This is a genomic window from Micromonospora sp. NPDC049662, assembly GCF_040675055.1.
In the GTDB taxonomy this organism is placed as follows: domain Bacteria; phylum Actinomycetota; class Actinomycetes; order Mycobacteriales; family Micromonosporaceae; genus Micromonospora.
Genome location: NZ_JBFAOC010000003.1, coordinates 55,557 through 111,989, shown reverse-complemented (window position 1 = coordinate 111,989; position 56,433 = coordinate 55,557). Strand labels below are relative to the sequence as shown.

The following is a 56,433-nucleotide window of genomic DNA, read 5'->3' as shown; positions in this document are numbered from 1 at the left end:
GCCGAGTCACCTGGACGACGAAGAGTCACGCAACCCGCCAGGGGATCATCCGGGTCGACACCACTATCGCCACTCTCGCGCCCTGTCGGCTCAGAATGCTGGTGAACTATCTGAAGCCGAGCGAACCGCAGGTCCAGTACCTCGCCGGTGACGGTCGGACGGCGTTCTCGGCTCGCCGGCTCTGTGTCAACACCCCACACCGCCCCTTTGCCGGCACCCATAAGCACCGGGTTGAACCGGGCGGCGGTGAGGAGGGCGTTTACGAGCCGGACGACATCCCCGTCGTCCCGCTGCAACCACGGGTGTCACCCGGCACGTACCGTGCGATCCTGGAATCATTCGCTGCGGAATGCTTTGTCGCAATCGGGGCCGACTTTGCCTGGTCAGAGCCGTGGGAGGGATGATCGTGGACGCTAGGACGGTCATCGGCGCGGTGCTGCGAGCCACCAACGACAACACAGTCGCCCACCCCTACGGCGATGGACTGCTGGTCGACCTGCCCCTGTCCTACGGTGACGGCGATGGCGTGCGGGTCCTGGTCGAGCCGATGGGCACCGGTTTCCGGGTGAGCGACCGAGCCACTGCGGCCACCATGCTGGCAATGGCCGGGGTGAACATCTCCGCCGGCCGCGCGGCCGAGGCATTCGCGGAGATCACCCGCGGCAGCGGCTTGAACGGCGTCAACGCTGTACCAGGTGAATTGGCCACCTTCGGGGCTGCCGACGACGTAGGCCAGCTCATCCTCAACGTAGCGCAGGCATCGCTTCGTGCCGATCAACTGCGGTGGCTCGCTCCTCGCCAGGCCGGCACACGCTTCGTCGACCGGGTCACCGATCGGGTCTCGCACTGGGCGGGCCGCACCCGCAAGCTTCAGCGTGATGCTCCGATCCCACTCGGATCTGGGCGCAGCCGCCAGGTGACCGTCCGGGTAGCCAACGATGGCACGGCAGCCTACGTGCAGGCGCTCAGTCTGCGGGACCCCGACCAGGCCGCCGAGCACTGCTACCACGTCTTCGGCCTGTCGACGATTGCCAAGGAGAGCAGGATCGCCGCCCTCGCCGGCTCAAGGCGGGACTGGCCAGCGGCCATCGTCGCCGAGTTGCAGACGGTCAGCGATGTGGAGTTCTTCGACGACCCGTTCAGCCTTGAGCGGCAACTCGACAAAGTCGTTCCGCCTCCACAACCCGCATTGCGCGGCTGACCGGCGACCACAGCGCGTCCCTCACCGTCACTACCCGTCCTCGCAGGGCTGACCCAGAGTGCGGTTTTCGATAGGGTCAGCGGACCCCCGCACCGAAGGGACGACCCATGCCTCGCGTCATCATCCCAGTGGGCTTCAGCCTCGGGCCGCAACACAGGTACGTGCGGCCAGCCGACCCAACACCCGAGTCGTGGGAGGTGCACCTCGGCGGCGACATGCTTGAGTTGACCGAGGATGAGGTCGGTGTCTACGGTGCCGCCTTCCTCGATGTTGAGGGCCACTCGAAGCTGCGTGTCGATCGTGCCCAGCTCGTGAACTCGCTGCTCAATGCACCAATCCCGCAGCCACGGGCCGAGAGTCTGGTCGGATCGCTGATCGACCGTGGCCTGTTACTGGAGTTCGACCCGGAGGGCCCGCTGGAGGATTTGTTTCGACGCTACCGCCTCTTCCCGACCGCCGAGGGCATGGGCACAACGCCCGAGGAGCCGCACTACCACCGAATGGGCCACCACAATCGGGCACTTGTTGCCGTGCAGAACGATGCGTACGTGATGTGGGCGTTCTCGTTCGTTCACCCGAACTTGTGGGAGGCGTGCGCGTACTTTGCGCGGGCGGACGAGGAGGAGTTGGAGGGGAGCGAGGAGCCGATCGGGCTGACCGCAGAAGGCGTCGCCCGGGAAGTAGCGCTCAACATGCCGATGATGATCGCCACGCAATGTGCGTTCCTGGACCCAGTCGCGGTGCTATGAGCTATCGACGGCGGGGCTATCGCAATGGTTCGAGGAAGCAGGACGGCTACCTTCGCGCCCTTCGATACGAGGCACCGAAGGAAGGCATCGGCAAACTCGTTGAGAAGCTGAGCGAGTGGGGCGGGGCAGTCCTCGGACTCGCAGCCGCCACTGCGATCGCGAAGCAGGGCGTGTCAGTCCCGCCCACCGTTCTGGCTGGATCCGGGCTCGTGCTTGGTGCCGCTTCTGGGGCTGCCGCGAAAGCGATGGTGACGGCTGCGTTCGACACGGTGCGAGAACGCCGCGGTGGCCGTCGACCCCACAGTCCCGGAGGGAACCGCTCTATCAGTGTTGGCGGCGTCGCCGCAGAGATCGACCAGGTCATCACGTCGATAGAGAGAACCCATCAGGCGCTGCTGGGCACGATGGATCGGATCAGCAACAACAGCGCTTGGCTGATGACAGTGCTCGCGGGGGCGAGCCCGGCAGTCTTGCAACAGGTCGGCGGCCAACTGACTGGCGCGCGCCGGTCGGTTCAGGACGCATGCACCATGCTGCGCCTGTCGAAGGACAGCCTTCGGGGTTATCTACGCTCGATCTGATCTACGCCAGCTCGGGCTTCTCGGCGACGTAGGTGCCCTTGCCCTGGTGCCCCTCCACCAAGCCGCGCTCCCGGAGAATCCGCAGCGCCTGCTGGGCCGTCGTGACACTGATCTTGTACTGCTCGGCCAGTTGCGCATAGGTGGGCAGCTTGTCACCAGGCGCGAGCTCGCCCGCGTTGATCTGCACGGTGATGGCGTCCACGACACGGATGTAGTCGGCAATGCGGTTGGGCATCAGGTAGCACTCCTCGCTCGGCCCAACCATTGCAACACGCCAACTTAGTTACCTACAACTTCGATGTTGACTTAGATAACTTAGACACCTACTCTCAGAACCACGGACCTCCTCGCTCGGCAGCAGGAGCTTCGTCCCTCCGGGTGTACGCCCGGACCCAGGCCGGGGCAGCGCACAGGGCGGCTTGGATGTCCCCCATCCGAGCTGGTTGTCGCGCTGCTCCGGCACCGATCAATGCGAGAGGAGGCCCCCGTGACCGTGACCGAGGCGAGCGCCGCCTGGGAAGTCGAGCAGGTGGCCGGCGAGCTGCGCGAGACGTACCTCGCGGTAGCCGCTGCGACCGTCCTGTTGGAGCGGACCAGCGCCGGCTGTGCCCACCCGGCGATCCGGCACGCGCGGCGTCGCGGGGACGATGCGCTCGACCTGGCCGCTGACGCGGAACGGCAGCTCAGCGACGGTGCGAGCCGGCTACGCACCGCAGCCGGCCAGCCCAGCATCGGCGACCTGGTCGAGGTGTTGGACACCGCCCGCGACCAGTTTGGTGCCGCCGCCGCGCGGGTCGGTCAGCTTCCGGCGCGGATCACCACGGCTCGGCAGCAACTCGCCGAAGCCGGCCAGCCCGACCTGGCCGCCGAGGCGGCGAGCGGGCAGTGGTCCCGGGCCGCCGAACAGCTCGACCTGATGGCCGAGAGCCTTACAGCGGCCGTGGAGGCGCTCACGTCGTACACCGAAGGGTTGTCCGGAGCGACCACCTGACGCCGGACCCAGGACCGGCGCTGCCCGAACCAAGGGAAGAACCATGACGGAGTACGAGGTACCGCCACGCTGGATCGTTCACCTACCCACCACCCTGACCAGCGTCGACGGCGCGCGGGCGCTGGCCGAGGCGCTGCGTGACTCGCTCGGGCACGTCACCGCGATCGACTTCGGTGAGACGACGTTGAGCGAGGAGGACCGCCAGTTCGTGCGTACCCGCGTCTGGTGCGACCACCGACTGCCCGGCGGTGCCCGCTGCGCCCTGCCCACCGACCACCCCGACAGGCTATGCGAGCCGGACGACGACGTGGCATCGGCTACCGGGTAACCACACCCCAACCCCCTCAGCGCCCGAAGATCCGCACAACATCAGGGTTGTTGCTGCCTCCCGCGCGCCGCAAGCAGCAACAACAGGGAAGTTGCGCGGATCTTGGCATCGGCAGGCCCACAGCGGCGATCTAGCGCGAACGACGACCGCCCGGGCAGCGGCCGGGGGCGTCGGTGCGCGAGGATCAGGAGATGATCTTCCGCAACGCCTGGGGGCGACGAATCGGCGCGGGGGCCGCTCTGCTGGTCACGCTCAGCGCCTGCGTGCCGCGCGATCACGCCGGGCAGGGCGGCGACCCCACCGGTCCCCCGCCCAAGGCCACCTCCACGACGAGTCCGACCCCGTCGGCGAGTGTCGCCCCGGTGGCCGAGTGCCCGGCATCCGGTGTCCGGATCCGCTCGACCGGCGGGGACGCCGCGATGGGGCTGCGCGCCCTCGGCCTGGAGCTGGTCAACTGCGGTGACCGCCCGTACCGGCTCAACGGGTACCCGACGGTGTGGGTCCTCGACGAGCAGCGCAAGCCGATCATCCTGGCGGTGCAGAACGGGGCGAAGGACATCACGTCCGGCTACGACCAGCCACCCCGCGAGATCACCCTGGCACCCGGCGAACGGGCCATCGCCAGCGTCCTCTGGCGCAACCTGGTCACCGACTCGACGGTGGTCGCCACCGACGGGGCGTACCTGACGGTGGCGCCCGCCGCCGGTCAGCCGGCCGAGGAGGTCGACCCGGACGGCCCGGTCGACGTGGGCAACACCGGGCGGATCGGCGTCAGCGCCTGGCGGACGCCTACGACGTGATGTCCTTGCGGGTGAAGCGCCAGAACGCCAACCCCCAGAACAGCGTCGCGTAGCTGATCGCCGAGATGGTGCCGCGTACCACGTCGTCGGTCTGCACCGGTGTGGAGAGCAACCCCAGCCAGGCGGTGCTGAAGTGGGTGGGCAGAAAGTCCCGCAGCCCGCCCAGGGCGGTGATCTGGTCCAGGATGCTGGACAGGATCCACAGCAGGACCGCTCCGCCGACCGCGCCCAGCGCGGCGTCCGTCGTCACCGACAGCAGGAACGCCAGGCCGGCCACCACCAGGAGTACGACCGCCAGGTAGCCGAGTACGGCCAGCAACCGGAGCAGCCCCTCCCCCGGCTCCAGCTCGGCGGCCACTGTGCTGCGCAGCGGCGACCAGCCGTAGCGCAGGGTCCCCGCGAGCAGGGCGGTGCCGGCCAACAACACCAGGGCCAGACCCGAGTACGCGAGCGCGACCACCAGCTTCACCGTCAGCAGCCGGGCCCGGGGTACCGGGATCGCCAGCAGGTAGCGCAGGCTCCCCCAGCTCGCCTCGCTGGCCACCGTGTCGCCGCAGAACAGCGCGACGACCACCACCAGCAGGAACGACGCCGACACGAAGATCGAGAAGAGGGTGAAGTTGAGCCCGCCGGAGGTGGCCAGGTCGACGAGGCTGGCGAACTCGTTGTTGCCGTTGTCGTCGTCGCCGCCGGAGTTGAACTGGAAGGCGATCAGGATGATCAGCGGCAGCAGCACCATGAACCCGAGCGCAAGCTGGGTCCGCCGCCGGGACGCCTGCCGGCGGAACTCCGCCGCGAAGGGCAGGGTGGCCGACGGCCGGTAGCCCCGGGCCTCACCCGCGTCGACAACAGCCATCACCGGTCACCGCTTCCCCGAGAGTTCTCGCCCACCAGGGCGAGGAACGCGTCTTCCAGGCGTCGCCGGGGCACCACCCGGTCCACCCCGATGCCGGCGCGCACCAGCTCGGCCACCACCTCGCTGCGGGCCGTGCCGTTGGTGTCCACCACCAACTGCCCGTCGCTCTCCGGCAACACCCGTACGCCGTGCAGCCGGTCCAGCACGGCCCGCGCCGCCTCCGGATCGGTGACGTCGAACAGCACGCTCGGCGACTCGCCCACGATCTCCTGGACCGGCCCGGAGGCCACGATCCGGCCCTTGTTGACCACCACCGCGTGCGTGCAGGTCTGCTCCACCTCGGCCAGCAGGTGACTGGAGACCAGCACCGCCCGCCCGTCGGTGGCGTACCGCTGCAGGACCCGGCGCATCTCGGCGATCTGCGGCGGGTCGAGCCCGTCGGTCGGCTCGTCCAGCACCAACAGCTCCGGTAGGCCCAGCATGGCCTGGGCGATGGCGAGCCGCTGGCGCATGCCGTGGCTGTAGTTCTTGATCTTCCGGTGCACCGAGTCGCCCAGCCCGGCGATCTCCAACGCCTCGTCGAAGTGCGCGTCCTCGGCCGGTCGCCCGGTGGCCCGCCAGTACGCCCGCAGGTTCGCCAGGCCGGAGAGGTGCGGCAGGAATCCCGGCCCCTCCACCAGCGCCCCGATGCGGGACAGCACCGGCGAGCCGGGCACCAGCCGACGACCGAACACGTAGATCTCCCCGGCGGTCGGCTGGGTCAGCCCCATCAGCACCCGCAGGGTGGTGGTCTTGCCCGCGCCGTTGGGCCCCAGCAGGCCCACCACCTGACCCGGGTGCACCTCGAAGTCCACGTTCGACACCGCCACGAACCCGTCCGCGTACTCCTTGCGCAGCGCGCGCACGGCCAGCGGCGTGTCCGCGTACTCCGGATGCACCGAGCGGTCCTGGCGGCGATGCCGGCGGCGGACGACGGCGACGACCACGACGAGCCCGATCACGATGGCGGCGAGCAGGCCGGCGAGCACCCAGCGCCAGACGGTCGCCGCGGTGGGGATCGGCTCGCCGTCGACCGTGGGCAGGCTGACCGCGCCGTCCGCGGCAACCGTGTAGACGGTGGGCGCGGCGGGGGTGGTGTACGCCTGGTCGGAGCTGGCGACCACCAGGCGCAGCCGGTGCCCCGCCTCGATCCGGCGGACGATCCCGGGCAGCGTCACGGTGACCGGGCGGGCGTCCTGCACCCGCTGCGGCAGGCCGGTGAGGCGGATCGGCGCGACCAGGCCGTTCGGCAGGGTCGCCGCGCCGTCCTTGTCGACGTCGTAGAGCTTGACGAAGAGCACCGCTTCGCCGGTGGGCGAGGCGGCCCGCACGGTCACGGTGGGCGCGCCGGCCACGTCGACCGCCTCGGTGAGCGGCGTCGACTCGAAACGCGCGTGCTGGCCGGGCACGTCGCCGGCCACCCCGTCGAGCAGCGAGGCGAGGCCGCCAGCGAACGGAATCGAGGAGATGGCGGCCGGGTTGCCGTTCGGCGGGTTCGCGATCGGCTGCGCCGGACCGGCGACCGCCACCTCCCGGCGGGCGTTGCCGGCCAGGCCGGGGTAGTCGGCGCGGCGGAAGCCGGTGGCGACCAGACCCCGGTCGAGCGCGTCGAACCCGGCGATCCGGGACCAGGTGAAGTCGTCGCCGGGCGCGTCGCCGTCGCCCTTGACGTAGTGGTCGAGCCACTGGACGGTCAGGAACTTCACCCGGTCGGAGTCCGAGCGCGGTCCACTGCCGCCGTCGTGCCCGCCGGTGAACCAGGCGACCCGCACCGGGGTGCCGGCGGCGGCGATCCCCCGGGCGTTCGCGTCCGCCTCGCCGAGCGGAAAGAGCGTGTCCGCCTCGCCCTGCACCAGCAGGGTAGGCGCCTTGATCCGGTCCAGCACACCGGCCGGGCTGGACCGGCGCAGCAGGTCGACGGCCGCCTGGTCGGCCCGGCCCGCGGTGGCGATCCGCAGGTACGCGGCGCACACGTCGGCCGCGAACCGCCCGCAGGACGGGTCGGCGGCACCGGCCGGTAGGCCACCGGACGCGGTTCCGGGACCCGCGCCCGGCCCCGGGCTCGGTGGACCGGCGGACGCCGGCGCTCCTTCGGGCTGGGCGGCGGTCGTACCGGCGAGCCCGGCCGGGCCGCTGCCCACGTTGCCGCCGCCGCCGAAGAAGAGGCCGGCCCAGCCCTTCTTGAACACGCCCTCGGTCGGCGCCCCGCCGGTGCTCTCCGGCAGGAAGGCGCGGGACAGGTCGTTCCAGGTGATCATGGGGACGATCGCGTCCACCCGGCGGTCCTGGGCGGCCAGCAGCAGCGCCAGGCCGCCGCCGTACGAGCCGCCGACCACGCCGACCTTCGGGTCGCCGGGGGCGTCGGTCCGCACCTCGGGCCGGGCGGCCAGCCAGTCCAGCAGCCGCTGGGCGTCGCGCACCTCGTAGTCCGGGTTGTCCAGGTGGATCTCGCCGCCGCTGCGGCCGAAGCCCCGCGCGGTCCAGGTGAGCACCGCGTAGCCGCGTCCGGCGAACTCTTCGGCGTCCGAGCGCACCGACTCCTTCGTGCCGCCGAAGCCGTGCGCCAGCAGGACCGCGGGGACCTTCCGGCCGGACGACGCGCCGGACGGGAGGTACAGGGTGGTGTCCAGGTCCACGGGGGCGTCGCCGGACGGTCCGGAGCGGACGGTGAGCATCGCGCTCTGCGTGCGGACGTCCGATCCCTGCGGCCACACCGCCCAGGTCACGGCGGCAGCCAGCAGCACGACGACCGCTGCTGCGGCGATCGTGCGGCGGCGGGTGGGCAGGGCACGCCGGAACCACGCGGCCGGCGACGGCGATCTCATGCGGCACACGGTACGGCGCGCAGCCTGAGCATTGGCTGAGATCCGCCGTACGTCCGTCCGGTTGCCCCGATCGGTGAACCGGTCTGGTGCGACCGAGCATCAGGCGTGGCGGGCCAGTGAGTTGACTTCGGATCCTGTGAATTCCGATCTTTCGCGGATATCACCCTCGATGCCTTCATGTCACACCAACGAACCGGACAGAGCGTGCCCGGAACCCTGACGAACGGTGACATCGCTCGAACTGACGCAAACCTGACTCGTCGCAACCGGCCAGCTCGCCTGGGGTTCGATTAGTTTTCCGGTCCGGTGGACGGGACTTGTCGGCGTGCCGAGCCAGCCCACCACACGCTCACCCGAGCGACCCGACACCGCGCCGATCCCCCGCCCGACGCCGGAGGAGACACCCCATGACAGTCCCCGCGCCGCGGGCCCGTCGACGAACGTCCATGCTCGGCCGTTCGCTGCCGTTGCTGCTCATCGTCGCGCTGCTCGCGCCGGTCGGCACGCTCTTCACGTCCACCTGGCGACACACCGGCGACGATCGGAGCCTGGCCGACCGGGAACGACTCGGCGTGGAGTACCTCCGCGCGCTGGCCCCGGTCACCGAGACACTGGTGGAGGCCCAGACCACCGCCGTCGCCGGCCGTCCCGTCCCCGGCGAGCCCCTGACCCGTGCCGTCGAGCAGGCCGCCGCGGTGGACGCCCGCATCGGCGGAGAACTGCGCACGCAGGAACGGTGGGCCGGGCTACGCGCCAAACTGGAGGCGCTGCGCGACCGCAGCCCCGCCGACCCGGACGCTGCCTACACCGCGTACGGCGAGGTCACCGACCTGCTGCTCGCCCTGCACCGCAAGGTCCGGGAGAGCTCGGGGCTGGGCCGTGACCCGGGCGCCGACTCCTTCTTCCTGCAGGACAGCGCCGGCCAGAAGCTGCCCGAGGCGGTGGTGGGCGCCGGCCGGCTCGCCGACCTGGGTGTGCTCGCCGCTCGACGACCGGCCGCCGAACGACCCCGGAGCCTGATGGAGATGACCGGCCTGCGGGTGGCCGCCCTGGCGCCCGCGACCGACGCGGTCGACAACCTGCGCTCCGCCGTGGACAACTCGGAGAGCACCGACCTGGGCGCCAACGTGCTGACCCCGCTCGACGCCTACCAGCGGTCGGTGGAGGCGATGGCCCTGTACTCGACGCCCAGCGCCTCCGGAACCGTGGACCAGGGCCAACTGGCCGCCACCGCGCTCAACTCGCGCAACGCCGCCCGGCAACTTCAGCCCGTCATCCTCGGCGAGCTGGACACCCTGCTCACCGAACGGATCGACGGGTTGGCCCAGGACCGGTGGCTGGCCGCCGGGGCGGCCGGGGTGGCCGCGCTGGTGCTGATCTGGCTCGCCGTACTACTGATCGCCGCCGACCGGCGGACACGCCGGCGGGCCGCACCGGACGCCACGACCCCGGCCACCCCGCCGCCCGGCGACCCCTGGCAACCACCGGCCGCGACCGACCTCCGACCGCTGCAACCGGTGGGCGCGGCCCACGAGCCGGTCGCCGAACAGTGGGGGCCGTTCGATGCTGCTCGCTAGGCTCCGGATCCGCGGGAAGCTCGCGCTGCTCGTGGTAATTCCCCTGCTGAGCATGGTCGGCCTCGCGGTGCCCGTGGTGCTCGACCGGGTGGCCGCCGCCCAACGCGCCGCCGACATCACCGACCAGGTACGGCTCGCCAGCCGGGTCGGCAGCCTCGTCCAGGACCTCCAGCAGGAGCGCATCCTGTCGATCGGCTTCCTCCTCGGCCGGGTCGAACGCTCCGAGGTGATCCGCAAGGCGGCCGACGTGGACGACCGGGTGGCCGACCTGCGGGCCGACGGCGGAGACGCGCTGACCGAGCAGGTCGACCACGCGCTCAACGGGATTTCCCGGCTGGGCGACCTGCGCAGGGCGGTACTGGCCCGGAGCGCGAACCCCGGCCAGGTGATGGACGCCTTCGGCCCGGTCAACCGGGAGTTGATCGGATCGCTCCGGCTGGTCTTCAGTGTGGACACCGAGACGTTGCCCGGCCGCCAGGTGCTCGCCCTGGACGGGCTGCTCCGCGCCGACGAGGGCATCGGCGCCTGCGCCACGCTGAGCATCCTCGTCAAGGCGATCGGCACTCCGGACACCACCGCCGGCTACGTGGCGTGCATCGCGGCCCTCCAGGTCGACAACGCGCGCTTCCGCAGCCTGATCACGCCCGAGCAGCTCAAGGTGGCCCAGCTCAACGACGCCGCCGTGGCCGCGCGTACCAGCCCCGACTTCCTGATCACCAGCGCCCGGGACCCGGCCGGGGCGGTCCGCGACGTGCCGATGGAGGCGCTGTTCCCCGCCGTCCGCACGATGATCCGGCTCGGTCAGTTCGTCGAGAAGAAGATCGTCGCCGACGTTCTCGCCGAGGTGAAGGCCGACCAGCGGCGCGCGCTCACCGCCGCCTACCTGGTGGCCGGCGCGGCGGCGCTGATCCTGGCGCTGGTGGTGCTGCTCAGCGCGGCGGTGGCGCGTACGGTGGCCCGACCGCTGACCCAGCTCACCCGCTCCGCCGACCGGGTCGCCCGGGTCGCGGAGGCGGAGCTGGTCCGGGTCACCGACGACGAGGCGGAGAGCGCCCAGTCGGTCCGGTTGCAGCCGGTGGTCATCTCCTCCAGCGACGAGATCGGTGACCTGGCCCGGGCGTTCGACCGGGTGCAGAACACCGCCGCCCAGTTGGTCGAGCGGCAGATCGCCGGCCGGCGCAACGTGGCGCAGATGTTCGGACACGTCGGACGGCGTACCCAGAACCTGGTGAGCCGGCAGCTCGCGCTGATCGACCGGCTGGAGCAGCAGGAGGCCGACGCGGGCCGGTTGGAGCACCTGTACCGGCTCGACCACATCTCCAGCCGGCTGCGCCGCAACGCCGGCAGCCTCGTGGTGCTCTCCGGCTCGGCGGGCGCCGACGCGCACACCGCGCCGGTTCCGCTGGCCGACGTGGTCCGGTTGGCGCTCGGCGAGATCGAGGACTACACCCGCGTCGACGTGCAGGTGCCGGCGGGTGTCGCCGCCGCGCCGGCCGTCATCGGCGACCTCGTCCTGGCACTGGCCGAGCTGATGGAGAACGCGACGGTCTTCTCCCCGCCGCACACCCGGGTCGTGGTGACCGGCGAGACCTCCGGTCCGGGCGCCCGGATCACCGTGGTGGACCACGGCATCGGCATGAGCGAGCAACGGCTCGCCGAGGAGAACGCCCGGCTCACCCGGCGGGAACGTCTCGACCTCGCGCCGACCGAGGTGCTCGGCCTCTTCGTGGTGGGCCGGCTGGCTCGCCGCCACGGCTGGGAGGTGCGTCTCGCCGCCACCGTCGGCGGCGGCGTGACCGCCCAGGTGGAGATTCCCCAGGCGTCACTGGTGCTGCGCCGCGCCGACCGGGCCGGGGCGACGGTCGCGCGGGCCGCCGTACCGGACCGGGGACGACGGCTGGCTCTCGACCCCGCCCGGGGCGCTCGTGCCCGGGGGGCCGCTGCCGCGCCGGCCACCGCCGCGCCGGCCGTCGCCGCAGCCGCCGCTGGGCCAGCGTCCGGCTTCGACACGGACCTGCTCAGCCGGGCCACCCGCAGCCTGGAGTCCGGCGAGTCCTGGGACGCCTTCGGCGCTCGGGAGTCGGCGGACGCCGCCGCGACCGCCCGTACGACACCGCAACCCGCCGCCGTCGCGCAGAGCGCCACCACGGCGGGAACGTCCGCCGGCCCCCGGATCCGGCAGCGGGTGCCCGGCGCGAGCCTCTCCGCGGCCGCCGCACCCAGCCGGCCGGTCGACGCCGCCAGCGCCGACCCGGACGCCGCCCGCGCGCTGGTCGAGGCGTTCCAGTCCGGCGTACGCCGGGCCGAGTCGAGCGCCCCGCCCGCCGATGGTCCCGGCGGGAACTGGTCAATGCGGACGGTCACCGACCCGCCGACCAGCGCGGGGCCCACGGCGGCGGATTCCGGCGCTACCGTCGACCTGCCCACCACCCCGGGCGGCTTCGGCCCGACCGTGGCGGACACCGGCGGCACCAACCGGGGCCGTCCCCGGCTGAGTCGGCGCGTGCCCGGCGCGAACCTGACGGTCTCACCGCCCAACCCACCAGCCAGCCCGCAGCTCGGCGACCCGGCCGAGGTGCGCAGCCTCATCACCGATTTCGAGGCGGGCGTCGCCCGCGCTCTCCGCGAAGTCAGCCCAGATCGTCGGAACGAAGAAGGATCATCACGGTGACCAGCCCCTTCCTGCACGACAACGTCGACCAGACCCAGCCGGCCGCCGCCGGGGACCTCAGCCCCGAGGCCCGCACGTTCAACTGGCTGCTGGACTCCTTCACCTCCAGCACCGCCGGGGTGTTGGAGGCGATCGCGGTCTCCTCGGACGGGCTGCTGATGGCCATGTCGGCCATCAAGGACCGCTCCAACGCCGAGCGTCTGGCCGCCGTGGTCTCCGGCATGACCAGCCTCGCCGGGGGCGCGGCCAGTTGGTACGCGCTCGGCGGCCTCAACCGGGTGATCGTCGACATGGCCGACGGATACCTGTTGATCAGCGCTATCAGCAGCGGTTCCGTGTTGGGTGTCGTCGCCGACCGCTCGGCGAACCTGGGCACCGTCGCGTACGAGATGACGCTCTTCGCCGGCCGGGCCGGCGGCGCGCTCACCCCGCGCCTGATCGCCGAGCTGAAGAACGCCGTTCAGCAGTGACTCCCGACGTCGCCGGCGAGGATCCGGACCCGGAGCCCGGGGCACGGATCCGCCCCTACCTGCGCACGCCGCACCCGGGTGGGGGCGGCGCGTCGGCGGCGCCGGAGCCGGCGCCGGGGCCGGCTCCGGACGACAGTGGCCCGGCCGGTCTGCGGCCGTTCGTGCTCACCGCCGGGCGGGTGGCCGGCGCCGATCCGGCGATCGGACTCGAGACGCAGGTGACCCGCTCCGACGTCGCCCGCTGGACGGGCACGCCGGTCAGCCTGCTGGCGCCGGAGCTTCAGGCGATCATCGCGCTCTGCGCCGAACCCATCTCGGTAGCCGAGATCTCCGCCCGGGCCCGGCTGCAGTTCGGCGTGACCCGGGTGCTGGTGGGCGACCTGCGGGCCGCCGGGCACCTGGACGTGCACGTCACCGACGCCAACGACGCCTACGACCCCGACCTCATCCTGCGAGTGATTGATGGACTTCGTGCGATCTCCTGAATGGCCGGTCGTCCCGATCGGGGGTCTCGCCGGCAACAGCGCCACCGCCCGCTACGGCGCGGCCCCGGGCACTCCTCCGGCGTCCGGACGGGCCAGCGCGCCACCGCCGACCGGGCCGCCACCTCCGTACCGGCCGCCGGCCGACACGGGACCGACCAGCCGTCCGTCGACCGCGCCACCCGTACCGGTCAAGATCCTCGTCGCCGGTGGGTTCGGGGTGGGCAAGACCACCACGGTCGGCGCGATCTCCGAGATCGCGCCGCTGACCACCGAGGCCGAGATGACCAGCGCCGGCATCGGCGTGGACGACCCGGGCGTACGGTCGAACAAGACCACGACCACGGTGGCGATGGACTTCGGTTGTGTGACCATCGACCGCAGCCTCAAGCTCTACCTGTTCGGCACCCCGGGGCAGTCCCGCTTCGGCTTCATGTGGGAAGACCTCGCCCGGGGCGCGCTCGGCGCGCTGGTGGTCGTCGACAGCGCCCGACTGGACGACTGCTTCCCGGCGATCGACTTCTTCGAGCGGGCCGGTCTGCCGTTCGTGGTGGGGGTCAACGCGTTCGACGGGCGACTGGCCCTGGAACTCGGCGAGATCCGCTGGGCGCTGGCCATCGGCGACCATGTACCCCTGGTGCAGTTCGACGCCCGGGACCGACTCTCCGTGCGGGACGCCCTGCTGGTCGTCCTGGACCGCGCGTTGGACCGGGCCACCCGGGACAGGAAGGCCTGAGCCGACCGGCTCCGGCCGTGGCGGGAAGGGGTGATCTGGTGAGGGGCGACCTGGACGAGACGCTGGCCCGGCTGGCCCGGCGCGAGGAGGCGCTGCGCCGGCGGGCCGACGACCGTGACGGCACCACGCCACCACCGGGCCCGACCGCCGCGCCGGGCGTCACCGCGCCGGCCCGCAACGCCGGGCCAGCCCGGCACGCGGAACGGCACGACCCCGCCGACGACGCCGGGTGGGGGCCGGTCGAGGAGGTGACCGAGGCGGTACGCCAGGTCGTCGGCGCGTACCCCGGGCTGGCGGTGACCGTCCGGGTGGAGCACGACGGTCGGACGTACCCGCTGCGGATCTCCTGGGACGGCCCGGACGTGACGGTCGGCCCGGAGCCGCCGGCGGCCCCGGTGGAACCCCCGCCGTCCTGGCCGCTCTCCGGGCGGACGGTCCCGTCGTGGGCGTCCGGCCCGGACGGGTTGACGCCGGACCCGGCGGCCCGCCTGGCCGAGTTGATCCGAAGCGACCCGTCGCTGCTGGACGAGTTGGATCCGCGGCGCTGAACGGCGTGACCGGCTGACGGGTACTACGGTCGGGCGGTGGCCCCACCCGACCTGACCCTGACGGCGAGCCTTCGACCGGCCGCGCTGGACGCCCGACGGGGCATCGTGCGGCTGCACCCGGAGGCGCTGACCGCGCTGGGTCTGCGACCGGGCTCGCCGGTGCGGCTGACGGGTCGCCGGGAGACCGCCGGGATCGTGGCGGCGGCCGGGGCGGGCGCGAGCAGCGCCCTGCTCTACGCCGACGACCTCACGCTCGGCAACCTGGGCGTACGGGACGGCGCGTCGGTGCGCGTCTCGCCGCTGCCGCTGACCCCGGCGGCCCGGGTCACCCTGGCCGGGCCGGTGGAGGTGATCGCGGCGGTCAGCCCGGAGATGCTCCGGCTCGCCCTGCTCGGCAAGGTGGTCACGGCCGGCGACGACGTGTCGCTGCTGCCGCAGGACGTGCTGCCGGACGCGTCGACGCGCGGTCTCGTCGAGGCGGCCCGGCGCAGCCTCGCCACCAGCGTCGGCTTCGCCTGGACGAGCACCCTGCTCACCGTGGTCACCGTCGAGGAGTCCGCCGGGTCGCTGGTCACCATGGACACGGTGGTCGCCTGGGAACACGGTCCGGCCACCCTCGGCGCGCCACCACCGGCCGGGCGGCCCGGGACGGTCGACGCCGTCGACGAGACGGACGCGCCCGACGTGGACGAGCTGCCGGGGTTGCGCGCCCAGGCGGACGAGTTGACCGAACTCCTCGACCTCGGCTTCCACCACCGGGAGGTGCTGGGCCGGCTGGGCACCACCATCTCGCTGGGCGTGCTGCTCTCCGGACCGGCCGGCTCCGGGAAGTCGGCGCTGGTCCGGGCGGTCGCGGCCCGGGTGGGTGCCCGCGTACACCCGCTGTGGGCGCCCGAGGTGGTCGCGCTGGCCGACCAGGCCGCCGCCGACCGGCTGCGCGCCGCCGCGACGGCGGCCCGTACCGCCGGGCCCGCGGTGCTGCTGATCACCGACGTGGAGGCGGTGGCCCCGGCGGACGAGCCCGGTCCGCTGGCCACGGTGTTCCGGCAGGTGCTCGCGGAGGTCGTCCGGGCGGGGGTCGCCGTGGTCTGCACCACCAGCCGACCGGAGGCCGTCGACGTGGCGCTGCGCGCCCCGGACCTGCTGTCGCTGCGGATCAGCGTGCCGCTGCCCGACGCGCCCCTGCGCCGCGAACAGCTCACCGTGCTGACCCGGCAGGTCCCGCTCGCCGACGACGTGCGGCTGGACGAGGTGGCCGGCCGTACCCCCGGGTTCGTCGCGGCGGACCTGGCCGCGCTGGTCCGGGAGGCCGGGGTACGCGCGGCGCTGCGGCAGAAGTCCGCGTCGACGCCCACGGTGTCGATGGCCGACTTCACCGCCGCCCTGGAGGTGGTCCGGCCGACGACGATGGCCGCGTCGACGTTGGAGTTGGCGTCGGTGACGCTTGACGACGTCGGCGGACTGGACGAGGTCAAGCAGACGTTGACCGAGTCGGTGCTGTGGCCGTTGACCTACCCGGACACCTTCGCCCGCCTCGGCGTGCAGCCACCGCGCGGCGTGCTGCTCTACGGACCGCCCGGTTGCGGCAAGACGTACCTGGTCACCGCGCTCGCCGGGTCGGGCCGGGCGAACGTGCTCTCGGTCAAGGGCGCGGAACTGCTCTCCAAGTGGGTGGGCGAGAGCGAACGCGCCGTACGCGAGCTGTTCCGCCGGGCCCGGGAGGCCGCGCCGACGCTGATCTTCCTGGACGAGGTCGACGCGTTGGCCCCGGTACGCGGGCAGGCCACCGACGGCGGCACCACGGATCGGGTGGTCGCGGCGCTGCTCACCGAACTGGACGGGGTGGAGGCGCTGCGCAACGTGGTGGTCGTCGGCGCCACGAACCGGCCGGACCTGGTCGACCCGGCGCTGCTGCGGCCCGGCCGGCTGGGGCGGCTCGTCTACGTGCCACCACCGGACGGTGCGGCCCGCGCGGAGATCCTGCGGGCCGCGTCCCGGAACGTGCCGCTGGCATCCGACGTCGACCTGGCCGCCCTCGGCGCGGACCTGGGCGGCTTCTCGGCCGCGGACTGCGCCGCCGTGATCCGGGAGGCGGCGCTCGCCGCGATGCGGGAGTCGCTGGCCGCCGCCACGGTCACCGCCGCGCACGTCGCTACCGCCCGCGACCGCGTCCGCCCGTCGCTGGACCCGGCCCAGGTCGCCTGGCTGGCCGCGTACGCCGCCGAGCGGGACTGAGCATCGCTCCAACCTTCTGGGGTACGCGGAGCGTTACCAGGGCAGCACATTCCTCAGTGGAGAAATCCACTCGACGACTGGCGGTGACCCTCTTGCGCAGGCTGCTCTCTCTTATCGTCGTCCCGCTGATGGCGGCGACAACCCTCGCCACGGTCGGTCCGGGCGCGAACGCCCAACCGAGGACGTCGTTCCCGTCCCGGATCGCCCTGCCCGACGGCTACTCCCCCGAAGGGCTGACGATCGGCCGGGGCACCACCGTCTACGTGGGCTCGGTCGGCAACGGGGCCGTCTGGCGGGGCGACCTCCGTACCGGACACGGTTCGGTGTTCATCGCGGGCGCTCCGGGGCGGGAGAAGGCCGGTCTCAAGCTCGACCCGCAGGGCCGGCTGTGGACCGCCGACTTCTCCGCCGGCACGGCGAGCGTCTACGACGGTGCGACCGGCGGGCAACTGGCCAACTACCGGTTCACCGACGAGCCGGGCAGCATCGTCAACGACCTCGTGGTCACCCGGCACGCCGTCTACTTCACCGACTCGGCCCGGCCGGTGCTGTACGTCGTACCGCTGCTTGCGGGTGGTCGGCTGCCCGCCGCCACCGCCGCCCGGGTACTGCCGCTCACCGGCCCGGCCGCCACGCCAGACGCGTTCAACAACGGGATCGTGGCGCTTCCCGACGGGGACCTGCTGGTCGACCAGATGTTGACCGGTCGGCTGGTCCGCGTCGACGCGCGCACCGGCGCCAGCCGTGTCGTCGACCTCGGCGGCTACTCGGTGGACCGGGCGGACGGGCTGGTGCTGCGCGGTCGCACCCTCTACGTGATCCGGAACCTGAGCAACGTCGTCGCGGTCGTCGAGCTGAACGCCGCCGGCACCGCCGGGGTGGTCCGGCGGGAGATCACCAGCCCGGCGCTGCGGTCGCCGGCCACCGGCGACCTGCTCGGCTCGGCGCTCTACGTGGTCAACGGCCGGTTCGACGTCGAGCCCGGCCCGACCGTCGACTACGACGTCGTACGACTGCCCGCCTGATCGGACGGTCGGCGGTGGCCCCGGCGGGGTCGCCGCCGATCCGTTCCGCTCAGCGAGCCGGCGGCGTCGAATCCAGGCAGATTTCGGCGTGCACCTTTCCACCATCTGAGCGCAGTTTCGCACCGCATTTCTCGAGGATGGCGAGCGCGCCGACATTGTCCGGCGTCGTCTCCGCGACGACCGCACGCATTCCGGCGCGGGCGGCGACGTTGAGCAACTCACGCAGGGCGGCCGCGCCGATGCCCTGGCCCCGCGCCGAGAGGCCGAGCCACATGCCGGTCTCCACCGTGCCCGGTTCATCACAGCGCGTCATCCGGATCATGCCCACCACCTCGCCGCCGACGAGGATCGCGTACATCTGCGAGCCGGTCGGGCCGTCCAGGCCGGCGAAGCTCGCCCGGTGGAACTCGCGAAAGGCCTCCCGGCGGGCGAGCGACCAGCCGGCGGGCGCCTCCACGGGAGGCATCACCTCACCCGGCTCGGCCTCGGCAGCCGCTACGGAGAGCAACGGCTCCAGATTCCGCTCGTCCACCGGCTCCAGCCGGACCGCACTCGCCACGTGCCGCAGTCTGCCGGCCCCATCGGCCGAAGTCCACCCCATTGGGCAGCGGATGGCGGTCCGGCCACGGGTACCGGCCGGTCGGGCGGTTCGCGTGTTTCTCCTCACGCTCCGTCGTTATTTGGCCTATGGCCCGAACTCGCAGAACACCACCGAGGCGTCGTCGGTGGGCTTGTGCCGGCGGAGCCGATCGGGATGATCGCGCTCGGCGTCCCGGACCCGACCGAGCAGCGCGGCCGGGCCTTCGGCGCTCAGCAGGTCGAGCAGTCCCGCCCAGTCGGTCAGCCCGAACTGCTCGACCGCGCTGGACGCGCCGTCGCTGAGCAGCGCCGCCCGGCGCAGGGCCGCCGAACCGTGCCGGGGCAGCGTCCCGGTCACCGCGTGGAAGGCCGCGTCCGGGTCGGCCGCCGCGACCCAGTAGCCGTGCGTACGGTTCATCCGCTCCCGCTGGATGCTTACCGCGTGCCGGAAGCGCGTGACCGGGTCCGACGCGCCCGCCGGCACGGTGGCGAGGGTCTGCCGCAGCTCGGCCATCGCGCTGTCCAGCCGGTCGTCGGTCACCACGGTGACCTGGCCGTCCACATCGAGCACCAGCGGACTGTCGCAGAGCACCAGGTAGTCGACCTGGTCGCCGCAGTCGCGCAGCAGGCAGACGGTGCTGGACGGGGTGCCCGGGTGGTCGAGGTCGCACTGCCCGCCGTGGTCGGCGCGGACGGCGAGAATGGCCGCGGCCAGGTTGCTGGTCAGGCGGGCCGCCGGGCGGGCCGCCTCGGCCACCGCGAGCCGGGCGGCCAGGTGTCGGACGTACCACTCCGGGCCGTGGACGCAGCCCGTGTCGAAGCCGTCCGGGACGGTGGCGCCGTCCAGGACACCGACCAGCGGACCGAACTGGAAGACCATGTCCTCGTTGACGGGCCGACCAGGGGCCGGCGCGGACGCGGAGCGTACCCGCATCATCAGCAGGACCCTGCCGCGGTCGTACCCCTCATGGCCCGCTCCCTCCGTTGACCCGTGCCACGGTGACGAGACGGGCGTCGCGTACCCGCGCGCGCGAGCTCCATTCCTGCGCTGCCGGGTGTCGCGGCGGCCCAGCGGTACCGTCGTCCAGCCGGCGCCACCGACACCGTCAGCGGCGGCGGTTGCGGGCCCGCGACGAGCGCAGCCGGCGGAGCCGGCCGATCAGCACGGGATCGGCGGCGAGCGCCGCCGGATTGTCCAGGAGACCGTTGAGCAGTTGGTAGTACCGGGTCGAGGAGACGCCGAAGGTGTCCCGCACGGCCTGTTCCTTGGCGCCGGCGTGCCGCCACCACTGCTGCTCGAAGGCGAGGATGGCCAGTTCGCGGGTGGTCAGGCCCGCCTGTGCGGGGACGGGCGGGGCAGGCGTCGCCTCGTCCGACGACGCGGTTCCGGCCGGCTCGCCCTCGTCGGTGCTCTCGACGGAAGGCGCGGCCCGGGGAGTCGGCACGCTCGGCGCGACGCCGCCGGCCGCCTCGGCCGGACGAGCGTCGGTGGACGGCTCGGGGGCGACCGGGGTGGCGTCGGCGGACATGACGTTCAGCCTAGTCAGCGACGGCCATGGTCGCAGTAGCCGGCGCGGCCGGCCCCGCACGTCGGGACACCCCGACGGTCGGAGCCGGCCACGTTACGCCGTTGACGTGTCGATCAGGAGATGTCGCGGCGCCGCATCGCCCAGATCGCCGCGCCGAGGATCACCACGAGCCCGACCGAGAAGATGGCGGAGGACTGCTGCCAGGTGATGTCCATCGTCTCCGGCTTGCACTCGCCGAAGTAGGTCGCGTTGCAGGACTGCCAGTTCTCCAGGGTGACGGTCTTCGTCATCCAGGCCAGCGCGTACGTGGGCAGCAGCCACGCCTCGGCGAACTTGACGCTCGCCATCGACAGCAGGATGCCGAGGCCGAACTGGCCGACAACCATCAGCGCCACGACACCGCCGAGGGCCATCGCGGTGTGCCGGCCCAGCGAGGCCAGCGCGAAGCCGATGGTGGTGATCACCAGCACCAGCGCCACACCGCGCAGCCCGGTCAGGGCGAACGACTGCCAGGCCCCCGAGGTCATCTTCTCGGTGCTGCCCCGGAAGCTGGCGACGGCCCAGAAGCCGGCGAACCACAGCACCGCGGCGGGCAGTGTCACCGCCAGGATGCCGGTGAGCAGCGCGGCCAGCTTGGTGAGCAGTACGGTGAGCCGCTTCGGCCGCCAGAGCAGCAGGTTCATCATGCCGCCGGTGCTCCACTCGGCTCCGACGAAGGACGCGCCGATCACGAACCCGACCAGGGCGAGGATCGCCGCGAACGGGACCAGTGTCTCGTCGAACGTCTTGCGGAAGTTGAACGTCGACGGCAGGAACCACTCCGCCTTGATCTCCTCGCGCGGCGGCGGAGTGATCATCGAACAGTCGTCGGGGTAGCGGCCGTCGCTCGAGGTGCCGGCCTTCTTGGCCTGCTCGCAGTTGACCCGCTCCTGCTCGCTCCAGCGGACCTGATCCTGGTACTGCTGGTCGGCCTGCCGCTCGGCCTTGGCGAGCTGGCCGGCGTCGATCTTCTGGTTGGTGAAGAAGACGCCGACCACCACGGCGGCCAGCACCAGCAGGCCGAGCAGCGTCATGTAGCGGGTGAAGCGCCGCTTGGCCAGCCGGCGCAGCTCCGTCCGATAGAGGCTCACGCGCCCCACCCTCCTCCGGTGGCGCCGGGCTGACCCGTCCCACCGACCTTCATGGACTCGTCGACCTGCCGGTGCTGGCCGGGGACCGGCGCGGTGGCGGTCAGTTCGAGGAAGACACTCTCCAGGTCGACCGCGATCGGGGCCAACTCGCTGACGTACAGGTTCTGCTCGGCTAGCAGCCGGGTCACCGACGCCGGCTTGTCGACGCCGGTCAGCATCAGGTGGTCCGGGTGCCCGGTGACCCGGATGCCGGCCCGGGTAAGGGCCTCGGTGGCCGTCGGCAGGTCACTGACCGCCTCCAGGCGTACCCGGACCGCGCCGGACGAGTGCTGGGCGAGCACCTCGTCGACCGGGCCGAAGGCGACCCGTCGACCGAGCGAGATGATGGTGACCGAGTCGCAGATGAGCTGGATCTCGCCGAGGATGTGGCTGGACAGCACCACGGTCATCCCGGACTCGGCGAGATTGCGCATCAGCGTGCGCATCTCGCGGATGCCGCCCGGGTCGAGGCCGTTGGCCGGCTCGTCGAGGATCAGCAGCCTCGGGTTCTTGAGTAGGGCGGACGCGACGGCGAGCCGCTGCTTCATGCCCAGCGAGTACGTCTTGACCCGCTCGCCGGACCGGTCGCGGAGCCCGACCAACTCCAGCACCTCGTCGACCCGCGTGGCGGGCACCTCGCCCGCCCCGGCCAGCAGGGACAGCGTGTCCCGTGCGGTGAAGTGCGGGAAGAACTGCGGGCTCTCGACGATCGCGCCGACCTGACCGGCGACGGTGGGCAGCGCGGCGGGCACCTCGTGCCCGAGCAGCGCCATCCGTCCGCCGTCGGGCCGGATCAGGCCGAGAAGCGTACGCAGCGTGGTGGTCTTGCCGGACCCGTTGGGACCCAGGAAGCCATGCACCTGCCCCGCGTCGACCTGCATGTCGAAGCCGTCGAGCGCGTTGCGGGTGCCGCGTCGACGACTCTTGTACGTCTTACGTAGACCTTCGATCTCCAGGACAGCTGGCAAGCTGCACCTCCCCCGATGGTGGGCGTGACAGCCGACACCATACGCGGTATGCAGCGGTGCGCAATACCCGGTATGCAGTGACACGCCGGTCGATGCGTTTCATCGACGGAGCGTGACCGTTCAGGCGCAGACGACCTGCACGCCGGCCGCCCGGAAGGCGTCCACCACCTCGGGCGCGGCCCCGGAGTCGGTCACCAGCGTCTCGACCCGCTCGACCGGGCAGATCCGGGCGAAGGCGTGACCGCCCAGCTTGGACGAGTCCGCTATGATCACGACCCGCTTGGCGCGCGCGACCATCAGGTTGTTCATGGCCGCCTCTCCCTCGTGGTGGGCGGCGGCGCCGAGCTGCGGGTCGATCGCGTCCACGCCGAGCAGGGCGACGTCCAGGGTGACCTCCCGCAGCAACGCGCCGCCGAGCGGGCCGACCAGCTCGAACGACTTCGGACGCACCACCCCGCCGGCCACGACCACCTTCATCCGGGACCGCACGAGAAGCTCGTTGGCGATGTTCAGCGCGTTGGTCACCACGGTGAGCTGGGCGCCCTCGGCACTGGTGTTGAGATCCGGCCGGACGGCCAGCGCCCGAGCAACCTCCGTGCTGGTGGTGCCGCCGTTGAGGCCGACCACGGTTCCGGGCGTGACGAGCGCCGCGGCGGCAGCGCCGATCCGCTGCTTCTCGGCCGAGTGCTTGGCCGTCTTGTAGCGCAGCGGCAGGTCGTACGAGACACCGTTGGCGACCGCGCCACCCCGGGTTCTGGTGATCATCTGCTGCTGGGCGAGCTGGTCGAAGTCACGCCGGATGGTCGCCTGGGAGACGTCCAGCCGCTCGGCGGCCGCCTCGACGCTGACCCGACCGTTGTCGGTCAGCATCTCCAGCAGGGCGTTCCATCTGGCGTACCGGTCCACCTCGGGGGCCCCTCCCAGTAACTGCACGGTCGGTGATTGATTGCGTGCACACTAGTGCGCGAAACTAGGCTTGCGCAAAAGGCTGGCCTGCGCGATCGGCCGGCCGGTTGCCACGACCACCTCGGTTCGCGCAGAATAACGCGCGAAATACGGCCCTTACGAGCCGTATTGCGCAGACAGGTCGGCCCTGCGAGGAGTTACTCATGGCGTACGTGGACGCGGAGATCGCGAGCCAACCCGACTGTTGGCGGGAGGCCGCGTCGCTGTCCAACGCCGTACGTGACGACCTTCCGCGCCCCGGCGAGCGGGTCGCCGTCGTCGGTTGCGGCACGTCGTGGTTCATGGCGATGGCGTACGCGGCCCGCCGCGAGCAGGCCGGCCAGGGCGAGACCGACGCGTTCCAGGCGTCCGAGTTCCCCGCCGGCCGCCAGTACGACCGGCTCATCGCGATCACCCGCTCCGGCACGACCACCGAGGTGCTGGAACTGCTCGCCGCGCTGCGGGGGCGTACGCCCACCACCGTCATCGTCGGTGACCCGGCGGCGCCCGCCGTCGACCTGGCCGCCGCCGCGGTGACCATGGCCTTCGCCGACGAGCGCTCGGTGGTGCAGACCCGTTTCGCGACGACCGCGCTGGCCCTGCTCCGGGCGAACCTCGGCGACCCGGTGACCGCGCTCGCCGCCGACGCCGAGGTGGCGGTGCGTTCCCCGCTGCCGATCGACCCGGCCACCATCGAGCAGGCCACCTTCCTCGGTCGCGGCTGGACGGTCGGCCTCGCCCAGGAGGCCGCGCTCAAGTGCCGGGAGGCGGCCACCTTCTGGGCCGAGGCGTACCCGGCGATGGACTACCGGCACGGTCCCATCTCGGTCGCCGCGCCGGGCCGGCTGGTCTGGGCGTTCGGCGAGTTGCCCGACGGGCTGCCCGAGGACGTCGCCGCCACCGGCGCCGCCTTCGTGCACAGCCGCACGCACGGTTGGCGCACGGTGCTCGGGAGCTGGTCGGCCGGTCGTACCCCGGTCGACCCGATGGCCGACCTGATCCTGGCGCAGCGATTCGCGGTCGCCCTGGCGACCAGCCGTGGCCTCGACCCGGACGCGCCACGACACCTGTCCCGGTCAGTGGTACTGGCGTGAGCGGTGCTGGGCGCGACGACCGGGTGGTCGTGGCGTTGGACGTCGGCGGCACCGGCATGAAGTGCGCCCTGGTCCGGCCGGACGGCGTGGCGGTACGCGCCGAACGACACCCCACCGACGCCGCGCGCGGGCCGGCCGCCGTGGTCGACACCATCCTCGGCGTGGCCGAAGGGCTGGCCGCCAAGGCCCGCGCCGACGGCTTCACCCCGGTCGCCATCGGCATCGCGGTCCCCGGGGTGGTGGACGAGGCGCGCGGGGTGGCGGTGTGGTCGGCGAACGTGGGCTTCCGGGCCGTACCGCTGCGGGACCTGGCGGTGCGACGGCTCGGGCTGCCCACCGCGCTCGGCCACGACGTGCGCGTCGGTGGTCTCGCCGAGGCCCGGCTCGGGGCCGGACGCGGCGCCGACCACGTGCTCTTCGTGGCGATCGGCACCGGCATCGCCGCCGCGCACGTCGTCGGCGGCCTGGCCGCCGTCGGCGCGCACGGCGCGGCCGGCGAGATCGGCCACATCATGGTCCGACCCGACGGTCCGCGTTGCGGATGCGGGCGGCCCGGCTGCCTGGAGGCGGTCGCGTCGGCGTCCGCGATCGGCCGGCGCTACGCGGAGCTGGCCGACGGCCGGCCCGACGCTCCGGTGACGGCTGCCGCCGTGGCCGAACGGGCGGCGGCCGGCGAACCGCTCGCCGCCGAGGTCTGGCGGTCGGCCGTCGAGGCGCTCGCCGACGGCCTGGCCACCGGGCAGGCACTGTTCGACGTGACGACGATCGTGCTCGGCGGCGGTCTCGCCCAGGCGGGCGACCTGCTGCTCGTCCCCCTCCGGGCGGCGCTGCACGAGCGGATGACCTTCCACCGTGAGCCGCAGCTCGTCGCGGCCGCCCTCGGCGACGAGGCCGGCTGCCTGGGGGCCGCCCTGCTCGCGCTCGACACCCTGGCCGCCGACCGTGCTTGACCAACAGGAGGAACGATGACCGAACGGGTGAACGGCCGAGTGGTGACCCCGACCGGTGTCATCCGGCAGGGCTGCGTCGAGTGGGACGGTGAACGGATCACCGCGGTGGCCGAGTACCCGTCGGTCCGCGACGGGCACTGGATCCTGCCGGGCTTCGTCGACATGCACACGCACGGCGGCGGGGGCCACACCTTCACCACAGGGGACGCCGACCAGGCCCGCGCCGCGGCCGCCTTCCACCTGGGACACGGCACCACCACGCTGCTGGCCAGTCTGGTCAGCGCGCCCTTCTCCGTGATGCGCTCGGCCACCGAGGCGTTCGCGCCGCTGGTCGACGAGGGTGTGCTGGCGGGGGTCCACTTCGAGGGTCCCTATCTCTCCGCCGCCCGCTGCGGCGCGCAGAACCCCGAGTACCTCCGGGACCCTTCCACCGAGGAGCTGTCCGAGCTGATCGAGCTGGGCCACGGCGCGGTCCGGATGGTCACCCTCGCGCCGGAGCGCGACGGCGCGCTGGAGGCGATCAAGCTGCTCACCGCGCAGCGCGTGGTGGCCGCCGTGGGTCACACCGACGCCACCTACGAGCAGACCCAGGCCGCGATCGCCGCCGGGGCGAGCGTGGGTACGCACCTGTTCAACGGCATGCGTCCGGTGCACCACCGCGAACCGGGCCCGGTGGTGGCCCTGCTGGACGCGTCCACCGTGGTCTGTGAACTGGTCGCCGACGGCGTACACCTGCACGACGGCATGCTGGCCTTCACCACCACGACCGCCGGCCCCGACCGGGCCGCGCTGATCACCGACGCGATGGCCGCCGCCGGAATGGCCGACGGCGAGTACGAGCTGGGCGGGCAGGCGGTGACCGTCGCCGACGGGGTGGCCCGGCTCGCCCGCGACGGCGCGATCGCCGGCAGCACGCTGACCATGGACGCGGCGCTGCGGCACGCCGTGCATGCCGGCATCCCGATGGCCGACGCCGCCCGGATGGCGGCGACCACCCCGGCCCGCGCGATCGGCCTGGGTGACCGCGTCGGCGCCCTCCAGGTGGGTCTCCGCTCCGACCTGGTCGTGCTCGACGACGACCTCAACGTGGTACGGGTGCTGCGCGGCGGTTCCTGGGTGGAGTGACGCGGATCGTGCCCTCCGGCGAGCGCCTGCGCATGCCTGTCGGAGAGCCTGTCGAGCTGCCCCAGATACGGGACGGGAGGGCACCGAAATCGAACCCGGCAGCAGCAGCCAACTCGACCCGACACGCCCCACCCCACATCCGGGGCAGCTCGACCCGACACATCGCGCCCCACATCCGGGGCAGCTCGACAGGGCATGAGGAAGGGGCCTGGTACCTCTCGCGGCGCAGCCCGACCGTGACGTCAGCCCATCGGCCGTGACGTCAGCCCCGATGGACGCGCGCGCTGGCGATCAGCTCAGGCTGGGGACGTCGACGCCGAGGATGGCCTGTTCGTCGGGGCGATGCACCAGCACGTCGGCCAGGTACGACTGGACCGCGTGTCGCATCCCCACGTCCCGGCCGGCCTGCTCGGAGAGCAGCCACTTGTGCTCGATGATCTGCGCGAACAGCTCCTGCGGCTCAAGCTTGCGCCGCAGGTGCGCGGGCACGGCCCGGACCACCGGCTCGAAGACCTCGGTGAGCCAGCGGTGCGCCGCCTGCTGCTCGTCGGTCAGATCGCTCTCCGCGCGGTAGGCGTCCAGGTCGTTGAGCAGCTTGCGGGCCTGGTTCTCCTCGGCGTCCAGACCGGTGAGCCGCAGCAGCCGCCGCGTGTGGTAGCCGGCGTCGACGACCTTCGGCCGGACCAGGTAACGCCCGTCCGCAGCGCTCGACATGGCCACCTCGGCCACGTCGAACCCCAGGTCGTTGAGGCGACGGATCCGGCCCTCGATGTCGTGCCGCGCCTGTCGCTCGATCGCCTGCTCGTAGGTGATCTCGTGCCACAGCCGCTCGTACCGCTGCACGACCTCCTCACAGACCAGCTCCGGGTCGATGGACTCGTGCAGCAGGCCGGCGGCCTGCAGGTCCAACGCCTCGCCGAAGATGTTCACCCGGGCGATCTCCAGGTCCTCGCCGCGCTGCCCGTTGGAGAGCGAATTGTGCAGCGCACCCGTCTCCGCGTCGACCAGGTAGGCGGCGAAGGCCCCCGCGTCCCGGCGGAACAGCGTGTTCGACAGCGAGCAGTCTCCCCAGAAGAAGCCGGTCAGGTGCATCCGCACGATCAGCGCCGCGAGCGCGTCGAGCAGCCGGCTCATCGTCTCCGGCCGAAGGGTGTGCGAGAAGAGCGCCCGGTACGGCAGGGAGAACTGGAGGTGCCGGGTGATCAGCGCCGATTCGAGGGGCTCCCCGTCGTCGGCCTGCCGGTCGGCGACGACCGCCACCGCCTCGACCGAGGGAAAGTCGATCCGCTCCAACGCGCGCAGCAGGTCGTACTCCCGCTCGGCGATCCGCTCGCGGGTCTCCTTGAAGGCGTACACGTAGTCGCCCAACCGGACGAACCGGACGATGTGCCGGGAGATGCCCTGCGGCAGGGCCACCAGGTGCTGGGCAGGCCACTCTTCCAGCGGTGTCGACCAGGGCAGGTCGAGCAGCGCCGGGTCGACGAGGGCAGACGTGATCCGCACGGGGACAAGCATGACGGGTAACCCCCCGCCTCCGCCGCACATCGTGGTTGGGCCCACAGCGCCGCACCTCCCGGTCTCGCGCCGGGCCGGTAGCGTGGTCGCGTGCTCAAACCCACGGGTGTACGACGTGACCTGCGGCTTCGGCCCGTCCGCCCGGCCGGCTGGTGGTTCGACGCCCTGCTGCTGGCCGGTTTCGGGGCGGTGACCCTGGCGCTGGCCAACGGGGCGCTGCTCGGGCTGGACCTCGCGGTCCGCGAATGGGCCTACGCCCATCACCCGGCGCCGATCTACTGGACGGCGCGGGTGTTGAACTTCCTCGGGCAGGGCGGCTGGCTGCTGATGCCGATCGCCGGGGCGCTCGGGCTGGCGGTCGCGTGGCGTTCCCGCACGGTTCGGCCACTGCTGCTGCTGGCGGCGGCGTTCGTGCTGCTGTACCTGACGGTCGGCCCGCTCAAGATCCTGACCGATCGGGCAGCGCCCAGCTCGGATCTGCCGCCGGGTGAGTCCGTCCGGATCTTCAACGACCTGCCGCCCACCGAGTACGACCTCTCCTATCCGTCGGGGCACGTCGCCAACGCGATCGTCTGGTACGGGGTGATCGCCGTGCTGCTGACCGCGCTGACGGCCGGGCGACTGCACCCGAGCGGGTACCGCCTGATCCGTTTCGCACCCCCGGCGATCCTGCTGGTCACCACGACATACCTGAATTTCCACTGGCTCACCGACGGCGTCGCGGCACTGCTGCTCGGCCTCTTCCTGGACCGGCTGCTGCACCGGCTGCCGTGGGACGATCTGCCGCTCCCCGGCCGGTTACGTGAGTGGGACCGCCCGTTCACGTCGTACCCCTAGGATTTCCGCTCGTGGATCGACTGGCGCGGCGGCTGGGCGTACCCGATGCGGTTGTCATCGGGTTGGGCTCGATGCTCGGCGCGGGCGTCTTCGTGGTCTTCGCCCCGGCCGCGGCGGCGGCCGGCGGCGCCGGCCTGCTGCCCGCGCTGCTGCTCGCCGGTTTCGTCGCCTTCTGCAACGCGACCAGCTCCGCGCGGCTGGCGGCCCGTTACCCGGAGTCCGGCGGCACCTACGTCTACGGCCGGGAACGCCTCGGCCCGCTGGCGGGATTCGTGGCGGGCTGGGGGTTCGTGGTCGGCAAGACGGCGAGCTGCGCGGCGATGGCGCTGACCATCGGGGCGTACCTGTGGCCAGGGCAGACCCGGCTGGTCGCCGTCGGCGCGGTCCTCGCGGTGACCGGCGTGAACCTGCGCGGCATCGGTAAGACGGCCACCGCCACGAAGGCGCTCGTCGCGCTGGTGCTCGCCGTGCTGGCCCTCGTCGCGGCCGTCGGTCTGGTGGGCGGGCCGGTGCACCTGGACCGGCTGACCGATACCGGCGGCTCCGCGCGAGGTGTGCTCACCGCCGCCGGGCTGCTGTTCTTCGCCTTCGCCGGGTACGCGCGGATCGCCACGCTCGGCGAGGAGGTGCGCGACCCGGAGCGGACCATCCCCCGGGCGGTGCCACTGGCCCTGGGGGCGGTGCTGGCGGTCTACCTGGTCCTGGCCGTGATCACGCTCGGCGTGCTGGGCGCCGACCGGCTGGCCGGGTCCGCCGCGCCCCTGGTCGACGTGGTGACCGCCGCCGGGCTGCCCGACCTGGCCTGGGTGGTCCGGGCCGGGGCGACCATCGCCGTCGTCGGGGTGCTGCTCTCCCTGGTCGCCGGGGTGGGCCGGACCACGCTCGCGATGGCCCGCCGCCACGACCTGCCCGGCGCGCTGGCCGCCGTGCACCCCGTGCGCCGGGTACCGCACCGCGCCGAGGTGGCGGTGGCCGCCGTGGTGATCGTGGTGGTGCTGCTCGGCGACGTACGGCAGGCGATCGGCTTCTCCAGCTGCACGGTGCTGGTCTACTACGCGATCACCAACGCGGCGGCGCTCACGTTGGGCCGGGACCGGGGGCGACGGCTACCGGTGCAGGTGCTCGCCGGGCTCGGGCTGGTCGGCTGCCTGCTGCTCGCGCTCAACCTGCCGCTGGGCAGCGTCCTCGCCGGCGTCGGCGTACTCGCCGCCGGGGCGGTGTGGCACGGCCTGCGGCAGCGGGATCGCTGAGAGGTCCGTCGCGCGCGGCACCGGGCTGGTCGTCGCGGGCGGGGCGCACTGCCGGGTCAGCCAGTCCAGGCCACGTCGGCGGGCGACCACGGTGAGCCGGTCGCCCGCGAAGATCACCTGGCGGGGATCGAGGTCCTTCCACCAGATGGTCTTCGCCGCGCCGGCCGGGGTCCGGGCGATCAGCCGGACCTGCCCGTCCCGGTTGACGGTGTCCAGCGGCCGGCCGTCCAGCTCGGAGCCGGCGGCGACCGGCACCTCGGCGACCGGCAGCGCGTGCCGGTCGACCGGGATGGTGGTGATGACCGCGCGTTCGGTGAGCGCGCCGATGAAGGCCGGGGCGGCCAGGTAGGAGACCGATCGGGACACCCCGAGCGCGAAGGTCTCCTCCACCCGCTCGGCGAAGTCACCGTCGAAGAGCCGCAGCACCACCCGCAGGTCGTCGCGGAGGTCGCGGGCGGCCAGCGCCGCCTCCAGGTTGGCGACGTCGTCGGTGGACGCCACCACCAGCGCCTGACAGTCCGCCACCGATGCGGCGGCCAGGGTCTCGGGCAGCGCGGCGTCGCCGACGACCAGTGGCACCTCCAACTGGCGGGCCAGGGCCGCGCCACGTGGCGCCGGGTCCTTGTCGATCGCCACGACCTCGACGTCGTACTCGCGCAGTTGGGCCATCACCCGCGTGCCGACGTTACCGAGGCCGATCACCACGACGTGCCCGGCGCGGGCCGGTTGCAGCAGACCGGTGTGCAGGGCGAGACGGGCGTTGACGATGCCGTCCACGACGACGGCGGTGATCAACGGGATCAGCGCGAGCCCGGCCAGGTTGAGCACCACCTGCATGATCTGCGCGTCGGCGGCCTTGCCGGTGTCCGGATCGGCGCCACTGAGGGTGGTGACCAGCGTCAGGTACAGCGCCTCCAGCGGAGAAACGCCCTCGGTGCGGGAGATCAGCGCGCCCAGCACCGCGATCACGGCGAGCACCAGCATCACCGCGATGCCGATCTTGCGGGTGGCGAAGCCGCGTACGGCCCGCACCAGCATCGTGACCGGCCGGCGTCGCCGCCGGGCCCGGACCAACCGGCGCGCGGCGACCTCGGTGCCCGGCGGCAGACCGGTCGCCTCGGCGAGCACCAGGTCCGCGCCGGCCTGCTCGGCCGGCAGCAACTCCATCCCCTGCCGCCCGTCGGGGCGGGCCAGCGCGCACACCACGTCCTGCGTCCGGACGTCGGCACGCCGCGCCACCCGCAACGTCTTGTCCCGGTGTTGGAAGGAGCTGGGATCGACCTCGCCGAGCGCGGCGGCCACGAACGCCGGGGCGGCCATCTCGGCGTCGGAGAGCACCTCGACGGGCGCCCTGATCAGCTTGCGGACGCCGTCGGCCAGGGTGCCGTTGAACATCCGCAGCACCTGCCGGACGCGCTGGTCGACGGCCTGGGCACAGAGCGCGGCGTGCAGGTTGCCCACGTCGTCCTGGTGCAGCAGGGCCAACCCGGTCGCCCCGGCCAGGCCGGCGGCCTCGAAGGTCGCCACGTCCAGGCGTTCCGAGCGGATCACGCGGACGCCGCGCAGGCTCGCCACGTCGGGACCGGTGCTGCGGTAGCGCTCCGGCACCACGACGGTGACCCGTGCGCCGCCCACGGGCAGGTCGGATTCGAGCAGCGCGCGGGCCACGTAGTAGGCCAGGGCGTCCCGGCCACAGATCACGTAGTGCGGACGCGGGTCACCGGCGGAGCGGAGCCGCCAGTTCCACTCGACCGCCCGTCGCGCCCGGTCCCGCCACGGCTCCGCCATGCCCGGATCGTAACCAGCACGATCACCCTGGGCGACCCCACCCGGATCGTCCCGGGCAGGCATGCCGACCCGGGCCGTGGGTAGAGCACCTGCCATGCAGACCTTCCTCCCGTACCCGGACTTTCTGGCCAGCGCCCGCGCGCTGGACCAGAAGCGGCTGGGCAAGCAGCGGGTGGAGGCCATCCAGGTGTTGCGCGGGCTCACCTGGCCGGGGTACGGGTGGCGCAACCACCCGGCCGTGAAGATGTGGGCCGGGTACGAGGAGGCGCTGACCCGGTACGGGCTGGACATGTGCGCCGTGTGGACCGAGCCGGGCCGGGCGGACACCTGCGCCTCCACGCTGACCGTCGACCTCGCCGCCGCCTGCGGGGCGGGTGTCGTACGCACCCAGGACGAGCTGGCCCGCGCCGGTGACCTGCCACCCTGGCTCGGCCGTGACGACCTGCACCTGAGCCACCGCTCCTCGCTGCTGCGCAAGGACCCGACGCACTACGCCCCGATCTTCGGCACCGACACGCCCGACGACCTGGAGTACGTCTGGCCCGCGTCCGACCGGGCGCGGCGCTGCCTGGCATAGGAGACTGGCGGCAGACGAGGGAGGTGCCCATGGCGCTGTCGCGTGTGGTGGGTCGGCTCATCGGCGTACGCCAGCATGAGGTGGACCCCGGCGGCGGTGGCGCCGCCCGCGTGCCGCGCCCGGTCGCGGCGGTCGTGGTCGGCGCGGGCATCGCCGGCATGTCGGCGGCCGTGGTGCTCGCCGAACGCGGCGTGGACGTGACCGTGCTGGAGGCCGCGCCGACCATCGGTGGACGGCTGGGCGCCTGGCCGGAGGCCCTGCCCGACGGGGAGCAGCAGAACGAGCACGGCTTCCACGCGTTTTTCCGGCAGTACTACAACTGGCGGTCCATCCTCCGGCGCGTCGAGCCCGGCCTGGGCTTTCTCAAACCGATCCCGGGCTATCCGATCCTGAGCGCGCAGTGGCCGACCGAGGAGTTCGGCCGGCTGCCCCCCGCGCCTCCGGCGAACCTGCTCGCGCTGCTGCTGCGCAGTCCCAGCCTGCGCCTGGCGGACCTGCGGTCGATGGACCGGGACGCGGCGTTGCCGCTGCTCACCTACGATCCGGTCCGCACCTACGCCGAACTGGACGACACCACGGCCGACGAGTTGCTGGCGTCGCTGCGGCTGCCGGACCGGGCGCGGGCGATGCTGTTCGAGGTCTTCTCCCACTCGTTCTTCAACCACGAGGCGGAGATGTCGGCGGCCGAGATGGTCGCCCAGTTCCACTTCTACCTGCTGGGCAATCCGGAGGGGCTGGCCTTCGACTGCCCGGACGAGGACTATGCGACGGCGATCTGGCAGCCGCTGACCCGGCACGTGGAGAAGCACGGCGGTCGGGTGCTCACCCGCTCCGGCGCGACGGGGGTGCACCGTGACGGTGCCGGCTGGCGGGTGACGACCACCGACGGCGGCGACCACCGGGCGGAGCACGTGGTGCTGGCCGTCGATCCGCCCGCGCTCGCCGCGCTGGTGGCGGCCTCCCCCGACCTGGTCGCGCGGGCACCGGAGTTGGCGGCACGGATGCCCCGCTTCGGCCGGCCCGGCCCGCCGTACGCGGTGGCGCGATACTGGTGCGACGGCGACGTCGCCGCCGACCGGGCGGTGTTCAGCGGGGTGTCCCGGCAGCCCACTCTGGACTCGGTGACGCTGTACCACCGGTTGGAGAACGAGTCGCGGCGCTGGGCGCACCGCACCGGCGGTTCGGTCGTGGAGCTGCACGCGTACGCCTGTGCGCCCGGCGTGCCGGCCGACGAGTTGGCCGAACGGATGCGCCGCGAGCTGGTGACGCTCTGGCCGGAGGCCGCTGACCTGCGGGTCCGGGAACTGCGCGCCCGGGTGGAGGCGCAGGCCCCCGCGTTCACGCCGGGCAGCCACGCCTGGCGTCCGGGGGTCCGCACCGAGGCCGCGGGTGTCTACCTGGCCGGCGACGGGATCGCGACGAACTTTCCGAGCGCGCTGATGGAACGCTCGGCGGCCACCGGGATCATCGCGGCGAACCACATCCTGCGGGCACAGGGTGCCGCGACCGAGCCGGTGCGCTCGGTCCGCCCGCGCGGCCTGCTGGCCGGGCGAGCAGCCCCAAAACGATCAAAAGCGACATAAGCGACGGTACGCTGCCGTACGCTCGATTGATCATCCGTCGATCGACCGGGCGGGAGGGCAGCGGCGATGTCACCACTGCACCGCGCCGGCGCAGCGGACGGCCGGCCGGCCGAGGAGGCCGTCCGCGACGATGCGTACCCACTCATCCGTGACGAGCGCGCCTGTGTCGTCACCGCCCTGCGGCTGGGCTGGTGGATGGCGGACGCCTACCACCACGGGCAACACGCCGAACCGGGGCCGACCACGCCGGTCCACCCACCGGCCAAGCTCTCCAACCTGACCGAGATGTCACTCCCCCGCCGGATGCGGATGTACCTCGACGGCGTCGACGTCGCGCTGGCCCAGATCTCGGCGCTCACCCGGCACACCGGGTCGCTGCCCGACACGTCCGCCGCCCGCACGCGGCTGCCCGACCTGGACCGCCTACCCGATCTGGAGCGGCCGGACCTGGTCGACACCGAGCCGCTGCTGCTCGCCCTGGACGACCTCAACGTGGACGTGCTGCGCTGGGCGATGGCCACCAACCTCCGGGTCGGACTGGCCTACCGGCTGGGCCGGTCCCTGGCCGACACGGTCCGGCCCGGCGACGCCGCCCAACTCCTGCGCCGCTTCGACGGCCGACAAGTCCAGATCAGCCGGTGGTTGGACGAGTTGGCCAGCGTGCTGCCGCCGTACTCGGCCGCGGTGGTGCGCCGCTCGCTGGCCGCCTGGGCGGTGGCCGTGGAACGGGCCGGCCGGGGTGACCCGACCGAACCGGAGCCCGCCGAACTGAGCCGCGAACTGCGCAACCAGGGCGATCTGTGGCGCGGCGTGCTCACCGGCGGCCTGCACCCGCGTGACCTGCTCGACGAGGAGGACTACGCGGTGGTCGCCCGGAACCTGATCATCCGGGACCGCCGGCTGGTCGCCCAGGCCGCCCGGGGCATCTTCTGGCCGGTGCTGGTGCCGCTGCTGGTGGTGCTCTTCGCGCTGGTCGGCGTGAGCGCGGCAGCGGCGGCCGGCTCGCCGACCACCCGGGCCGCCGTGGCCCTGCTCGGTCTGGGCGCCGGGCTGGCCGCCATCTGGCGCTCCGTCTCGGGACCCGCGCTGGCGGTCGCCGGCGAGGTCAACCGGCCGCTGCTGGACAGCGAACTCACCGCGCGGATGGCACTGCGGCTGGACAAACCGCTGACGAACGCCCGCCGCACGGCGGGGAGCGCTCCTCGCACCCGGCGCCAGCGCGCTCCCGAGGAGCCGGGTGGCCGATCGAAATACGTTGCCCCCCTCTCCCGTGCGGACCTACCGTGATCGCGCAAGGTCAGCCACCACAGTGGGAGCAGGTCATGACGAGGTCGCACGCCACCACCGTGCTGTCGTCACTGCTGTCCTGCGGCGGTTGGCCGGCGGAACACCCCCGGGCGGGCCGGCCCGACTGACGCGTACCCGTACGTGCCGAGCCGCCCGTCCGAACGCCGGACCGGGCGGCTCTTCGCTGTCCGCCGCCACTGTAGAAAGGAGTCCCGGTGGATGCCGTCCTCGTCGTCAACGCCGACCTCGGCCCGTTGCACCGGGTCACCGTCCAGCACGCCGTCCGGATGCTCTGCCGACGGGTGGCCGAGATCCACGAGGCGGAGCCCGATCGGCTGATCGGCGTCTTCCCGCTGCCCCGGGTGGTGCGGCTGGTCCGTTACGTGGTCACCCGGTGGCGGTTCAACTCCGGGCCGGCCTGGTCCCGGGCCGGGGTGCTGCGCCGCGACGACCACTGCTGCGCGTACTGCGATGGCCCGGCGTCGACCATCGACCACATCCTGCCGCGTTCCCGGGGTGGCCGGAACACGTGGCGAAACACCACCGCCGCCTGCTACGGCTGCAACCAGCGCAAGGGTGACCGGACCCCGGCGGAGGCGGGCATGCCGCTACGACGCCGCGAGCCGGTGAACCCCGGCTGGGCATCGCTGGCCCGGCGGTGACCGACCGGCCGGCGGGAACGGGGGGCCGCGCCCGGGGGTACGCCTCCGGCGCGGCACCCGTCGGCCCCGGTCACGCGGCGCGCTCGGTGACCTTCGCCTTCGGCCGCCCGGCGGCGCAGTGCACCCGGATCTCGCTGCTGTGCTCGGGTGCGGTCAGCTCGACCGTGACCTGCTTCGCCGGCCCCGCGTCGTACGGCGGCACCTGGTAACCCGACGCGGGGGTGACCGTGAGCAGTTCGGCCAATCCCCCGACACAGCGGACGGTGACCGTCCCGCCCTGGGCGCGCACCGGGAGCCCCGGGGATTCGGCGGGCGGAGACGCGCCCGTGGGCGTGACCGTCGGCGCGACCGTCGGCGGCGGCTGACCCGGGGCCGACGGCCGGCCCGGCCCCACTGCGGGGCCGGGGCGGGGAGCGGCCGACGTGGGACCGGCCGACGGTTCGGCGGGCGCACGCACAGTGGACGGTTCGGGCTGCGCGACGGTCTCCGGCAGGCCGACCGTGGTGGTGCCACCCGTGCCGATCCCGGTTCGTGGGGTGGTTCCGTCGTGCCGCCGCGCGCCGTAGTCGCCGAGCGACCCGGCCACCGCCACCGCTGCGATCACCGCGCCGCCGACCACCAGCGCCACCCGTCGGCGACGCCAGGCCTGTCGCCGGGGCGCTTCGGAAGCAGCCCGGTTCACGCCATCGGCCGCCTCCGCGTCCCCACCCGCTGCGGCCTTGCGCGCCTCGTTCGGCCCGGCGTCACCATCCTTGGCCGGGTGGGCAGCGGGCGAGCCAGCGGCGACCGCCCGGTCCGCGGCGGCCGATCTGTTCGCGGCGCTCGACCGGTCCGCGGCGCTCGACCGGTCCGCGGCGCTCGACCTGTTCGCGGCGCTCGACCTGTTCGCGGCGCTCGACCTGTTCGCGGCGCTCGACCTGTTCGCGGCGCTCGACCCGGAATCAGCGGCCGATCCGGAAGCGGCGGCCAGCCCGGAAGCGGCGCTCGACCCGGAGGCGGCGGCCAGCCCGGAGGCGGCGTTTCCGCCGGCCAGCCCGGAGACGACGGTGAGCAGGATGCGGGCCACCTCGGCTGCCGGGGGACGGTCGTCGGGGTTGCGGGCGAGACACCAGTGGTAGAGCCGGTGGATCTCGGCGGGCACCCGGTCGATCTCGGGTAGCGGGTCCGGATCGACGTGCACGTGGGCGCGGAGCATCCCGGTCTGCGTCTCGGCCGCCCACGGCAGCCGGCCGGTGAGCGTCCGGTGCAGGAGCAGGCCGAGCGCGTACACGTCGGAGGCCGGCAGGACCTCGCCGGCCGCCAGCCGCTCCGGCGCGAGGTACGCGGGCGTACCGAGCAGCCGGCCGTCGAAGTCGATCTCGGAATCACCGGCGGCCGCCGCGATACCGAAGTCGAGCACCTTCGCGCCGGTGGGGGTGAGCATCACGTTGCCCGGCTTCACGTCCCGGTGCACCAACCCCTGGCCGTGCGCCGCCGAGATGGCCGACGCCACCTCGGCGCAGACCCGCAGCGCGGCGCGGGGTGGCAACGGCCCGGCGACCAGCCGGCTTTCGAGGGTGTCGCCGTTGAGCAGTTCCAGCACCACGAACGGCACCTGAACCCCGTCGAGACGCGACTCGCCGAAGTCGTAGACGTTGGTGACGTGCGGGTGCGACAACCGGGCCGCCGCCTTGGCCTCGGCCCGGATCCGCTGCCGGGCGTTGGGGTCCGAGGCGACGAGCACCTTCACCGCCACGTCCCGTTCGAGCACCTCGTCGTACGCCCGGTAGACCGCCGACATGCCGCCGCTGCCGAGACGCTCCAGGAGCCGGTAGCGGCCCGCAAGCAACTGATCACGCTGCACGACCGACAGACTGCCGTACGACTCACGTTCGGCACCACCCGGGATCGAGGTTTCGCAATGGGTGGGAGATCGACTCGGGTTGCATGACATCGGCGTGTCCCAGCGCACGGGACACCCCGCCTTCCTGGAAACCGAGTGGATCAGGCCGCGAGCTTCAGCGCTCGGTCGGCGCTCGCCAGGCGAAGCGGGGAGCCCGGCGCTCGGCCATGGCCGCCACGCCCTCGCGGGCCTCGCCGCTGTCCGCGACCTTCCGGTGCCACCAGGCGATCCGGGCCGGCCCGGCGCGGTCGTCGACGATCTCCTTGGCGGCGGTGACGCTCAGCGGTGACCGTTGGGCGATCGTCGTGGTGAGGTCGTCCAGCCGCTCGGCGAGGCGGTCGCCCGGCAGCACCTCGTCGACCAGGCCGATCCGCAGGGCCCGCTCGGCGTCGATCAACTCGGCGGTGAAGAGCAGGTGCTTCGCCGCCGACGGGCCGACCAGCCGCGCCAGCCGGCGTGTCGTCGGGGCCGGGTAGACCAGCCCGAGGCGGGCCGGAGGTACGCCGAATCGGGCGTCGTCCGAGGCGATCCGCAGGTCACAGGCGACCGCGAGCTGCGCGCCACCCCCGACGCAGGCGCCCCGGATCGCCGCGATCGTCGGCTTGGCGAAGCTTGCCAGCCGCTCCTCGGCGGCGACCGCGATACTGGTGTCACCGGCGTCCAGCAGCTCGGCCAGGTCACCGAGGTCCGCGCCCGCGCAGAAGGCGTCGCCCGCGCCGGTGAGCACCAGGGCCCGCACCTCGGGGTCGGGTTCCAGCCGGTCGAGCAGTTCGGGGAGCTGCCGCCACATGGCCGCCGTCATCGCGTTCCGGCGAGCCGGGTTGTGGATCACGACGGTTGCCACCGGTCCGGCCACCGCGACAGTCAACTCCGCGTCCGACACGCAAACCCCCTCTTCCCACGCCATCCGAGCCGACCCAAGATTGCCAGAACGGCCCGGACGCGAACCCGGCGACCACCGTTGCGGTGGCCGCCGGGTCCGGGTGTCGGTCAGGTCAGGAGACGTTGACCGCCGTGTCGTCGACCACGAAGGACGTCTGGAGCGAGGAGTCCTCGGTGCCGGTGAACTTCAGGGTGACGGTCTGGCCGGCGTACCCGGCCAGGGAGAAGGACTTCTGGCTGTAGCCGGAGGCCTTGTTCAGGTTGGAGTAGGTCGCCAGCGTGGCCAGCACCGTCCCGCCCGAGTTGAGCACCTGCACGTTGAGCTTGTCGTACGCGGTGCTGGTGGTGGTCTCGGCCGAGTCGATGTGCAGCCAGAAGCTCAGCGTGTACGACGAGCAACCCGCCGGGAGGGCCACCGACTGGGCGAGCGTGTCGGTGTGGGTGCTGCCGTACCCGTCCAGCCAGGCCTTGTACGACCCACCGTGGGCCGCCTGGCCGCTGGAGCTGGTGATCACCCCGGAGCTGGCCGTCCAGCCGGTCGAGCCGGACTCGAAGCCCGGGTTGGCCAGCTTCTGGCCGGGCGAGGTGCAGCCGCCGCCGGAGCCGTTCACGGTCAACGTGTAGGTGGCGCTGCGGGTGACCGACCCCGCCCCGTTCACGGTGACCGAGTAGGTGCCCGGCGAGGTGCTGGACGAGGTGCTGATGGTGAGGGTGGACGAGCCGCCCGAGGTCACCGAGGCGGGGCTGAACGCGGCGCTCGCGCCACTGGGCAGGCCGGACGCGGAGAACGTCACGGTCTGCGCCGAGCCGCTCGTGGTGGCGGTCGAGACGGTGGTGGAGACCGCGCTGCCCGGGTTCACCGAGCCGGCGGTCGGCGACAGCGACACGGAGAAGTCGTTGCCGGTGGAGCAGGTGGCGTCGTTGCCGGCGACGTTGACCGCCGTCCAGGCGGCCTGCACGGCCTTGTACTCGGTCGAGCAGCTGCCGTACAGGTCGGTGGCCGCCCGCAGGCTGTACGCGCGGGCGGTGTTCGCCGGGTTGCTGGTGTTGACGTACGACGTGTTGGAGGTGAAGTAGACGTCCAGCGCCCGGTACCAGATCTTCTCCGCCTTGGTACGGCCGATGCCGGTCACCGCCGGGGCGGAGCCGCAGACCGGCGAGGTGCCGTACGAGGTGGAGCCGGTGCCCTCGGCGAGGTTGAAGTAGAAGTGGTTGCCGACGCCGGAGGAGTAGTGCACGTCCTTGTTCTTCGTGCTGGTGGACCAGCAGGAGTCGGACGCGCCGTCCAGCGACGGGTTGTACATGTAGCGCAACGGCGTGTTGTTGCCGTTGATGTTGATCTTCTCACCGACCTGGTAGTCACCCGGGTCGCTCGGCGCGGCGGCGTAGAACTCCACCATGTTGCCGAAGATGTCGCTGGTGGACTCGTTCAGGCCACCGGACTCGCCGGAGTAGACCAGCCCGGCCAGCGCCTCGGTGACGCCGTGGCTCATCTCGTGCCCGGCCACGTCCAGCGCGACCAGCGGGCGGGAGTTGCCCGAGCCGTCGCCGTAGGTCATCTGGGCGCCGTCCCAGAAGGCGTTGACGTAGTTGTTGCCGTAGTGGACCCGGCTCGGCACACCACTGCCGTTGCCGAAAATGCCGTTACGGCCGTGCACGTTCTTGAAGTAGTCGAACGTCTTGGCGGCGCCGAAGTGCGCGTCCACTCCGGCCGACTGCCGATTCGAGTTGGCGCCGGTGCCCCACGCGTTGTCGGCGTCGGTGAACGTGGTGCAGGACGACGTGCCGTTGTTCATGTCGCAGGTACGGCCGTTGCCGCGCACCGGGTCGATCATCTGGTACGTGCTGCCGGAGAGCGTCGTGTCGATGCTGACCGTGCCGGTGTAGATGCCCTGGCCGCTGCCGGTGACCGATTCGATCTCGTCGTACGATCCGACGGTCGCGCCGGAGGTCGCGTCGGTGACGACGTGCAGCCGCGACGGCGTCTGCCCGTCCGGCTGCCAGCCACTGACCACCGTCTCCCAGGCCAGCCGGCCCACGCCCGAGCTGGCGTCGACGAACAGTTCCGGTGCGCCCACGTTCTCGGCCTTGCCGGTGAACCCGGCGCGGGCCGTCTTCTTCGCCGTGTCGGCGCTGACCTTGGCCGTGGTGAGGAGGGTCAGCGGTGCGGCGAGTCCGACCGAACTGCCGGCGTAGGTGCCGTTCGGCGCGGTGTGGATGACGAAGTCACCGCCGTACACCCGCAGTCCCTGGTAGGTGCGGGTGTAGCGGGTGTGCGCCGCGCCGGAGGCGTCCACCCGGGTGCTCTGCACCTGGTAGGACTCGGCGCTGGAACCCTGGACCGCGCCGGGGTTCGTTTGCAGGACGGTCGCCGCTCGGGCCGCGGCGGAGGCGTCCGGCGCGGGAGCGGGAGGTGCGGCAGCGTGCGCCGCGGTGGCGACGCAGGTCAACAGGCCGCTGGTGAGCAGCGCTGCGCTGACGGCCGCGAGGGGTCGTTTCACGTGCCCTCCTGGAAGGAGAAAGGGTGTGACGGGGGTAGTCACGCATGTAGATATAGCTATGTGTAGAAGAAAAGAGAAGCCTTGGACCGCTCCCAGACATTGAGATTGGCCGAACGGATGAGGGCCTTGACAAGGGAACCAACGCGGGCATCGGCGCGTCCGACGGACATGAGACCCGCCTCCACGACCGGCGTCACGATCGCGCTCCTGGCCGCCCTGCTGGCCGGCTGCACCGGCACCGACCGGGCCGCCGACCCCACCGACCTGCCCCCGGTGACCGGCGCGACCGCAGGCCCGGACCTCACGAACATCCCCGCGCCGAGCGGCCTCGTCCCAGGCGGCCCCGCCCCGAGCGGGGCCGTCCCGAGCGGCCCCGCCCCGAGCGGCCCGAGAGCGGACGACCGGGCTCGGGTCGCGCTGTTCCGCTCCGGTGGTTTCGCCGGGCGCGGCGACAACATCACCGTCGAGCCGGACGGGCGGTGGACCGTGGTCGACCGGGCCGGCGGCCGTCGTACCGGCAAGCTCGGCACCGCCGACCTGGGCCAGCTGCACGGACTGGCCGCCGACCCACGGCTGAGCGCCGAGGCCCGTCGCACGGCCACCACGTCGAGCTGCGCCGACGCGTTCAGCTACCGCGTCACCGTCGGGACCGTCGAGACCGGGTACGTCGACTGCCCCGCGGATCCCGCGCCGCCGCCCGCCACCCGGGCACTTGTCGAGTTGCTGCTGCGGGTCACCGCCTGACGGCGGGTCACACGAGGTAGTCCGGGGGAAGACCGGTGCCGCGCAGCTCGGCCGGCAGGTGCGCCACGTCGTTGACGGCGATCAGGTTCGGTGGCCCGGCCGGGCCGTACCGGATGACGGTCAACCCGGCGTTGTGGTGGTTCAAGCCCAGCCACCGCCGCTCAGGTGCCTCGAGGGCGTGCCGGACCAGCCAGGCGATCAGGAAGGTGTGCGTCACCACCAGCTCGCGTACCGGCTCCCCCACGGCCGCCGCCTCGTCGACCTCCGCCGGCCCCGTGAAGCGCCGCACGGCCTCCGCCGTCACGCGCGGCCCGTCGGCCCGCTCGGCCGCCGAGAATCCGGCCAGGAACTCGGCGTACGCCGACGGCAGGCCGGTCGGGTCCGTGTCGTGCGGGAGGTGGTCACCGGCCAACTCGGTGGCGTACACCGGAACCCCGGACAGTGCCGCGGCGACCACCTCGGCGGTCTGCGCGGCCCGGCGCAGCGGCCCGTGGTGGACGGCGGCGAACGGCCGGCCCCGCAGGCGCTCGCCGAGCAGCGCCGCCTGCCGCCGGCCGCGCTCGGACAGGCCGGTGTCCGGCTCGGTCGAGCCCGTGTCGGCGTGCCCGGTGAGGTCCTGCTCGCCGTGTCGGGTCAGGTACAGCAGCCGCGTTCGCATGCGTACACCCCAACACACCGGAAGGCGCGGTGCCGGCCCGCGCCCTCCGGTTTCTTGATCTTCTGACTAGGCCCGGGGGAACATCTGGCCGATACGGATCTTGTTGCCGAACGGGTCCCGGATGCCGAAGTCGATCCCGTACGGGCGCTCGGTCGGCTCGTCGATGATCTCGACGCCCTTCGCCACGAGATCGTCGTGGGTCTTGTGGGCGTCGTCGGTGGTCATGAAGAGGTACCCACCCAGGGCACCCTTGCTGAGCAGCTCCCGCACCTGCTCGGCGGTCGCCGGGTCCAGCGCCGGCGGGCCCGGCTTCTCCAGCAGGATCTCGCGCTCCGGGTCGCCGGGCAGGTTCACCGTCAGCCAGCGCATGAAGCCGAGATCCTGGTCGGTGTTGACCTCCATGCCGAGCTTGTTGACGTAAAAGTCAAGCGCCTCGTCCTGGTCGAGGACGTAGATCTGAGAGCGGCTGATCGCGTTCATCGTCATACCAACGACCGTAGAGGATGCCCCTGACCTGCTGCTTATCCAAAACTGCTGGGACGCGTCCAGGCCTTCGTGAAGCAGGACGGCACGTTGCCGGCGGCGACGCGGCGACGCCGGAACTCCGAGGGCGACTCACCGACGATCTGCCGGAACGTCCGACTGAACGTGCCCAGACTGCCGAAGCCGACCGCGTAGCAGATGTCCGTCACGTCCCGGTCGGTCTCCACCAACAGCGTCATGGCCCGCTCCACCCGGCGACGTTGCAGGTAGCGGTGCGGCGTCTCACCGAAGGTCGCCCGGAACGTCCGGATGAAGTGCGCCTCGGAGACGTACGCGATCCGGGCCAGCGCCGGGATGTCCAGCGGTTCCGCGTACGACCGGTCCATCGCGTCGCGGGCGCGCAGCATCGCCCGGTTGGACTCCTCCACCGCCCGACTCACCGCGGGCCGCCGGGCGGCAGGACCGGTGTCTGCGTCACGTCCTGATCGCGCAGCTTGGCGTAGACGACCTCGGAGGTGAACCCGCCGATGAACCCGATGGCCAGCACGAAGAAGACCAACCTCCGTGCCGCGTCACCGTCGAGCAGGGCCGGGTTGGTGGAGAGCTGCGCCGCCACGAACAGCAGGAAGGCGATGACACCGGCCGCCGACCCCAACGCCGCCGCCCGCAGCCAGTTGCCGTTGCCGTCGTACGCGTTGCGCACGATCGCGCCCCACACCGACGCGATCATCGGCGCGGCCACCAGGACCGCCACGTTCTGCCACCCACCGGCCGGCGCGGCGTACGCCAACGGGATCGTCGCCAGGGCGAGCAGCAGCAGGACCAGCGCGGTCACCAGGCCGGCCACCGTACGCCGACCGGCGGCGCCCCCAGCGCGTTCCTCCTCCGCGCGGCGCCGCACCTGGGCGCGGAGCGCGGTGACGATCGGGCCGGCCGCCGCCGACTGCCAGGGTCGGGCCAGCAACGCCACCTCCTCCTCGCTGGCGACACCGCGCTCGTTGTTGAGCCGCTGCCACGTCTTCTCCGCGCCACCGCCGAACGCCGCGACCGCAGCGACCGGGATACGACGGGACAGGCCGATGAGCCCGGCGATGAACGTGGAGCGTCCGCCGCCCACCAGCAGCAGCGCGTCGGCCGTCAGCAGCGACCGGTAGAAACTGACCTCCCAGTCGTCCGTCGACTCGGGCACCACGGCGAACAACTCCGGATACCGCTGGGCCTCCTCGAAGTCCACGTCCTGCTGATACCGGCCACGGACCAGGATCGACCCGGGCGTCGCCCGGCCGGAGCCCACGTAACCGCGTACGACATCGCGTTCCAGGTAGTCGGGATCGCTGGAGTACACGACGATGCCGCAACCCTGCCTCGCGAGCTCCGCGCCCAACTCGGCCGCCGCGGCGGGGGCAGCCTCCGGATCGCGTACGGCCGGCGAGTAGGAGCGGTTGACCTGGGCGCTGCCGGCGATCGCGACGAGCGGGCTCATGCGACTCCTCGACGGTCGGGTGATACCCGAACTATAGGAGCGGCCGACCATCGATCGTTCGCGCCGGCCGTGCGATCGGCGCGGCCGGGGAGCTCGACGCCACCGCACGTGGTGATCCGGGGCCGACGCTTCCCACTCCTCGCGAGCTAGCGTCGTCAGCGCAGCAATACCTGATGCCGGGGAGGCGTGGGGTGAGAGAGCTTGAGGGCACCTACCGCGGGCTTCTCCTGATTGAGCCGCCCCTACGCAGGCAGTGGCTACTCGACCGCAAGCCTGACTCGGTAAGTCCCGTGCACTGGTGGTTCGCACTGATCGATATGGCGACCTCGGATGTGCGCCGCCAGCACCGCGGATTGCCCGGCCACCGGCCCCTTGCCGACGTGCCGCTAGCGTTCTTTCTGATCGACCTGGCATCCGAGCACGATTTCCCGATGGAGCTGGCGGTCGCACACCTCAGCACGCTCATCACGATCGCCCTCGATGCAGGTCAGCGAGTCCAGGAGCTACCAGCCAGCGCTCGGCCGGACACGGTCGCCCGGCGGGCTGTCGAGAGCTTTGGCATGACACGGAAACAAGCTGCCGCCCGAGCAGCGAGCCTGCGCGCCATCCCGCTCACCGAGGATGATTTCGTCCAGCCGGGTGAAGACTGGCTGGCGAGATGGCAGGCGCTCACCGTCACCGACGACTACCAGGACTACCACCGACTCCTCAACATCGAGCGGATCTTGACCGACCTCGCACCCCTCGTCGACCACATGACCGACGCCCACCTCGTCGCTGACGTCCAGGCATGGCTTCAGGTGCTACCCGATCTAGCCCCGGTGCCGGCAGCTGACCCGCCGCTCGATGAGGGATGAGTGTCCCGCCGCCCATGCCAGCCCTGACACGACGCCTCGGGCGCTGGTCACGCTCGACGGGAAGCTCTCTCGTGAGTGCCGTTGCTGTCAACCGGTCGACTCGTGGCAGTGCCCGTCGGGAAAAGCTTTGTGGATATGGAGCCCCCGGCCGGGATCGAACCGGCGACATCTCGCTTACAAGGCGAGTGCTCTGGCCAGCTGAGCTACAGGGGCGCATGTGTCGACGCCAGCATAGCGACTGACGTCCGGATATCCCGCTCGCGAGTGCTCCCGAGCACGGGAAACGTCAACAACCCGACGCCCGACGCCGCACCGCGACGTCGATTGATGCCTTGCCGTGCCCGACTGCCCGGAATGCGTAGGCATTGGGTCACTTCCGAGGGTCCCTCGCCTTGGCAGCGCGGGCAAAGCCAATTACGGTGCAGTGACACGGACGACGACCCGGCCGCCCCCGCGACCGACCGCCGTCCGCTGACCGGCACGGGCTCGTGCCGGTTGCTCCTTCACTCGGATCGTCCGGCACGTTCCTGCCGGTGAAAGGAAGCGCACCACCATGGCTACGGTCACCTATTCCAAGGCGTCCCGGATCTACCCGGGCACCGAGCGTCCCGCCGTCAACGAGCTGAACCTCGAGATCGGCGACGGCGAGTTCCTCGTTCTCGTCGGCCCGTCGGGTTGCGGCAAGTCCACCAGCCTGCGGATGCTCGCCGGTCTGGAGGACGTCGACGCCGGCTCGATCTACATCGACCAGCGGGACGTCACCCACCTTCCCCCGAAGGCCCGCGACATCGCGATGGTCTTCCAGAACTACGCCCTCTACCCGCACATGACGGTGTACGAGAACATGGCGTTCGCCCTGAAGCTGCGCAAGACCTCCAAGTCGGAGATCGACCGGCGGGTCAAGGAGGCGGCCGGGCTGCTCCAGCTCGAGGAGTACCTGAGCCGCAAGCCGAAGGCGCTCTCCGGTGGTCAGCGTCAGCGGGTGGCCATGGGCCGGGCGATCGTCCGCGAGCCGCAGGTCTTCCTCATGGACGAGCCGCTGTCGAACCTCGACGCCAAGCTGCGTGTGCAGACCCGTACGCAGATCGCGTCGCTCCAGGCCAAGCTGGGCGTCACCACCGTCTACGTGACGCACGACCAGGTCGAGGCCATGACCATGGGCCACCGGGTCGCCGTGCTGCTCGACGGTGTGCTCCAGCAGGTGGACACCCCGCGGGCGCTCTACGACACCCCGGCGAACGTGTTCGTCGCCGGTTTCATGGGCTCTCCCGCCATGAACATCAAGACCGTCCCGCTGCACGAGCAGGGCGCCGAGTTCGCCGAGCTGCGTATCCCGCTGACCCGCGAGCAGGTCGAGGCGGCCCGTGCCGAGGGTGGCGACGGCAAGGTCACCGTCGGCTTCCGACCGGAGGACTGCGACCTGGTCAGCCCGACCGAGGGCGGTATGCCGGTCGTCGTCGAGCTGGTCGAGGACCTGGGCTCGGACGCGAACGTCTACGGCCACGCCGCCCTGGGTGGCAACTCGGAGCGCTTCGTCGTCCGTACCGACCGCCGCAGCATGCCGAACATGGGCGACACCGTGTTCGTCAAGCCGCGCGCCGGCCGCAGCCACGTCTTCCACGCCACCACGGGCAGCCGGATCTGACGTAACGCCGTACCGAAAAGGGGCGGTCCGCTGCGGCGGGCCGCCCCTTTCGTCGTACCCGGAAAGGGTCGTCATCCCCGGGAGCCAGCGCGAGCGTGGCTCCCCGGGGTGACGCGGCGGGGTGTGCCGTATCCCTAGCGTTCGCGGCACACCGAGCCCGAGGAGACGCCGTGTCCGCCACCGCCACCGCCACCGCCCACCGGAACCAGATCATCCGCCGGGCCGGCCGTAGCCTCGCCTACTGCGCGACGCTGGTACCGGTCGCCCTGTTCACCTTGGCTACCACCCCGGTGGGCGGGGCCGACGCCGCCGTCGCGCGGTGGCGGGGCCTGCGGACCGGCCTGCTCGGCGCATCCCCGACGGCCGTGCCCGGCCGGCGACCCGGAACGCTCGCGGTGCTCGGTCACGCGCTGCTCAGCCTGCTGCTCGGCCTCGTGGCCCTGCTGCCGATCGGCGTCGAGCTGTTGATGGTGCTGCGCGGCGTCCTGTACGGGGTGGTCGATCCCGGCCCGTACGACCACTCCTGGGGCGGTCCGAGCCGGGCCGGCGCGTGGCTGGCGCACTTCCTCGTCGGCCTGCCACTGGCGGCCGGCGGGCTGGCCGCGCTGATCGGCATCGCCGCCGTGCACCAACGACTGACCCGACGCCTCGACGGGGAGCGGGGTCCGGCCTGGCTGCTGCCGGCCACGCTGCTGACGGCGGTGGCCGGTGCGATCTTCTTCGTCGCCTGGCTCCACCAGATCTGACGGCGAGGCCCCCTACCGCTTTCGGGCGGTAGGGGGCCTCGTCGACGTCGTTACAGCTCGACCGAGCGGCGGCGGGCGACCTCGGCCAGGGTGACCGCGGCGGCCACGCTCGCGTTGAGCGACTCCACCTCGGAGATCATCGGGATGCTGACGGTCAGGTCGCAGGTCTCCCCGACCAGCCGGGACAACCCGCGCCCCTCGGAGCCGACGACCACCACCAGCGGGCCGACGGCGGCCTCCAGGTCGTACAGGTCGGTGTCGCCGTCGGCGTCCAGGCCGACCACCATGAAGCCGGCGTCCCGGCACGCCTTCAGCGACCGGGTCAGGTTGGTGACCTGGGCCACCGGCACCCGCGCCGCCGCGCCGGCACTGGTCCGCCAGGCGGTCGCGGTGATCCCGGCGGCACGACGCTCGGGTACGAAGACACCCTGCGCGCCGAATGCGGCGGCCGACCGGATCACGGCGCCCAGGTTGCGCGGGTCGGTGACCCCGTCCAGCGCGACCAGCAGCGGAGCCTGCTGCTCCAGCGACGCGGCCACCAGGTCCTCGAAGGGCTCGTACGCGAACGGCGGCACCTGCAAGCCGACGCCCTGGTGCAGCACCCCACCGGTCATCCGGTCCAGTTCGGCCCGGCTGATCTCCAGGTTGGCGATGCCCCGGTCGGCGGCGGTCCGGATGATCTCCTTGGTCCGCTCGTCCACGTCGATGCCCTGGGCCGTGTAGAGCGCCGTCGCCGGCACCTGGGCGCGCAGCGCCTCCAGCACCGGGTTGCGTCCGACCAACAGCTCCGGGGAGTCCTTCGACGGGTTGGACTTGCGCCCCGGGGAGACCCGGGGACCGGAGCGCGAGGTGGGCTTGCCACCCCGACCGCCGGTCGCGCCACGACCGACCGGTACGCCCCGACCGCCACCCTTGCCCCAGGTGGTGTCCTTGCTGCCCGGCTGACCGATCTTCGGGGCGCGCCCCTCCTCGGCCGCCACCCGGCGCTCCTTGTCCTGCTTCCAGGCGGTGCGCTGCGGCAGCTTCTCGGTGCCCGAGTAGCCCTTGTGCCACGGCCGCTCGTCAGCGGGCAGGGTGCGACCCCGCCCGGCGAGGGAGTCCTTGTTCTTGCCGCCGGAGCCCTTGGGGGCACCCGCCTTCGACGTCAGTCGCCGGCCACGGCGCTGCGAGTTGCCGGCCATCAGTCCTGCTCTCCAATAGTCCAACGGGGGCCCTGGGGGGTGTCCTCGACCACCACGCCGGCCAGCTTGAGCTGGTCACGTACCGCGTCGGCGGCAGCCCAGTCCTTGCGGCCCCGGGCCTGCGCGCGCTGCTCCAGGGCCAGCGCGATCAGGGAGTCCACCACGGCGCGCAGATCGTCCGAACGACCGCCGCCGGTCCACGCCTCGTCGAGGGGGTCGATCCCGAGGATATCCAGCATCGCGCGTACGACGGCCAGGGTGGTGCGGACAGTCACATCGTCGCCCGCGCTCAGCGCGGTGTTGCCGTCCCGGAGGTGCTGTTGCAGCACCGCCAGCGCGGCGGACGTGTTGAGGTCGTCGTCCATCGCCGCGACGAAACCGGCCGGCAGCTCGCCGAGCTGCCCGGCGCCCACCCGCTCGACGGCCCGCTGGACGAAACCCTCGATCCGGCGGTACGCGGTGGCCGCCTCGCGAAGCGAGTCCTCCGAGTAGTCGATCACCGAGCGGTAGTGCGCGGCGGCGTAGTAGTAACGCAGCTCCACCGGCCGCACACCGAGCGAGTCGACGTACGCGAGGCCCAGGGCGTTACCCGCCGACTTGCCCATTTTCGCCCCGCCGATGTTGAGCAGGCCGTGGTGCACCCAGTAGCGGGCGAACGGCAGCCCGGCCGCCTGGGACTGGGCGATCTCGTTCTCGTGGTGCGGGAACGTCAGGTCCAGACCACCGCCGTGGATGTCGAACTCCGGGCCCAGGTAGCGCCAGCACATCGCCGAGCACTCGATGTGCCAGCCCGGACGGCCCAGCCCCCACGGGGACGGCCAGTACGCGTCCGCCGGCTCGTTCGGCTTGGCGCCCTTCCAGAGGGCGAAGTCGCGCGGGTCCCGCTTACCCCGGTCCGGCGCGTCCCCGGCCGACTGCATCGCGTCCGGCGACTGACCCGACAGCGACCCGTACGCCGGCCAGGACGCCACATCGAAGTAGACGTCGCCGGAGCCGTCGGTGGCCGGGTACGCGTGCCCGTCCGTGATCAGCTTGGTGATCAGCTCGTGCATCTCCGGGATGTGCCCGGTGGCGCGCGGCTCGTAGGTGGGCGACAGCACGTTCAACGCCCGGTACGACTCGGCGAGGATCAACTCGTTGGCGTACGCGATCGACCAGAACGGCAGACCCTGCTCACCCGCCTTGACGAGGATCTTGTCGTCGATGTCGGTCAGGTTGCGGATGAACGTGACCTCGTAGCCGGCCGCGAGCAACCAGCGGCGCAGCACGTCGTAGTTGACGCCGGAACGAAGGTGACCGATGTGCGGCGGCGCCTGAAGGGTGAGACCACACAGGTAGACCCCCACCTTGCCGGCTTCCCGCGGGACGAAGTCCCGCACCGATCGGGTGGCGGTGTCATACAGGCGTAGCGTCACCGTACAAGGGTAGCCGTCCGCGCCTGTCCGGGTCCGCCGGTGCCGGGTCGTACGCTGCGTGCTGTGGATGCGACGGCAGGGTCCAGCCGGACCGGGGAGACGTCCCAGACGCTCGACCGGGGTCTACGGCTTCTGCACCTGGTGGCCGATACGCCGACCGGGCTGACCGTCAGCGAGGCGGCGAACCGGCTCGGCGTCGGCCGGGCGGCCGTCTACCGGCTGGTCGGCCCGCTGACCGGGCACGGCATGCTGCGCCGGGGCAGCGACGGCCGACTCCGGATCGGCGCGGGCGTGCTGCAGCTGGCCCGACGCGCCCAGCCGCTGCTCGCCGAGGGCGCGTTGCCGGCGCTGCGCCGACTCGCCGAACAGGCCGGCGCGACCGCCCACCTGACCGTGGTGGACGGCGGCGAGGGTGTCGCCCTGGCGGTGGTCGAGCCGAGTTGGACGTCGTTCCACGTCGCGTACCGGACGGGCGCGCGACACCCCCTGGACCGGGGCGCGGCGGGTCGGGCCATCCTGGCCGGCCGCAGCGGCACGGCCGACCCGGTGAGCAGCAGCGGCGAGTTGGAGTCCGGGGCGTACGGGGTGGCCGCGCCGGTGCTCGGCGTACCGGGCCTGGAGGCCAGCGTCGGCGTGGTCGCGCTCGCCCCGCTGGACGTCGCCCTGGTCGGCCCCCAGGTGCAGGCCGCCGCGACGGCCGTGGCGGCAACCCTCCGCTGACCCCTTGATCCACTCGCCGACGCTTGGTCGACTCGGCTTCCTGGAAGTCGGGCTCTCCTTGAGCCCGCGACGCCCCGATTTCTGGAAAGCCGAGTCGATCAACCCATAGCAAGATCCCCAAGGCGCTTCGTGGTTTTCCACAGGCGGTGGCGGGGCCCTCCGCGGGGTTGTCCACAGGGGTACCGGGCGGCGACCGGCGGGCGGCACGCTGCTCGGCATGCCACCACGTCCGTACCGACCCGACGCCCTGACCTGGCAGGTTTTCCGCGGCTCCGACGTCGTCCGGGATGGCCTGCTCAGCGAGCACCAGCTACGCAGCAGCGCCTGGGTACGACTTCGCCACGACATCTACGCCGACGCCCGACTGGACCGGGACCACGCCCTGGCCTGCCGCGCCGCGCTCCTGCGGCTGCCGCCCGGGGTGGTCGTGGGTGGTCCGTCGGCCGCCTTCCTGCACGGCATCGAGCACGCCGCCGCCTTCACCGACGACGTGCACATCCTCGCGCCCCGACCGTTGCGGGTCGGCGCTCAACGCGGCCTTCGGGTGCATGTCCACACCGCGTCCGAACACGCCGCCACCGGCCCGCGCGTAAGCGGTCCGAGGCCTGAACGGGCGGTCCCCTATCCACCGGCGAGCGGTCCCTCGAAAGCGAGACGCCCAACCGGCGCGACCCGCCCACCGGGACCGGATCGCCTGGCGCGCAGCCCGCTCCCCTGCTCGGGTCCGGCGCGGTCCGCCTGGGAGACGGCGGTCTGGCTCGACCCGGTCCGCGCGCTCCCCATCATCGACACGTTGCTCGGGCGGGGACTGACCGACAGCGCCGCGCTGGCCAAGGAGGCCGCCCTCAACACGGACCGACCCGGGGCTCGTCGGGCGGATTGGCTCTTCGACCTGGCCGACGGGCGGGCCCAGTCCCCGCCGGAGTCCCAGCTACGGGCGCGGTTGGTGTTGGGCGGCCTGCCACGCCCCGTCGTCCAACATCCGGTGCGCCTGCCCAACGGCGTGGTCCTGCACCCCGACCTGGCGTGGCCCACCTACCGGGTGGCGGTGGAGTACGACGGGCAGTGGCACTCCGACATCGACCAGTTGCACCGTGATCGCCGACGGCTCAATCTGCTCGTCGGCGCGGGTTGGTTGGTGCTCCATGTGACCAGTCGACGGATGGGGTCCGAGTTCCCGGCGGTGCTGCGCGAAGTGCGCGCCGCCCTGAACGCCCGCGGCTGGCGGCGATGAACGCCCGCGCCGCGGCGGTGAGCGGCCGTGATCCACTCGGCTTCTTGGAGACCGGGCTGTCCGGGGCACCGCGACACCCCGCCTTCCAAGAAACCGGGGTCGATCATCGCGCCCGACCGCCGCACGCGGCAGGGCCCGGCCGACCAGTGTCGACCGGGCCCCGCGGGCGGTGCGTTACGGGCGGGCGTTGAGCTTGAGCGGGGTCTTCACCGCCGCGTACGCGTCGACGATCCCGTACCCGTAGAAGCCGTTGAAGTTGAGCCCACCGGCGCAGTACGCGTCGTAGGTCTCGTCACGGCCCTCGTTGCGGTACTGCTGCAGGCGCGGCTCCGGGCAGGCGTGCTCGGCCGCCGTGCGGTAGAGGTGCTGCTCCACCTGGTCCGGGGACATGCCGAAGCCACCCCGGGCCTGCGGCTTGCCGTACCGGCTGACGATCAGCGCGGCCACCCCGGCGGCGTGCGGGGACGCCATCGAGGTGCCCTGCAGGTAGGTGTAGTAGCCGCACTCACCGTTGGCCTTGCACTGCTTGAAGACGGACTCCTCGAAACCGGCGACGATGTTGCCGTCGGCGTCGACCGAGCCCTCCTCCTGGAGCACGTGCTTCGGGTAGGACGACAGGATCATGTTGGCGTCGGTGCGGTACGTGTCCGTGCCGAAGCCGTCGCGGAACCAGCCGCCCGGCGCGGCGACCGAGATCTGCTCGGTGCCGTAGTTGGAGAAGTCCGACTTCTTGCCGGACGGGCCGACCGACGACACACCGATGACGTGCGGGCCCTCGGTGGGCAGGTCCCAGCAGCTGTTGTTGTCGATCGGGCGCGGGTACGGGTCGGCGCCGTAGTCCGGGCTGGACGTGTCGGTACGCGGCGCGCCCAGGTCCTCGTTGTTGTTGCCGAGCGCGCCGACCAGGGTGACGCCCTTGTTGTGGGCGAATTCCAGCGCCCGCTTCATGGCCTTGATGATGGCCCGCTGCTCGGCCTGCGCCTCGGGGGAGTCGGCCGGGTTGGCGGTGCAGTTGTAGAGCCACGGGTCGACGTAGAACGACATGTTGACCACGTCGATCCCGTTGCGGCCGGCGTAGACCAGGGCGTTGACGACCGGGTCGAGGAAGAAGTAGCCGGAGTCCTGGCCACCCTTGAGCTCGACCAGCGACACGTTCGGGGCGACACCGGAGAGGCCGAAGCCGTTGGCGGCGGCGCCGATGGTGCCGGCCACGTGGGTGCCGTGCCCGCCGTCGTCGGTGCCCACCGCGTCGAGGCAGCTCGGCACCTCGCAGGGGCCGTCCACGTCGATCCGGTCGGGTGCGAAGTTGCGCGACAACGCCCAGTTGAAGTTGGGCGCGATGTCCGGGTTGCTGGCGTCGACGCCGGTGTCCAGTACGCCGACGGTCACCCGACGGTCACCGGGCTCGATCTTGCGGGCCTTGTCGGCCTGGATCATCTCCAGGCCCCAGAGCTTGTCGTCGAGCGGGTCCATTTTGGCCCCGCGCCGGGCGGCAGCGCCGGCGGCGGCCTTGGTGGCGGCCGTCAGGTGCTCCTGCTCGACCCGGTCCAGCTTCGGCTTGCGGCCGATGGCCTTCTGCTCGGCGGCGCCGACCAGGGTCGGCGCGGCGGCGGCCCGGGACGCGAAGTCGGCCCGGTCACTGGTGACCTGGAACATGCCGACCTCGTCGGACGAGGACACCACCGTGCCGCCGGCGGCCCGGATGGCGGCGACCGCCGTGTCGACGGCGACCCCGTCCTCGGCGACCACCGTGAAGGTGCGGGACGTGCTCGGCGCGGCGCTGGCCGGTACACCCAGGCCCGCTGCCGTAAGTGCCAGTACCGCCGCGGTCGCGACGGCACCGACGGTGAAGCGCTTGCTCACCACATCGAATCCTCTCGTTGAGGGACGTGGCGTCATCACACAACACCTGGCGGGTTCCCGCCAGATGAACGTCCGTTATGCCGGTGAATCTGTTCTTCATCCGCCCTGGCCGACGCCCAGATCCACCCGGTCGGACGATGCCGCCGGCAGATTCGGCAGGACCGTGGGCAGTTCGGCCAGGGTGGACACCTCCGCGTCGGGGATGAGACCCGCCGGGCGGGGTAGCCCGTGCCGGTTCAGCCACACCGACCGCAGGCCGGCCCGTCGGGGCGCCACCACGTCGTGCTCCCACGAGTCGCCGACGTACACGATCTGCTCGGCGGGCACCCCGGCAGCCTCGACCACCGCCGCGTAGAACTCCGGGGCGGGCTTCTTGGGCAGGCCGTTCTCGTGCGCGTACAGCTCGAAGGCGAACTCGCCGGCGAGCCCGCAGCGTTCGGCGCGGCTGTTGCCGTTCGTGGCGAAGCCCAGGGTGTACCGGCGGCGCAGCGCCACCAGCGCCGGTGGGACGTCCGGGAACGGCCGGGTGAGGGCGAACCGGCGGGCAAAGAAGAGGTCGGCGATCTCGTCGAGGTGGTCGCCGAGGCCGGCGCGGGCCAGCGACCGGGCCAGCGCGGCGCGGCGGATCTCCATGACCGGGGCGGCGCTCAGCTCACCAAAGACCGCTCCCCAGTCGGATTCCAGCTCGGCGAGCGTCACGCCGGCCGCGTCGGGTGCGCGACGCCGCATCTCGTCGAGGACGGCCGCCAGCCCGCCGGTCACCGCGGGCCGCAGGTCGAGCAGGGTCTCGTCAGCGTCGAACACGACAGTGGTCAGCACGGCACCCACTCTCCCACCGCACGACGACCACACCGCGACAGCGACCTCACCGGGTGCCGGCCGCCAGCGCGGGCTCGGGCGCGGCGGGCGCGGGCACGCCGCGCAGCTCGTCGAGGCGTACCAGGGCGACCCCGGCGACGATCAGCAGGCCACCGAGGAGTTGCCAGGCGGTGGGCAGTTCGTCAAGGAACAGCCAGGCGATGAGTACGGCGAACAGCACCTCGGTCAGCCCGACGAACGACGACAGCCGGGGGCCGAGGATCCGGTTGCCGGCGATGCCGGCCAGGTACGCGATCACCGCGGCGACGAGGGTGAGCCCGACGATGGGCAGCAGCCAGGTGGTGCGCTGCCCGGCGAAGGTGACCTCACCGAACGTGGCACGCAGCGGCAGCAGCCCGGTCACCCCGATGAGCAGCAGCACGGCCGCGCCGACGGCCATCCCGCCGCTGGCCATGGCGACCGAGGGCAGTCGGGGGTCGACCCGGCCGGCGAGTACGAAGTAGCCGGCCAGGCCGAACGCGGCGCCCAGCCCCCAGAGCACGCCGACCGGGTCGAAGGCGGCGTTGCCGGTGAGGTCCAGGACGAACACCAACCCGCACAGCGCGGCGGCGGAGCCGGCCACGGTGAGCCGCCGGGGGCGCTGGCCGTGCCGCAGCCACATCCAGCCCACGACGAGGATGATGCCCAGGTATTCCAGCAGGAGCGCGATGCCAACCGGCAGGTAGCGCACGGCGTTGAAGAAGCACACCTGCGCCAGGGCGACCCCGAGCAGCCCGAACATCACGACTGCGGAGCTGTTGTCGCGCAGCACGTGCCACCTGCCGCGCAGCGCCAGCAGGGCGGGGATCGCGAGCACCAGGGCGGCCACCCCGACCCGGGCGACGACAGCGGCCTCGGCCGACCACCCGGCCTCGATGAGCGAGCGCGCGAAGGTGCCCGAGGTGGCGAACGTGACGGCGGAGAGCAGCGCCAAGGCGGCGCCGACGGCGGGTCGTTGCGGCATCTCGCGCTCCTCGCTGCGACACGTGTGTCATGGGCAAACTATCCTTGTGCCCATGACGCTAGGCGGCCATCGTGACAGGAGTCAAGTTGCTGTTCGCTCATGACACCGAATGCTCGCTGATCGCCGCCACCGCCCTGGTCAACACCGGAGGCCGCGACGGCGAGCTGCTACCCGACGTCGCCGCGCTGGACGCCTTCTTCGTCCGGCACACCTACAGCGGACGGCACGAGCACACCGACGCGGAACTACGCGCCGTACGACAGTTGCGCCCCCGCCTGCGCCGCATCTGGGACGCCGAACCGCCCGAGGTCGTCGACATCATCAACGGCCTGCTCCGCGAACACC

53 protein-coding genes, 1 tRNA gene and 1 pseudogene (2 of these 55 running past the window's edge) are annotated in these 56,433 nt (G+C 72.4%); 31 read left to right on the top strand and 24 right to left on the bottom strand.

Annotation, left to right across the window (positions count from 1 at the left end; all coding sequences use genetic code 11):
• The 4 genes from AB0J36_RS03665 to AB0J36_RS03650 form a co-directional block, all read left to right on the top strand.
• Positions 1 to 404 carry the 3' portion of a hypothetical protein gene (locus AB0J36_RS03665; protein ID WP_363660086.1) on the top strand. It extends 82 nt beyond the left edge of the window, so only the last 404 of its 486 coding nucleotides appear in the window; its start codon lies off the left edge, out of view; it ends in the stop codon at positions 402 to 404.
• 29 nt (positions 405 to 433) lie between these two features.
• Complete coding sequence (locus tag AB0J36_RS03660) at positions 434 to 1,201, top strand: hypothetical protein (protein WP_363660085.1); 768 nt, start codon at positions 434 to 436, stop codon at positions 1,199 to 1,201.
• Positions 1,202 to 1,308: 107 nt separating this feature from the next.
• A complete protein-coding gene (locus AB0J36_RS03655) occupies positions 1,309 to 1,950 on the top strand; it encodes a hypothetical protein (RefSeq protein ID WP_363660084.1) in 642 nt (213 codons plus the stop codon).
• Entirely contained in the window at positions 1,947 to 2,531 is a 585-nt protein-coding gene (locus AB0J36_RS03650) for a hypothetical protein (protein ID WP_363660083.1), read from the top strand. The genes AB0J36_RS03655 and AB0J36_RS03650 overlap by 4 nt, the downstream gene beginning before the upstream one ends.
• A 1-nt stretch (position 2,532) precedes the next feature.
• Here AB0J36_RS03650 and AB0J36_RS03645 read toward each other — a convergent pair whose 3' ends face one another.
• On the bottom strand, positions 2,533 to 2,766 hold the full coding sequence (locus AB0J36_RS03645; RefSeq protein ID WP_363660082.1) for a winged helix-turn-helix domain-containing protein: 234 nt from the start codon (positions 2,764 to 2,766) through the stop codon (positions 2,533 to 2,535).
• 252 nt (positions 2,767 to 3,018) lie between these two features.
• Between AB0J36_RS03645 and AB0J36_RS03640 the strand changes: the two genes are divergently transcribed.
• From AB0J36_RS03640 to AB0J36_RS03630, 3 genes are all read left to right on the top strand, one after another.
• The gene (locus AB0J36_RS03640; protein WP_357128891.1) at positions 3,019 to 3,522 is read left to right on the top strand and encodes a hypothetical protein; all 504 of its coding nucleotides are present in this window, start codon (positions 3,019 to 3,021) and stop codon (positions 3,520 to 3,522) included.
• A 43-nt stretch (positions 3,523 to 3,565) separates the two neighbouring features.
• The gene (locus tag AB0J36_RS03635; protein WP_357128888.1) at positions 3,566 to 3,850 is read left to right on the top strand and encodes a hypothetical protein; all 285 of its coding nucleotides are present in this window, start codon (positions 3,566 to 3,568) and stop codon (positions 3,848 to 3,850) included.
• Positions 3,851 to 4,041: 191 nt separating this feature from the next.
• Entirely contained in the window at positions 4,042 to 4,650 is a 609-nt protein-coding gene (locus tag AB0J36_RS03630) for a DUF4232 domain-containing protein (RefSeq protein WP_363660081.1), read from the top strand.
• On the opposite strand, the gene AB0J36_RS03625 is transcribed toward AB0J36_RS03630, so the two are convergent.
• Together AB0J36_RS03625 and AB0J36_RS03620 are read right to left on the bottom strand one after the other, a co-directional pair.
• Positions 4,640 to 5,506, bottom strand: a complete 867-nt coding sequence (locus AB0J36_RS03625; protein ID WP_355050919.1) for an ABC transporter permease subunit — start codon at positions 5,504 to 5,506, stop codon at positions 4,640 to 4,642. The two genes, AB0J36_RS03630 and AB0J36_RS03625, sit on opposite strands and share 11 nt — an antisense overlap.
• The gene (locus AB0J36_RS03620; RefSeq protein ID WP_357128879.1) at positions 5,506 to 8,370 is read right to left on the bottom strand and encodes an alpha/beta fold hydrolase; all 2,865 of its coding nucleotides are present in this window, start codon (positions 8,368 to 8,370) and stop codon (positions 5,506 to 5,508) included. Before AB0J36_RS03620 ends, AB0J36_RS03625 begins: the two co-directional genes overlap by 1 nt.
• A 407-nt stretch (positions 8,371 to 8,777) precedes the next feature.
• On the opposite strand from AB0J36_RS03620, the gene AB0J36_RS03615 reads away from it, so the two are divergent.
• The 8 genes from AB0J36_RS03615 (at position 8,778) to AB0J36_RS03580 (ending at position 18,114) form a co-directional block, all read left to right on the top strand.
• Positions 8,778 to 9,947 (top strand): hypothetical protein, encoded by a 1,170-nt coding sequence (locus AB0J36_RS03615; protein WP_357392333.1) that lies wholly within the window; start codon positions 8,778 to 8,780, stop codon positions 9,945 to 9,947.
• Positions 9,934 to 12,618, top strand: a complete 2,685-nt coding sequence (locus AB0J36_RS03610; protein WP_357392332.1) for a sensor histidine kinase — start codon at positions 9,934 to 9,936, stop codon at positions 12,616 to 12,618. The genes AB0J36_RS03615 and AB0J36_RS03610 overlap by 14 nt, the downstream gene beginning before the upstream one ends.
• Positions 12,615 to 13,088 (top strand): roadblock/LC7 domain-containing protein, encoded by a 474-nt coding sequence (locus AB0J36_RS03605; protein WP_355050923.1) that lies wholly within the window; start codon positions 12,615 to 12,617, stop codon positions 13,086 to 13,088. The genes AB0J36_RS03610 and AB0J36_RS03605 overlap by 4 nt, the downstream gene beginning before the upstream one ends.
• A complete protein-coding gene (locus AB0J36_RS03600) occupies positions 13,085 to 13,573 on the top strand; it encodes a DUF742 domain-containing protein (protein ID WP_357128870.1) in 489 nt (162 codons plus the stop codon). Before AB0J36_RS03605 ends, AB0J36_RS03600 begins: the two co-directional genes overlap by 4 nt.
• Positions 13,551 to 14,306: an ATP/GTP-binding protein gene (locus AB0J36_RS03595; protein ID WP_357392331.1), complete on the top strand. Its 756-nt coding sequence runs from the start codon at positions 13,551 to 13,553 to the stop codon at positions 14,304 to 14,306. The genes AB0J36_RS03600 and AB0J36_RS03595 overlap by 23 nt, the downstream gene beginning before the upstream one ends.
• Positions 14,307 to 14,344: 38 nt before the next feature.
• On the top strand, positions 14,345 to 14,854 hold the full coding sequence (locus AB0J36_RS03590) for a hypothetical protein (RefSeq protein WP_357128864.1): 510 nt from the start codon (positions 14,345 to 14,347) through the stop codon (positions 14,852 to 14,854).
• Between the two features lie 36 nt (positions 14,855 to 14,890).
• Positions 14,891 to 17,089, top strand: a complete 2,199-nt coding sequence (locus AB0J36_RS03585) for an AAA family ATPase (protein WP_357392330.1) — start codon at positions 14,891 to 14,893, stop codon at positions 17,087 to 17,089.
• Positions 17,090 to 17,217: 128 nt separating this feature from the next.
• Positions 17,218 to 18,114, top strand: a complete 897-nt coding sequence (locus AB0J36_RS03580) for a superoxide dismutase (protein WP_357128858.1) — start codon at positions 17,218 to 17,220, stop codon at positions 18,112 to 18,114.
• A 49-nt stretch (positions 18,115 to 18,163) separates the two neighbouring features.
• Here AB0J36_RS03580 and AB0J36_RS03575 read toward each other — a convergent pair whose 3' ends face one another.
• From AB0J36_RS03575 to AB0J36_RS03550, 6 genes are all read right to left on the bottom strand, one after another.
• Positions 18,164 to 18,673: a GNAT family N-acetyltransferase gene (locus AB0J36_RS03575; RefSeq protein ID WP_357128855.1), complete on the bottom strand. Its 510-nt coding sequence runs from the start codon at positions 18,671 to 18,673 to the stop codon at positions 18,164 to 18,166.
• A gap of 126 nt (positions 18,674 to 18,799) precedes the next feature.
• The gene (locus tag AB0J36_RS03570; protein WP_357392329.1) at positions 18,800 to 19,630 is read right to left on the bottom strand and encodes a hypothetical protein; all 831 of its coding nucleotides are present in this window, start codon (positions 19,628 to 19,630) and stop codon (positions 18,800 to 18,802) included.
• 169 nt (positions 19,631 to 19,799) lie between these two features.
• The gene (locus tag AB0J36_RS03565; RefSeq protein ID WP_357172476.1) at positions 19,800 to 20,222 is read right to left on the bottom strand and encodes a DUF3263 domain-containing protein; all 423 of its coding nucleotides are present in this window, start codon (positions 20,220 to 20,222) and stop codon (positions 19,800 to 19,802) included.
• A 113-nt stretch (positions 20,223 to 20,335) separates the two neighbouring features.
• Entirely contained in the window at positions 20,336 to 21,352 is a 1,017-nt protein-coding gene (locus AB0J36_RS03560) for an ABC transporter permease subunit (protein ID WP_357172479.1), read from the bottom strand.
• Complete coding sequence (locus AB0J36_RS03555; protein ID WP_357128843.1) at positions 21,349 to 22,359, bottom strand: ATP-binding cassette domain-containing protein; 1,011 nt, start codon at positions 22,357 to 22,359, stop codon at positions 21,349 to 21,351. Before AB0J36_RS03555 ends, AB0J36_RS03560 begins: the two co-directional genes overlap by 4 nt.
• Before the next feature lie 120 nt (positions 22,360 to 22,479).
• Positions 22,480 to 23,265: a DeoR/GlpR family DNA-binding transcription regulator gene (locus tag AB0J36_RS03550; RefSeq protein ID WP_053654382.1), complete on the bottom strand. Its 786-nt coding sequence runs from the start codon at positions 23,263 to 23,265 to the stop codon at positions 22,480 to 22,482.
• Between the two features lie 203 nt (positions 23,266 to 23,468).
• Here AB0J36_RS03550 and AB0J36_RS03545 point away from each other — a divergent pair, with 203 nt between their 5' ends.
• The 3 genes from AB0J36_RS03545 to nagA are packed head-to-tail and all read left to right on the top strand — an operon-like array spanning position 23,469 to position 26,473.
• Positions 23,469 to 24,398 carry a sugar isomerase gene (locus AB0J36_RS03545; RefSeq protein ID WP_357172482.1) on the top strand — a complete coding sequence of 310 codons (930 nt, stop codon included), beginning with the start codon at positions 23,469 to 23,471 and terminating at the stop codon, positions 24,396 to 24,398.
• A complete protein-coding gene (locus AB0J36_RS03540) occupies positions 24,395 to 25,348 on the top strand; it encodes an ROK family protein (protein WP_357392328.1) in 954 nt (317 codons plus the stop codon). The genes AB0J36_RS03545 and AB0J36_RS03540 overlap by 4 nt, the downstream gene beginning before the upstream one ends.
• Positions 25,349 to 25,363: 15 nt before the next feature.
• Entirely contained in the window at positions 25,364 to 26,473 is a 1,110-nt protein-coding gene (gene nagA / locus AB0J36_RS03535; RefSeq protein WP_357128833.1) for an N-acetylglucosamine-6-phosphate deacetylase, read from the top strand.
• A 291-nt stretch (positions 26,474 to 26,764) separates the two neighbouring features.
• On the opposite strand, the gene AB0J36_RS03530 is transcribed toward nagA, so the two are convergent.
• A complete protein-coding gene (locus AB0J36_RS03530; RefSeq protein WP_363660080.1) occupies positions 26,765 to 27,988 on the bottom strand; it encodes a DUF4032 domain-containing protein in 1,224 nt (407 codons plus the stop codon).
• Positions 27,989 to 28,078: 90 nt separating this feature from the next.
• On the opposite strand from AB0J36_RS03530, the gene AB0J36_RS03525 reads away from it, so the two are divergent.
• On the top strand, positions 28,079 to 28,825 hold the full coding sequence (locus tag AB0J36_RS03525) for a phosphatase PAP2 family protein (protein WP_357392327.1): 747 nt from the start codon (positions 28,079 to 28,081) through the stop codon (positions 28,823 to 28,825).
• Between the two features lie 11 nt (positions 28,826 to 28,836).
• The gene (locus tag AB0J36_RS03520) at positions 28,837 to 30,075 is read left to right on the top strand and encodes an APC family permease (protein WP_357392326.1); all 1,239 of its coding nucleotides are present in this window, start codon (positions 28,837 to 28,839) and stop codon (positions 30,073 to 30,075) included.
• Between the two features lie 48 nt (positions 30,076 to 30,123).
• Here the strand turns inward: AB0J36_RS03520 and AB0J36_RS03515 are convergent.
• Positions 30,124 to 31,863: pseudogene (locus AB0J36_RS03515) on the bottom strand (NAD-binding protein); the annotation flags it as partial.
• A gap of 94 nt (positions 31,864 to 31,957) precedes the next feature.
• On the opposite strand from AB0J36_RS03515, the gene AB0J36_RS03510 reads away from it, so the two are divergent.
• From AB0J36_RS03510 to AB0J36_RS03495, 4 genes are all read left to right on the top strand, one after another.
• Entirely contained in the window at positions 31,958 to 32,440 is a 483-nt protein-coding gene (locus tag AB0J36_RS03510; protein ID WP_357392325.1) for an MSMEG_6728 family protein, read from the top strand.
• Between the two features lie 29 nt (positions 32,441 to 32,469).
• Positions 32,470 to 34,023, top strand: coding sequence for an FAD-dependent oxidoreductase (locus AB0J36_RS03505; protein WP_357128818.1), 1,554 nt, complete (start codon positions 32,470 to 32,472; stop codon positions 34,021 to 34,023).
• Between the two features lie 66 nt (positions 34,024 to 34,089).
• Positions 34,090 to 35,310 (top strand): hypothetical protein, encoded by a 1,221-nt coding sequence (locus AB0J36_RS03500; RefSeq protein ID WP_357392324.1) that lies wholly within the window; start codon positions 34,090 to 34,092, stop codon positions 35,308 to 35,310.
• Positions 35,311 to 35,525: 215 nt separating this feature from the next.
• A complete protein-coding gene (locus tag AB0J36_RS03495) occupies positions 35,526 to 35,972 on the top strand; it encodes an HNH endonuclease (RefSeq protein WP_357392323.1) in 447 nt (148 codons plus the stop codon).
• A 70-nt stretch (positions 35,973 to 36,042) separates the two neighbouring features.
• Here the strand turns inward: AB0J36_RS03495 and AB0J36_RS03490 are convergent, their stop codons facing one another.
• The 3 genes from AB0J36_RS03490 to AB0J36_RS03480 all read right to left on the bottom strand — a co-directional run bounded on the left by AB0J36_RS03490 (position 36,043) and on the right by AB0J36_RS03480 (position 41,237).
• Positions 36,043 to 37,815, bottom strand: a complete 1,773-nt coding sequence (locus tag AB0J36_RS03490; protein WP_357392322.1) for a protein kinase — start codon at positions 37,813 to 37,815, stop codon at positions 36,043 to 36,045.
• Positions 37,816 to 37,969: 154 nt separating this feature from the next.
• Positions 37,970 to 38,761, bottom strand: coding sequence for an enoyl-CoA hydratase/isomerase family protein (locus AB0J36_RS03485; protein ID WP_357128806.1), 792 nt, complete (start codon positions 38,759 to 38,761; stop codon positions 37,970 to 37,972).
• An 88-nt stretch (positions 38,762 to 38,849) separates the two neighbouring features.
• Entirely contained in the window at positions 38,850 to 41,237 is a 2,388-nt protein-coding gene (locus tag AB0J36_RS03480; protein ID WP_357128803.1) for a M4 family metallopeptidase, read from the bottom strand.
• A gap of 168 nt (positions 41,238 to 41,405) precedes the next feature.
• On the opposite strand from AB0J36_RS03480, the gene AB0J36_RS03475 reads away from it, so the two are divergent.
• Entirely contained in the window at positions 41,406 to 41,981 is a 576-nt protein-coding gene (locus tag AB0J36_RS03475) for a hypothetical protein (RefSeq protein WP_357392320.1), read from the top strand.
• A gap of 7 nt (positions 41,982 to 41,988) precedes the next feature.
• Here AB0J36_RS03475 and AB0J36_RS03470 read toward each other — a convergent pair whose 3' ends face one another.
• From AB0J36_RS03470 to AB0J36_RS03455, 4 genes are all read right to left on the bottom strand, one after another.
• The gene (locus tag AB0J36_RS03470) at positions 41,989 to 42,639 is read right to left on the bottom strand and encodes a histidine phosphatase family protein (protein WP_363660079.1); all 651 of its coding nucleotides are present in this window, start codon (positions 42,637 to 42,639) and stop codon (positions 41,989 to 41,991) included.
• A 66-nt stretch (positions 42,640 to 42,705) separates the two neighbouring features.
• Positions 42,706 to 43,125 (bottom strand): VOC family protein, encoded by a 420-nt coding sequence (locus AB0J36_RS03465; protein WP_357128794.1) that lies wholly within the window; start codon positions 43,123 to 43,125, stop codon positions 42,706 to 42,708.
• Positions 43,126 to 43,160: 35 nt separating this feature from the next.
• Positions 43,161 to 43,562, bottom strand: coding sequence for an AraC family transcriptional regulator (locus AB0J36_RS03460; protein WP_357128791.1), 402 nt, complete (start codon positions 43,560 to 43,562; stop codon positions 43,161 to 43,163).
• Entirely contained in the window at positions 43,559 to 44,605 is a 1,047-nt protein-coding gene (locus AB0J36_RS03455) for a hypothetical protein (RefSeq protein ID WP_357392318.1), read from the bottom strand. The genes AB0J36_RS03460 and AB0J36_RS03455 overlap by 4 nt, the downstream gene beginning before the upstream one ends.
• 191 nt (positions 44,606 to 44,796) lie before the next feature.
• On the opposite strand from AB0J36_RS03455, the gene AB0J36_RS03450 reads away from it, so the two are divergent.
• Positions 44,797 to 45,462, top strand: coding sequence for a hypothetical protein (locus tag AB0J36_RS03450; RefSeq protein WP_357392317.1), 666 nt, complete (start codon positions 44,797 to 44,799; stop codon positions 45,460 to 45,462).
• Between the two features lie 136 nt (positions 45,463 to 45,598).
• Here the strand turns inward: AB0J36_RS03450 and AB0J36_RS03445 are convergent.
• Positions 45,599 to 45,675, bottom strand: a tRNA-Thr gene (locus AB0J36_RS03445).
• Between the two features lie 340 nt (positions 45,676 to 46,015).
• Between AB0J36_RS03445 and ugpC the strand changes: the two genes are divergently transcribed.
• Both ugpC and AB0J36_RS03435 read left to right on the top strand, forming a co-directional pair.
• Positions 46,016 to 47,107: a sn-glycerol-3-phosphate ABC transporter ATP-binding protein UgpC gene (ugpC, locus tag AB0J36_RS03440; protein WP_357128782.1), complete on the top strand. Its 1,092-nt coding sequence runs from the start codon at positions 46,016 to 46,018 to the stop codon at positions 47,105 to 47,107.
• Positions 47,108 to 47,277: 170 nt separating this feature from the next.
• The gene (locus AB0J36_RS03435) at positions 47,278 to 47,853 is read left to right on the top strand and encodes a hypothetical protein (protein ID WP_357392316.1); all 576 of its coding nucleotides are present in this window, start codon (positions 47,278 to 47,280) and stop codon (positions 47,851 to 47,853) included.
• Between the two features lie 50 nt (positions 47,854 to 47,903).
• Here AB0J36_RS03435 and rlmB read toward each other — a convergent pair whose 3' ends face one another.
• Together rlmB and cysS are read right to left on the bottom strand one after the other, a co-directional pair.
• A complete protein-coding gene (gene rlmB / locus AB0J36_RS03430) occupies positions 47,904 to 49,034 on the bottom strand; it encodes a 23S rRNA (guanosine(2251)-2'-O)-methyltransferase RlmB (protein WP_357128776.1) in 1,131 nt (376 codons plus the stop codon).
• A complete protein-coding gene (gene cysS / locus AB0J36_RS03425; protein ID WP_357128773.1) occupies positions 49,034 to 50,449 on the bottom strand; it encodes a cysteine--tRNA ligase in 1,416 nt (471 codons plus the stop codon). The genes rlmB and cysS overlap by 1 nt, the downstream gene beginning before the upstream one ends.
• 63 nt (positions 50,450 to 50,512) lie before the next feature.
• Here cysS and AB0J36_RS03420 point away from each other — a divergent pair, with 63 nt between their 5' ends.
• Both AB0J36_RS03420 and AB0J36_RS03415 read left to right on the top strand, forming a co-directional pair.
• Entirely contained in the window at positions 50,513 to 51,169 is a 657-nt protein-coding gene (locus tag AB0J36_RS03420; RefSeq protein WP_357392315.1) for a helix-turn-helix domain-containing protein, read from the top strand.
• A 217-nt stretch (positions 51,170 to 51,386) separates the two neighbouring features.
• A complete protein-coding gene (locus AB0J36_RS03415; RefSeq protein ID WP_357392314.1) occupies positions 51,387 to 52,403 on the top strand; it encodes a hypothetical protein in 1,017 nt (338 codons plus the stop codon).
• Between the two features lie 174 nt (positions 52,404 to 52,577).
• On the opposite strand, the gene AB0J36_RS03410 is transcribed toward AB0J36_RS03415, so the two are convergent.
• The 3 genes from AB0J36_RS03410 to AB0J36_RS03400 all read right to left on the bottom strand — a co-directional run bounded on the left by AB0J36_RS03410 (position 52,578) and on the right by AB0J36_RS03400 (position 56,088).
• The gene (locus tag AB0J36_RS03410) at positions 52,578 to 54,266 is read right to left on the bottom strand and encodes a S8 family serine peptidase (RefSeq protein WP_357392313.1); all 1,689 of its coding nucleotides are present in this window, start codon (positions 54,264 to 54,266) and stop codon (positions 52,578 to 52,580) included.
• 96 nt (positions 54,267 to 54,362) lie between these two features.
• On the bottom strand, positions 54,363 to 55,085 hold the full coding sequence (locus tag AB0J36_RS03405; protein ID WP_357392312.1) for an HAD family hydrolase: 723 nt from the start codon (positions 55,083 to 55,085) through the stop codon (positions 54,363 to 54,365).
• Between the two features lie 46 nt (positions 55,086 to 55,131).
• Positions 55,132 to 56,088 (bottom strand): DMT family transporter, encoded by a 957-nt coding sequence (locus tag AB0J36_RS03400; protein WP_357128758.1) that lies wholly within the window; start codon positions 56,086 to 56,088, stop codon positions 55,132 to 55,134.
• An 86-nt stretch (positions 56,089 to 56,174) separates the two neighbouring features.
• On the opposite strand from AB0J36_RS03400, the gene AB0J36_RS03395 reads away from it, so the two are divergent.
• Positions 56,175 to 56,433, top strand: partial view of a CGNR zinc finger domain-containing protein gene (locus tag AB0J36_RS03395; protein ID WP_357392369.1) — the 5' portion only. 287 nt of this gene lie beyond the right edge of the window; the window shows 259 of its 546 coding nt (coding positions 1-259); the start codon lies at positions 56,175 to 56,177; its stop codon lies beyond the right edge, outside the window.

What these genes read in the sequence shown, in the direction of transcription:
- AB0J36_RS03615 (WP_357392333.1), top strand. Translation starts at nt 8,778, where the DNA reads ATGACAGTCCCCGCGCCGCGGGCCCGTCGACGAACGTCCATGCTCGGC.
- AB0J36_RS03620 (WP_357128879.1), bottom strand. Translation starts at nt 8,370, where the DNA reads ATGAGATCGCCGTCGCCGGCCGCGTGGTTCCGGCGTGCCCTGCCCACC.
- ugpC (WP_357128782.1), top strand. Translation starts at nt 46,016, where the DNA reads ATGGCTACGGTCACCTATTCCAAGGCGTCCCGGATCTACCCGGGCACC.
- AB0J36_RS03500 (WP_357392324.1), top strand. Translation starts at nt 34,090, where the DNA reads ATGTCACCACTGCACCGCGCCGGCGCAGCGGACGGCCGGCCGGCCGAG.
- AB0J36_RS03630 (WP_363660081.1), top strand. Translation starts at nt 4,042, where the DNA reads ATGATCTTCCGCAACGCCTGGGGGCGACGAATCGGCGCGGGGGCCGCT.
- AB0J36_RS03610 (WP_357392332.1), top strand. Translation starts at nt 9,934, where the DNA reads ATGCTGCTCGCTAGGCTCCGGATCCGCGGGAAGCTCGCGCTGCTCGTG.
- AB0J36_RS03645 (WP_363660082.1), bottom strand. Translation starts at nt 2,766, where the DNA reads ATGCCCAACCGCATTGCCGACTACATCCGTGTCGTGGACGCCATCACC.
- AB0J36_RS03470 (WP_363660079.1), bottom strand. Translation starts at nt 42,639, where the DNA reads ATGCGAACGCGGCTGCTGTACCTGACCCGACACGGCGAGCAGGACCTC.
- AB0J36_RS03475 (WP_357392320.1), top strand. Translation starts at nt 41,406, where the DNA reads ATGAGACCCGCCTCCACGACCGGCGTCACGATCGCGCTCCTGGCCGCC.
- AB0J36_RS03505 (WP_357128818.1), top strand. Translation starts at nt 32,470, where the DNA reads ATGGCGCTGTCGCGTGTGGTGGGTCGGCTCATCGGCGTACGCCAGCAT.
- AB0J36_RS03415 (WP_357392314.1), top strand. Translation starts at nt 51,387, where the DNA reads ATGCCACCACGTCCGTACCGACCCGACGCCCTGACCTGGCAGGTTTTC.
- AB0J36_RS03570 (WP_357392329.1), bottom strand. Translation starts at nt 19,630, where the DNA reads ATGATGCGGGTACGCTCCGCGTCCGCGCCGGCCCCTGGTCGGCCCGTC.
- AB0J36_RS03545 (WP_357172482.1), top strand. Translation starts at nt 23,469, where the DNA reads ATGGCGTACGTGGACGCGGAGATCGCGAGCCAACCCGACTGTTGGCGG.
- rlmB (WP_357128776.1), bottom strand. Translation starts at nt 49,034, where the DNA reads ATGGCCGGCAACTCGCAGCGCCGTGGCCGGCGACTGACGTCGAAGGCG.
- AB0J36_RS03485 (WP_357128806.1), bottom strand. Translation starts at nt 38,761, where the DNA reads ATGGCGTGGGAAGAGGGGGTTTGCGTGTCGGACGCGGAGTTGACTGTC.
- AB0J36_RS03635 (WP_357128888.1), top strand. Translation starts at nt 3,566, where the DNA reads ATGACGGAGTACGAGGTACCGCCACGCTGGATCGTTCACCTACCCACC.
- AB0J36_RS03625 (WP_355050919.1), bottom strand. Translation starts at nt 5,506, where the DNA reads ATGGCTGTTGTCGACGCGGGTGAGGCCCGGGGCTACCGGCCGTCGGCC.
- AB0J36_RS03565 (WP_357172476.1), bottom strand. Translation starts at nt 20,222, where the DNA reads ATGTCCGCCGACGCCACCCCGGTCGCCCCCGAGCCGTCCACCGACGCT.
- AB0J36_RS03400 (WP_357128758.1), bottom strand. Translation starts at nt 56,088, where the DNA reads ATGCCGCAACGACCCGCCGTCGGCGCCGCCTTGGCGCTGCTCTCCGCC.
- AB0J36_RS03595 (WP_357392331.1), top strand. Translation starts at nt 13,551, where the DNA reads ATGGACTTCGTGCGATCTCCTGAATGGCCGGTCGTCCCGATCGGGGGT.
- AB0J36_RS03530 (WP_363660080.1), bottom strand. Translation starts at nt 27,988, where the DNA reads ATGCTTGTCCCCGTGCGGATCACGTCTGCCCTCGTCGACCCGGCGCTG.
- nagA (WP_357128833.1), top strand. Translation starts at nt 25,364, where the DNA reads ATGACCGAACGGGTGAACGGCCGAGTGGTGACCCCGACCGGTGTCATC.
- AB0J36_RS03510 (WP_357392325.1), top strand. Translation starts at nt 31,958, where the DNA reads ATGCAGACCTTCCTCCCGTACCCGGACTTTCTGGCCAGCGCCCGCGCG.
- AB0J36_RS03455 (WP_357392318.1), bottom strand. Translation starts at nt 44,605, where the DNA reads ATGAGCCCGCTCGTCGCGATCGCCGGCAGCGCCCAGGTCAACCGCTCC.
- AB0J36_RS03655 (WP_363660084.1), top strand. Translation starts at nt 1,309, where the DNA reads ATGCCTCGCGTCATCATCCCAGTGGGCTTCAGCCTCGGGCCGCAACAC.
- AB0J36_RS03650 (WP_363660083.1), top strand. Translation starts at nt 1,947, where the DNA reads ATGAGCTATCGACGGCGGGGCTATCGCAATGGTTCGAGGAAGCAGGAC.
- AB0J36_RS03580 (WP_357128858.1), top strand. Translation starts at nt 17,218, where the DNA reads ATGGCGGCGACAACCCTCGCCACGGTCGGTCCGGGCGCGAACGCCCAA.
- AB0J36_RS03465 (WP_357128794.1), bottom strand. Translation starts at nt 43,125, where the DNA reads ATGACGATGAACGCGATCAGCCGCTCTCAGATCTACGTCCTCGACCAG.